Here is a 55203-nt window from a genome sequence, read left to right as displayed (position 1 = left end):
ACAAGGAAACCGCCAAGAAGCTTGCCGAGGAAGCCGCCACGCTTGAGGCCATGCGCGCAGATGCGCTGGCCCGCGCCCAGGCCCCCAAGCCGGTCCAGCCGTCGCGGCTGCCGCCCATGCCCACGCCGTTGCCGCAGGCTCGCCAACCGCTGCCTGCGGTGGACATCGCCGAATGGACGTTTGTCGAACCTGCTGCGGAAACGCGTCGCGAACCCGCCAAGGCGCCCGCCAAGGCGTCGGACCCGTTCGCCGGCGGCCAGGCCAGACCGGTTGAAGAGGCGCCGGCCACGCCGGCGGTCAAGCGCGCCGTTACCCGCGGCCGCAGCGCCACTAAGACGGCCACGGCCACGACCAAGGCCGTGACGGCCTCTGCGCCGCAGGCTGAAACCACCGATGAGGTGGCCGCCAAGCCCGCCCGCAAGACGGCCAGCAAGACGGCCAGCAAGACCGCCAGCCGTACGCGCCAGCCGCGTAAGACGGCGGCCTCGGAATCCTGAGGCGCCGCCGGTTCAGATTGCCGGGCTGCGGTAGCGGCCCGGCGTCACACCCAACTCGCGTTTGAACATGGCGATGAACGCGCTGACGTTGTCGTAGCCCAGGTCCAAGGCGACGGTGGTGACCGGCGCGCCGGCGGCCAGCATTTCCTGCGCCCGCATCAAGCGGGCGTGCTGGCGCCATGCACCGACCGTCATGCCGGTTTCCGCCTGGAAGCGGCGCGCCAGCGTCCGCGGCGCCATGCCGATGGTCTTGGCCCATGTGTCCAGTTGCCGGGTGTCGGACGGCGCGTCCGATAGCGCCAACGCCAGGCGTCGAAGCCGCGGGTCGCGCGGCAGCACCAGCGCCGCGCCCGCTCGCGGCAGCGTGCGGATTTCTTCCCGGATCAAGGCTTCGATGTGGGGGCGCGCCGTATCGGGTGCGCCGTCTTCCCACGCCGCGGCGCGGTCCACGGCGGCCACCAGCAAGGCGGAAGCGCGCAGCAGGCAGGGCGAGGCCGGTAGTCCGTCGCAGGCGGCCGGGCTCAGGTAGGCGCTGTAGCCGGCATAGGGGCCATGCGATCGCAGGCCGTGGGGATGATCGGGCGGAATCCAGACGGCGTGCATGGATGGCACCACCCATTGCTGCTCGCCCGCATAGACGGTCAACAAGCCCTGATAAGCGCCCAGCAATTGCCCCCGCGCATGCCGATGCATGGCGGTGTCGCGCAATGCGCCGTCTGCCCGGCGCACGGCGATCAGCCGGGGGCCTTGCCGCGAGCGGGCGCGTTCGGGCGCCAGCAAGGGCGAGGGGAGAACCAACGTTTCCATATGGCCGAATTACCGTATTGAATGTCAGAAACACCGCAGAATTGCCAGCCGGCAACGCCTATCGTAACGCTTGTGTCCAACCCTCAGGAGCAACAAATGCAAGCACAGGACGTTTTGCCGGACGGCGTAGACCAAGGAAACTTCAACGGCATCGCCGTACGCAAAGGGACGGTGGGCGCCTTCCTGGCGAATGCGCGCATATGTCTGGACCCCTTGGCGGCGCCGCAGGCGGTGGACGCGGCCCGGCGCGATATCCAGGACGCGCTGCCCGCGCTGCGCGCATTGGGCCTGTTCGAAATCCTGCAGGTCAAGGATGCGGGGTTGCGCGCATGGATGCATGCGGTGGAGGGCGGCGCAGACCAGGGCGCGTAGGCAGGCAGAAGTGCACGGCCCTGGTGGACTATGATTCCACGTTTTGGGCCAGCGCCGCGGTTTGCGGGCCGCCCCTTGGCCTCCTGCCTGCCGGATTTTCCATGCAATACGTATTGATCAGTTCCTGCCTGCTGGGCAATCCCGTCCGCTACGACGGGCGCGGCGTGCCCAATGACGACGCCGTGCTGACGCAATGGCTGGCCGAAGGCCGCGTCGTGCCGGTCTGTCCGGAGGTGGCAGGCGGCATGCCCATCCCCCGGCCGCCCGCCGAGATCGAACCCGGCAAGGTGGCCGCTGCGGTGTTGGACGCCGGCGCCCGGGTCGTGGCGGTGACGGGTGAAGACGTCACGCTGCCGTTCGTGCAGGGCGCGCACGCGGCATTGGCGGCGGCGCGGGAGCGCGGCATCCGTGTGGCGGTACTGAAAGAAGGTAGCCCGTCCTGTGGCAGCGGTTATGTGTATGACGGCCATTTCGCGGGCCGCCGCCAACCGGGCGTGGGCGTGACGGCGGAATTGCTGACGCGGGCGGGCGTGCAGGTCTTCAGTGAAAAGCAATGGGGCGAGGCCCAGGCCTGTCTTGCGCAATGGGAGGCGCAGCATGTGGATTAGCGCAGGTGCCGTGGTCCTGGCGCTGCTGGCAGTCCTGGTGCTGACCGGGCGACTTGGGTCGTCCGCCGGGCGCTCCGGCGTGGTGGCCAGCGGCCGGCGGTGGCCGGCGCGTGTCGCCGCCGCGCTGTGCCTGCCGCTATCCGCGTTCTTCTACTACGCCTGGTACGCGTTCTACCTGAAGTGGGATTTCAACGAACTGGGTCGCTACTACGATCCCGACGACCAGGTGGTCTACACGTCGTCGGGATTTGTCTGGGTGGTGCCGGCGACCCTGTTGCTGGCCGCCGGGCTGCTTTGCGCCTGGCGCGGCTGGCGCCGCTGATCCCTACGCACGCCGGGGGCAAATCACTCGCTGCGGATATTCGCGGCCTTTACGATCTTGCCGTTGTCGGCATATTCCCGCTGCACTTGCTGCGCGAATTGCTCGACGCTGCCGGGCGACATGATGTTCAAGGCATCGGTCAGCGGCTTGCTGATGTCGGGCATGGCGGCGACCTGGTTGATGACGGCGTTCATGCGTCGTCGGAAATCGGCGCTGGATGTACCCGGGGCGAAAAAGCCGAAGGTGGACGTCATGTTCGCCATGGGATAGCCCAGTTCGGCAAAGGTCGGCGCGTCCGGCCGGCCGGGCAGGCGGGCCGGTGAGCCCACCGCCAGCAGCTGGAGCTTGCCTTCGTCGATCAGCGTGTTGACGGGGGCGGACGCGTTGACCAGCATCAGCGTGAACTGGCCTCCCAGGGCGTCCGGCACCATCTGCGCCATGCCCTTGTAGGGCACGTGCGTGATGCGCACCTTGGCCTGGCCGTTGATTTGTTCCAGCATCAGGTGCCCCAGCGACCCGACGCCCGCCGTCGCCAGCGACAAGCCGTCGGGGTCCGCCTTGGCCTGGCTCAGCATGTCCTTGAAGTCCTTGCCCGTGAATTTCGGGCCGCCCACCAGGTACACCGGCGAATACATCACGGCAGCCACCGGCGCCAGGTCCTTCAGCGGGTCGTACAGGGTTTTCATGACGTGTGGCGACAACGTGACCGGGCTGACGGCGGTAAAACCCAAGGTGTTTTCATCGTGGGCGCGGGCCACGGTGTTCATGCCGATCATGCCCCCCGCGCCGCCACGGTTTTCAACGACGACGGGCCGGCCGAGCTCTGCGGCCAGCTTCTGCGCAAACGCGCGCGCGGTGTTGTCGACGATGCCCCCGGCGCCGTAAGGCACCACGATGGTCAGGGCCTGGGGCTTGGCGTCGGTCTGGGCGTGGACGGAGAACGAGGCGGCGCAAACTGCGCTGAATGCGCAAAGGCCGGCGAACCGCTTGAAGTTGAGCATGGCTTTCCCTTGTTGCCCGGCGTGACGGCCGCGCGTTTTAGCGGGCCGTCCAATGCGGCGCGCCGGCATGCAGTGTGTGCAGGCCGGCGCGTCAGGACAATGGGGAATATCCGGGGTTGCGGCGTCAGTTGGCGCGGTAGCCGCGGCTGTTCATGCAGGAATCCAGCGCGTGGTTGTAGGAATCCACCATGACTTGCGTGGTCCATTGCGAAATGGTTGCCGGGTCGTAGCCGCTTTGGTTCATGGCCCAGCGCTGGCAATCGCTCGTGGCATTGGCTTGGGCCGAATTGACCTTGGGCGCAGATTCATATTGCACGGGTGCGTATTGCGGCTGCGGTTGCGCGTAGGCAATGGGCGGGGCGCTGTAGACGGGGGGCGCTTCGTAGACGGGTGCGGCATACACCGGCGGGCTCGTATAGGCCACGCCCGGCGACGCATACACCCCAGTCTGCACATAATTAGGGCCGGAGTCAGCCGCCAGCAACAGGCCGACCGCCGCCAACGCGAAGGCGCCGCCCACCCACCAGCCCGCCGAGCTGCTGCCGCCACCGCCGTGGTGGTGATAGTTATTACCGCCGTGATAGCCGCCGTGGTAGCCGCCACCACCCCAACCACCGCCGCGTCCGCCGGCCATCACGGGCGCGCTCGCAACGGCAAGCGCCAACGCCACGACAACCATCCGGCCTGTAAACCGTTTCATGATCTTGCTCCTGAGTCGCCGCGCAACAGCCTCTATATAAGAGACTCGTGGCGATAACGCTACTTTACTGCTGCGGGAGCACCAAAATATGTTGCAAACGCTACGGTCATTTCAAGTGACTTCAGAGCCTGTCGCACGACCGCGATTCGCCGGGAGGCAGTTGTACGATCAGTTTGTCGTCAAATTGCGACGCCGCATTGTTTAGGGTTTCGTAAGTCTCGTAACCTGCCTTCTCAACGCACCAATTCCAGAAATAGATTTCGGAACCGTGCAGCATCAACGATTCAACGCGCCATTCCGTTTGCGCTGAGAAACTTGCCTTGCCTGTCGGCATCGTCCGTACTTCCTGGCGAGATCGTTCTCGGCCGTAGGGATAGGATCTGCTGATAAGGATGACACGCGCGTCACTCAGAGGCTGCGACTGCGTGTCCATCACGGTGACGCGCGCGGCGGGCTGCATCGTCTTGTGAACCGGGTAGGGCACACACCCCGTGGCGGTGGAGGCAAGCGTGGCAGCCAACGTTCGATGCAAGATGCGCCATGCGCGCAACGTTTGTATCACTGGTGACATCAGGTTGTGGGGCAGGTCTGAGAAAAACTGGCGGAAAGCCAGGAAGGGTAGTACTTTCTCGCGATGATTACGGCACGACCCTCTTCTTTATTGCAAGACAAGCGGCTCACGAAGGGTGAACGCACTCGGTTACAGCTTCTGCAGGTCGCCGCGGCGGAGTTCGCCGAGCGCGGATTCCAGCAAACGCGGATCAGCGACATTGTCGCCCGCGCCGGTGTGACCCAGCCTGTCTTTTATCAATACTTCTCAAGCAAGCAAGCGGCCTACGACGAACTGGTCGGCATGTTCGCGCAGCGCTTGCGGCAGGCCATCAGCTTGGCGCGTTTGCCCGCTGACCTGGACGGCACGCAAATGTCGGACCGAATCCGCCGTGGCGTCCGCGGCCTGCTTGCCATCTTGCAGGAAGATCCCAACCTGACCCGCATCGGCTTCTTCCAGGTGGCCGCGGCTGAAGCGCTGAAGGACGAACTGGTGGCGATGATCGCCGACAACGTCCGCGCCGAGCAGCAGGCCGGGCTGTTCCGGGCGGCGATTCCGGCCGACTGGTTCGCGCAGTCGCTGATGGGCATCATCGAACGCTTCACACGCCAACTGCCGGACGCCGCGCAGCAGCAGGCGTTGGCGGAATTCATCACCGACCTGCTGCTGGACGGCATACGGGACCCCGAGCCGGATCGTCAGCGCGACCGGCAACCGCCACGCCAAGCCTCCTAGCCGGAGGCTTTTTTTTGTCGTAGGGCCGCCCCAAGACAAAAAACGCCCCCTCGGGGGGCAGCAAGCACGCGCCGCGTGCGTAGCGTGGGGGCATTTTTTGTCGTAGGGATCGCGCGGCCTACTCGACTCGCGCGCCCGAAGCGGCCACCAGCTTGCCGGCGGCTTCCCAGTCCGCCTTCAGCAGATCCTGGAACTGTTCGGGGGACTTGGCTTCGGCTTCGACGCCTAGCGATGCCAGGCGAGCCTGCACCTTGGGGTCGGCCAGCACCTTGTTGACCGCGGCATTGATCTTGGCGCGTTCGGCCGAGGGCAAGCCGGCGGGCGCCAGCAGGCCCAGCCAGGAATCGAAGGCGTAGCCCGGCAAGCCGCTTTCGGCGACGGTGGGCAGGTCGGGCGCAAAGCGTGAGCGCGTCTTGCCGGTGTAGGCCAGGAACGTCACGCGCGGGTCGTTGCGGTACGCCGTGACGCCGATGGTGGCGGCGGTGACGGCCTGCACGCGTCCGGCCAGCAGTTCCGTGACGGCGTCGCCCGTGGACTTCATCGGGATGTGCTGCATCTGGACGCCGGCGGCGGTCAGGAACGAGGCCATGCCCAGGTGGGAGGCGCTGCCGTTGCCGGCCGACGCGTAATCGTAGGCGCCCGGTTTCGCTTTGACGGCCTGGATGAATTCAGCCGTGTTCTTCACCTGCAAGCCGGCGGACGCCAGGATGATGTAGCCGGTGTTGCCCAGGTAGGCGACCCCCGTGAAGTCCTTGTAGGGGTCGTAGCTGAGGTTCTTGTACAGATAGCCGGCGATGTTGTGGCTGGCCGCGGCCAGCACCAGGGTGTTGCCGTCCGGCGTGGCGCGGGCCACTTGCGACGTGCCCACGGTGCCGCCCGCGCCTGCGCGGTTTTCCACCACGATGGAGGCGTTCAAGGCCTGGCCCAGTTCGTCACTGATGGCTCGGGCGATGGTGTCCTGGACGGCGCCGGTGCCGTAAGGGACGACGATGCGGATGACGCGTTGTTCGGCATGGGCGGTGCCGACGCCGGCAAGGGCCAGCGTCAAAGCAAGCAGGGTGGTGCGGCGTACAGCTTGGAATCGGAAGGGCATGAAAGCGGCTCGTATCGGGGGCGCGCGCTGGCGGATTGCCGGCGCGACGGGACGGCGTTGGACTCTAATGATTCACGCCGCCCGCGCCAACGATTTATTCCCCGCTTGCATATAGCTACAGGGGATATGGCCGTGCCCGCCGCCGTCGGGTCACGCCCAGGTTTCGTGCAGATGCGCCCATTGCGGCAGCTCACCCGCCCCGCGGGTGAACAGGACGGTCGCGCGCCGTTGCGTAGCGCCCGTGCTCCAGACGTGCCGTTCGCGGTAGGTGAGCAGCACCGAAGCCGTGTCAATGTGCCGCACCTTCATGTCGTCGATGCCGATCTTCAGGCCCGGACGCGCGCCGCGCAGGCCGGCGAACAAAGCCGGTAGCGCGTTCCCGTCCAGACGCTGGCCGTCGGTGGCGATCATGGTGAAGCCGGGCGCAAAGCGCGACAGCAGGTCGGCCAGGACGTGGTCCGGCGTGTCGGGCTGGCCGATCCATTGTTCGATCAGGGAGTGGGCGTCCAGCGTCAGGCGCAGGCACGGGGTAGACAGGTCCGTCATGGCGGGCTTCAAAGACAATAAGGAGCGCCATTCTAGGTGGGCCGGTGTTCTGAAAGAAGCTCAAATGACTGGATATACTGTTCGTGTTTTTTTGACAATGGGATGCTCCCATGATCAACCTGAATCGCCTGGGGATGTTCGTCGCGGTCGTTGAAGCCGGCTCGTTCACGGCGGCTGCCGACACGCTGGGCACGACCAAAGCGGTCGTCAGCTTCAATCTCAAGCAGCTGGAACAAGAGCTGGGAGTGGCGCTATTGACCCGCAGCACCCGGCGCTTGGCGCTGACCGGGGCCGGCGAAGGCTTTTATGCGGAATGCGCGCGACTGCTGCGCGAGGCCGACGCGGCCGTGGATCAGGCGCGGTCGGGGCAGGCGACCTTGGCGGGCAGCTTGCGCGTGACCGCCACGGTGGATTACGGCAACCGTATCGTGGCGCCCGCCTTGGCGGCTTTCGCGCGGCGCCATCCTGCGTTGCGGGTCAGCTACCAGGCCAGTTCCGCGCATGCCGACCTGATCGGCGACCGGCTGGATCTGGCGATCCGCGTGGGGACGCTGGCGGATTCCAGCTATCGCGCCACGCCGATCGGCCAATTCAAGCTTCTGCTGGTGGCCAGCCCGGAGTTGCTGGCGGAGCATGGCGCGCCGCGCACGCTGGAGGCCCTGGCTGCGATGCCCTGGCTGGCCAACCGGCCGGGACGCAGCGACCACTGGCGCGTGACCGATGGAAAAGGGCGAGAGCACGCGCTGCGGGTCGCGCCCGTGGCCCATGCCGACACGGCGTCGGCGTTGCTGGCGTTTGCCGAAGCCGGCTGCGGGGTGGCCGCGTTGCCGGACTGGCTACTGGAAGAACCGCTGGCGCGGGGCGTGTTGCAGCGGGTGCTGCCGACGATTTCGCTGCCGCCACAACCGGTGTATGCCGTCTACCCTGACACCCGCCACGTCAGCGCGAAGGTCCGGCGCTTCATCGATTTCCTGCGAGCGCCGGATAAGCCCTAGCGCGCGACCGCGGGCGTACCGCCTGCGCCCAGGTCCCAGTACAGCCCGGTCATCAGCCCTAGCGCCTGGCGCAGCAATTCCGGCGGCAGATGTTCGTTGGGCGCATGTTGCGAGCAACCCGGATACGAGTGCGGCACCCAGATCGTCCGCAGGCCCAAGACGTCGGTGAAGATGTCGTTGGGCAGCGATCCGCCCAGGTTGGGCAAGAGCGCGGTCTTTTCGCCGGAGGTGCGTTCCAGCGAATCCACCGCCCATTGCACCCAGGCGTCGTCGGGATCGATGCGGGTGGCGCAGAACATGGATTCGCGCGTGAGTGCGATCTTGACCATCGGAAAGCCCTGGCGATCCAGGTGCCGGCGCAGCGCGGGGATCAGGTCTTCCGGGTCCACGCCCACCACGAAGCGCAGTTGGCAGCGGGCCCAGGCGCGCGGCGGGATGGCGTTGACGGGTGTTTCGGGGTTGCCCGTCTTGTAGGCCAGGACTTCGAAGGAACACCAGCCGAACACCCGTTCAGCGGGCGACAGGCCGGGCTCGCCCCATTCCGGTTCGATTTCCGGGCCGTCCGCGCCGCCGTCCACCTGGCAATCGGCCAGTGCGCGGCGTACGGCGGCCGGCAGTTCGGCCGGCACCCATTCCGGGATGCGGATCTGTCCGGTGGGCGAGACGATGGTGGCGATGGCGTGCGCCAGTTGGATGCCGGGGTTGGAAATCAGCCCGCCCCAGTTGCCGGAGTGATGGCCGCCTGCGCGCGCCTCGATGCTCAGATCGAAGTTCAGGCTGCCGCGCGCGCCCAGGAAAATGGTGGGCCGCTTGGCCGCCAGGCGCGGGCCGTCTGAGGCGATCAGCAGGTCGGCGGCCAGCAGGTCGCGGTGCTCGGCGCATAGCTCGCGCAGGCCCATCGACCCCGTCTCTTCGCCCATTTCAATCAGGTACTTGGCGTTGAAGCCCAGCTTACCGCGCGTTTCCAGCACCAGCCGCAGCGCCTCCATGTTGATCGTGTGCTGGCCCTTGTTGTCGGCGATGCCGCGGCCGTACCAGCGGCCCTCGGCCTCGGTCAGCGCCCACGGCGACAGGCCGTCCTTCCATTCCTTTTCCAGGCCGCGGATGACGTCGCCGTGTCCGTAGCCCAGCACGGTGGGCAGGGCGGGGTCTTCGATGCGCTCGGCATACAGGAAAGGCGCCAGCGCCTTGGGGTGGGTCAGCGTGCGGCAGGTGAATCCCAAGGCTTCGAATGCCGGGCGGATCTCGGATTCCAGGTAGTCGGCCAGCACGGCGGCGCGCTCCGGATTCTGGCTTTCCGTCGGCAGCGCCAGCCGGCGCGCCAATAGCGCGCGGAAGGCGCCCGAATCAAAACAGTGTTCCGCTTGGGCGATGGCTTGCTCACGGGTCATGATGGTCGGGCTCCGTCGGGATGAGAGGAAGAGGTCGGGTACAGGTGGCAGGCCACCACGGATTCGTCGCGCAGCGCCAGCGCCGGGCGTTCGGTCTTGCATTGCGCCATGGCGTATTGGCAGCGCGGATGGAAGGGGCAGCCCGGCGGCGGATGCAGCGGGTCGGGAAACGACAGCCCCAGCCCCATGTCGGGGATGCCAAGGCCGGGCTCCGGCGTCAGCACCGATGCCAGCAGCGCCTGCGTGTACGGATGGCGCGGGTCGTGGAACAGTTGCGCCGTGGGAGAGGACTCCACGACGCGGCCCAGGTACATCACTGCAACGTGGGTGGCGATGTGCTCCACCACCGCCAGGTTGTGGCTGATGAAGACATAGGTCAGGTTGAATTCGCGCCGCAGCTCCATCAGCAGGTTCATGATCTGCGCCTGCACCGACACGTCCAGCGCCGAGGTGGGCTCATCGCAGATGACGATCTCGGGGTGCATGACCAGCGCCCGGGCGATGGCCACGCGCTGCCGCTGTCCGCCGGACAATTGCCCCGGCGTGTTGTGCGCCAGGCGCGGCGGCAAGCCGACCCGCTCCAGCATCTCGATCGCTTTATGCAGCTTGGGGTTGGCGATGCCGTGCACTTCCAGCGGCAGCGACACGATGGACGCGATCGAGCGGCGCGGGTTCAAGGACGAATACGGGTCCTGGAAAATCGGCTGCACCCGGCGGGCGAGCGCGCGGCGGTCCATCTGCCGGATGTCCTGGCCGTCCAGCTTGATGGCCCCTTCGGTGGGGGGCGTGAGGCCCAGCAGCATGCGGGCCAGGGTGGACTTGCCGCAACCGGATTCGCCCACGATGCCCAGCACCGCGCCGCGTTCCACGGCGAGGTCCACGCCGTTGACGGCATGGAGCGTGCTGCGCGGGCGGAATAGCCCCGCGCGGATCGAGAATTGCCGGCTGACGGCTTCGGCTTGCAAGAGCGCGCTCATGCCGGGACTCCTTCCTCTTGGCGGATGCAGCGCCATTGCTGTTCGGGCGGGTGGCCGTAGACGGGGATCGTGTCGCGGCATTGGGGCTGCGCGTAACGGCAGCGGTCGGCAAAGGCGCAGCCGCGCAGGTCGCCCACCAGCGAGGGCACGACGCCGGGGATGGTGCCCAGCGATTCGCCGGGCGGCGTGCGGCCGGGAACGGGGATACAGCCCAGCAGCCCCTGCGTGTAGGGATGGCGCGGGGTGGCGAAGATGCTCTCGACGGGGCCTTCCTCGACGATCTGGCCCGCATACATCACGGCGACTTGCCGCGCGATGCGCGCGACCACGCCCAGGTCATGCGTGATCAGCACCATGGCGATGCCCAGCTCGGCCTGCAAGTCGGCCAGCAGGCGCAAGATTTGCGCCTGGATGGTGACGTCCAGCGCGGTGCTGGGCTCGTCGGCGATAAGCAGTTCAGGGCCGCACATCAGCGCCATCGCGATCATCACGCGCTGGCGCAGGCCGCCGGACAACTGGTGCGGGTACTGCGTCAGCCGCTGTCCGGCGGACGCGATGCCGACTTTCTCCAGCAGCTCGATGGCGCGGTCGCGCGCCTGCTGCTTCGTGGCATGGCGGTGATGGATGTAGTGCTCGGTGAGCTGCTCGCCGATGGGGTAGGCCGGGTTCAGCGCCGTCATCGGTTCCTGGAAGATCATCGCCATCTTGCTGCCGCGCAGGGCGTTGATGCGGCGGCCGCGCGCGGCCGACAGGTCTTCGCCCAACACCGACAGCCGGCGCGTGCTGCGCTGCGCGGCCTTGGGCAGCAGCCCCATGATGGCCAGCGAGGTCATCGACTTGCCGCAGCCGGATTCGCCCACCAGGCACAGCGTTTCACCCCGCCGGACCTGGAAGGACACGTCGCGTACCGCGTGCAGCGGGCCGCGGGGCGTGGCGATGTCGACGGTCAGCCCTTGTACGTCCAGGACGATTTCTTTGTCGTTCATGGTCAGGCTCTCTCTTCAGGCGTCAGCAGTTGATGCAGCCCGTCGCCAGCCAGGTTGATCGCGAAGATCAGCAGCGCCAGCGCCGAGCCCGGGATGGCGATCAGCCAGAACGAGAAGAACATGTAGGCCTTGGCCTCGGAAATCATCAGGCCCCAGGACGGCAGCGGCGGCTGCACGCCCAGGCCCAGGAACGACAGCGAGGCTTCCAGCAGGATGGCGCTGGCGGCTTCCAGCGTGGCGATGACGATCAGCTGCGGCACGACGTTGGGCAGGACTTCGCCCCACACGATGCGCCAGGTGGACGCGCCCGCGGCTTGCGCCGCAGCCACGTACTCCAGCGACCGCACCTGCTGCGTGGCGCTGCGCATGACGACGGCGTAGCGGTCCCATTTCAACAGGCCCAGCACCAGGATCACCACCCACAGTGACCCGCCCACGATGGCCACCGTGGCCAGCGCCACCAGGATGACGGGCATCGACAAGCGGGTCGTGATCAGGAACGACACCGCCATGTCGACCTTGCCGCCGAAGTAGCCGGCGGCCATGCCCATGGCCGTGCCGATCAGCCCGGAGATCAGCGCCACGCTGATGCCGATCAACAGCGAAATGCGCGCGCCGTAGAACAGGCGGGACATATAGTCGCGGCCCAATTGGTCGGTGCCCAGCGGATGCAGCCAGGTGCCTTTTTCGTACCAGACCGGCGGCGCGGTACGGTAGGCCAGGTCCTGGAAGTAGGGGTCGTGTGGAGAGATCCACGGCGCCAGCAGCGCAATCAGCACGATGGCAAGCAGGATGCCGCCGCCGGCCAAGAGGGCCTTGTTGCGGCGCAGGCGGCGCCAGCGCAGCGTGGAGGCGGACAGTTCCAGCGGAGCCGGTGCGGGGGCGCCGGGCGCGGCAGGGGTGAGGGTAGGCGTATTCATGTCAGGACACCCGGATGCGCGGATCCAGCCACGCGTTGGCGATATCGGCGGCCAGCGTCAGCAGCACGTACAGCACGGACAGCAGCAGCACGATCAGCTGCATGACGGGGTAGTCCTTGTACGTGATGCTCTGGTAGGCCAGGTAGCCCAAGCCGTCCAGCGCATAGATGGTTTCGATGACGACGGAGCCGCCCAGCAGGTAGCCCAGCTGCACGGCGGCCAGGGCCACCACCGGCACGATGGCGTTGCGCAGCGCATGCTTGAAGATGATCTTGCGCGCGGGCAGTCCCTTGGCCCGCGCGGTGCGGATGTAGTCCGCGCCCAGCACTTCAATCATGCCGGCGCGGATCAGCCGCATGAAGGCGGGCGCCACGTAATAGCCCAGGGCGATGGCCGGCATCACGAAATGCTGCCACGTCCCGCTGCCCGACACGGGCAGGATGCGCAGCGAGATCGAGAACAGCATGATCAGGATCAGCGCAAAGAAGAAGTTGGGCAGCGCCTGGCCCAGCACCGCGATCGCCAGGCAGATGCGGTCGATCAGGCTGCCTTTATATAGCGCGGCCAGCACGCCCAGCGGAATGGAGATCAGCAGCGCGAACCCAAGTGCGCCCATGCCCAGCAGCAGCGTGGTCTTGAGCTTGGACAGGATCAGCGGGCCGGCTTCGGTCTTGAAATACACCGACGTGCCGAAATCGCCTTGCAGGATGTGCCAGAGCCAGTCGGCGTACTGCACCGCCAGTGGCCGGTCCAGCCCGTAGGTCTTGCGGATCATGTCGATGTCCGCCTGGCGCGCGCCTTCGCCCGCCAGGGCCAGGGCCGGGTCGCCGGACAGGTGCAGCAGCAGGAACGCCAGGATCGAAACGGTCAGCGCCACCAGCGCCGCCAGGCCCAGGCGCCTGATCGTGAAATAAAGCATAGGACTTCCTCTATCGTTTCGCGGCGCCGGGCGGCGCGATGCTTGCCCGGCGCAACCCTGCGCCTTACTTCCAGCTCATGTCCCAGAAGCGCACCAGCTCATCCGAGTAGGGCTTGAAGTTCACGTCCTTGGTGGCGACGTAGTAGGCGGGCAGCGTCCACAGCGGCACCGCATAGGCCTTTTGCGCGATCAGGTCCAGCGCTTCCTTGTAGGCCGCGTTGCGCGGAGCGGGGTCGATCGTGTGGTCGCCCTTGTTGAGCAGGTCCCGCACCTGGGCGTCGCGCGTGACGTCGTCGTTGCCGAAGGCGAAGTACACCGGCGTGGACGCCGAGACGTCGTTGACCAGGTTCGAACCCCAGGTCTGGTGGGTCAGCGATGCCTTGTTGGCGCGGATCATGTCGCGCATGGCGGCGTACTGCAGGTAGTTCAGCTTGGCGCGGATGCCCACGGCCTGCAGGTAGTTGATGATGGCTTCGGTCTGGTTGCGTTCGCGGTACGCCACGATGTCGATGTCGAAGCCGTTGGCGTAGCCGGCGTCCGCCAGCAGTTTCTTGGCCAGCGCCGGGTCGTACTTGTAGGTGGGCGCGCCATCCTGCGTGCAGCCCACTTGCGACGGGGTGCAGATGGTGTTGATGAGGCCGCCGCCTTCGCCCACGATGTTCTTCAGCATGGCGTTGCGGTCGATCGCGTGGATGATGGCGCGGCGCACGCGTTCGTCTTTCAGCTGGGGCGCCGGGGTGCCGTCCTGGATGTTCATCTGCATGAACACGATGCGCATCGTGTTGCCCGTGACCATCTGCAGGTTGGGCATCTGGCCCAGCTGTTCGGCCTGGTCCTTGGGCACGCTCATGATCAGGTCTTCACCGCCTGAGATCACTTCGGCCATCTGGGTCTGGCGGTCGGGGATGAAGCGGATGACGACGCGGCCGATCTTGGGCTGCGCCTTGGGCGAGTCCTTGAAGTAGTCGGCGTTGCGCTCCAGCGTGATGGACTTGCCGGGCTGGTAGTCGGTGACCTTGTAGGGGCCCGACCCCACGGGTTTGGCGTTCATGCCCTTGGGACCGACTTCCTGGTAGTACTTGGCCGGGTGGATGGCGGCGGTGGTGGACAGGTATTCCTTGGCGCCGGGGAAGGGCTCCTTGGTGGTGAGGCGCACCTTGTACTTGTCGATCTTCTCGACCTTGTCGATCCAGGCCACGTTCTGCTGGGTGACGGCCTTGTTCTTGGGGTCGGCCACGTAGTTCAGCGTGTACACGACCGAGTCCGCGTCGAACTCCTCGCCGTTATGGAATTTCACGCCTTCGCGCAACTCGAATTCCATCGTCTTGTCGTCGACCTGCTTCCAGCTCTTGGCCAGCTGGCCCTTGTACTCGTTGGTGACGGGGTCGCGGTACAGCAGCGTGTCCCAGACGTTGGCGGCGATGATGACGCCGATCCGCACGTTGTTGAAATACGGGTCCACGCTTTCCGGCGCCTGGTCGTAGGCCATGCGCAAGGTGTCGTCCTTCTTGCCGGCCAGCGCAGGCTGGGAGGCAAGCGTGGCGCAGGCCAGCAAGGCGGCGGCAAGCGCGTGCAGGGCAGGGGTGCGGCGGGAGGGCAAGGCGGGTGAGACGGGTGTGAAGCGACAATCAGCCATGGTGAAGGCTCCTCTGGAAGGCACTACATGTACTGCGTATCCATCATCTCGCTCCGGGCCGCGCCACCCTTGTTCTTATCGTTGTCGTCCGTGGGCTGGGAAGGGCTTCAACCCGATCCGGACGACTGCGCGGTCGCGGGGGCCTGCCCTGCGTTCAACGTCTTTAACGCGGCCTCGCACTTGCGCTGCAAGTGCTGCCGCATGATGCCCGCCAGCCGGTCCGCGTCGCGCGCGTCCAGGGCGTCGGCCATTTCGATGTGTTCCCGCATTGCCAGATCCCATTTCTGGCGGTCTTCGTTCGACACGAAGCGCAGGTTCTGGATGCGTGCGTTCTGGGCGTCGTACAGCTGCTTGAGCAGGCTGTTGTGCGAGGCCAGGCTGATGCGTTCGTGGATTTCGCGGTTGGTGCGGAAGTAGGTAGGCAGGTCGTGGCGGGCGTGGCTGGCCATCATTTCGTAGGTCAGCGCACGGATTTCCGCGATCTCGACATCTGTCGCCCGTTCGCACGCCAGCCGGCACGACATGGCTTCCAGTCCGCCGATCACTTCGAAGGCTTCGCGGATGTTCGCCTCAGACAGCGCCACCACCTGCGCGCCGCGGTTCGGTTCGATCTGCACCAGCCCTTCGGCTGCCAGCACGCGGAACGCTTCGCGCATCGGGGTGCGTGAGACGCCCAGCAGGTCGCACAGCGCACGTTCGTTCAGGCGGGAGCCGGGCGGGAATTCGCCCTGGATGATGCGTTCGCGCAATTGGCTGGCGACCGCGCCGGGCAGCGTGCGGCCGTTGCCGGCGGCGCGCGGCGCCGAGGGCGGAACCCCGGCGGTTGGCGTCGCATCGGAATCGGCGCGGCCGGCATGTGCCGACCCTGCCAGATCCGGCATCAGGCTAGGATTGCTGCTCATTGGTATACCAACATTTCCCCGTATTTTTCTAGACTATAAACCTGCGACCTGCGGTTCAATCATGGGTGTATACCCTAGGTTATCGATGTAAAAACAATGGGATAGAGTGGCGCATGCCGCAAGTCCGCATGCGAGACAAACGTCGTTTACACGTCGCGCATCTTTCGTTGGTATACAAAAAATTCCACTCTGGGGCTACGCATGCTTACCCTGAACTCCCATCCGTCCGGCCGGCATTTCCTGCAGATTCCGGGGCCGACGAATGTGCCTGACCGCGTGCTGCGGGCCATCGATCAGCCCACCATCGACCATCGAGGGCCGGAATTCGGCGCGCTGGGGTTGGCCGTGCTGGCGGGAGTCAAGGAGGTCTTCCAGACGCAATCCCCCGTGGTCATTTTTCCGTCGTCGGGCACCGGCGCGTGGGAAGCGGCGCTGGTCAATACGCTGTCGCCGGGCGACCGGGTGCTGATGGTGGAAACCGGCCACTTCGCCAGCCTGTGGAAGAAGCTGGCGGGCCGCCTGGGGCTTGAGGTCGACTACATCGAAGGCGACTGGCGCCACCCCGTGGACGCCGCCGTGATCGGCGCGCGCCTTGCCGAAGACACGCAGCACCGCATCAAGGCCGTGTGCGTGGTGCATAACGAAACTTCGACGGGCGTCACCAGCGATATCGCCGCCGTGCGCGCCGCGATCGACCGCGCCGCGCATCCCGCGCTGCTGATGGTGGACACGATTTCGTCGCTGGGCTCGATCGACTACCGCCATGACGAATGGGGCGTGGACGTGACGGTGGCCGGCTCGCAAAAGGGCCTGATGCTGCCGCCCGGCCTGGCGTTCAATGCCGTCAGCGCGCGGGCGCTTGCCGCCGCCGACACCGCGCGCCTGCCGCGCGCCTACTGGGACTGGCGCGACATGCTGACCGCCAACGCCAAAGGCTATTTCCCGTATACGCCGTCGACCAACCTGCTGTACGGCCTGCACGAGGCCTTGGCCATGCTGCAAGCCGAAGGCCTGCCGCGTGTGTTCGCGCGGCACGAACGGCATGCGCGCGCCACGCGCCTGGCCGTGGCCGGATGGGGGCTGGAATTGCTAAGCCTGGATCCGGCCGCACACAGCCCCGCGCTGACCGCCGTGCTGATGCCCGATGGCCACGGCGCGGACGCGCTGCGCAAGACAATCCTGGACCGCTTCGACATGTCGTTGGGGCAGGGCCTGGGCAAGCTGACCGACCGGGTCTTTCGCATCGGCCATCTTGGCCACTTCAATGACCTGACCCTGTGCGGCACCCTGGCAGGCGTCGAGATGGGTCTGGCCGCCGCCGGCGTGCCGCACCGCGCAGGCGGCATGCAGGCCGCAATGGAATTCCTGGCCCGCACGCCCGAAGGCGCCACGGCCTGACACACCACAATAACGAGGGAAGCAATGAACACGCTTATGCAGCAGGCGATCCAGTTCGCCAATGAACACGAATCCACCTGGGACCGCAGCGTCAAGGGAAATTTCGGCGTGCACCTGAACGATCCGCCGCCCTGGAACCGCCTGCTGGGGCCGATCCATGACCGCGGCCCGGTATCGGGTGTGGTCGTGGTCGACGGCAAGACCGTCGCGTCCTGGGGCGAGCCCGAGCGTGCCGACCTGACCTTCAGCGTGGCCAAGCTGTATCTGGCGATCCTGGCGGGCGTGGCGCACGACCGCGGCCTGCTGCCCGATGTGGACGAGCCCGTCGGCAAGCGGGTGCCCGGCATCGGTTTCGACGAAGGCCAGAACGCCGACATCACGTGGCGTCACCTGTTGCAGCAGACCAGCGAATGGGAAGGCGAGCGCTTCGGCGTGTCGGACCAGGCGGACCGCTATCGCGCCGTCACGTTCGGCGTGCCGCCCGATGGCAAGAAGGGCGACGCGCGCCCCTTGCAGCGCCCCGGTACCTACTGGGAATACAACGACGTGCGCATCAACCAGCTGTCCTACGCGCTGCTGCACTTGTTCCGCAAGCCGCTGCCGGACGTGTTCCGCGAAGCCGTCACGCGCCCCATCGGCGCGAGCGAAGACTGGCAATGGGTGGGCTACGACACCGCCTGGGTCGAGATCGACGGCCAGCGCATGCCATCGGTGCCGGGCGGATCCCATTGGGGCGGCGGCATGTCCATCAGCGCGCGCGACCAGGCGCTGATCGGCCAGATGCTGCTGAACGACGGCCAGGCAAACGGCAAGCAGATCCTGTCGCGGGAATGGATTCAAGCGATGCGCACGCCCTGCGCCATCGCGCCGTATTACGGCTACCTGATCTGGCTGAACCACGAAGGCCGCGTGTTCCCCAGCGTGCCGGCCAGCAGCTTCTTCGGCGTGGGCGCGGGCAGTTCGTTTACCTGGGTGGAGCCCGAGCGCAAGATGGTGGTGATCGTGCGCTGGCTGAATTCCGCCCATGCGGATGCACTGTTCGGCAAGATCCTTGCAGCGGTGGACGCGCCACAGGCGTAACATTCTGACCTCTTACCGACCAAGGAATGAAGCCATGAACTACCGCCGACTGGGAACCAGCAATCTGCGCGTTTCGCCGCTATGCCTGGGCACCATGATGTTCGGAGAACAGACGCCTGATGACGAGGCGGCGCGCATTGTCGCGTCGGCGCGCGACCATGGCTTGAATTTCATCGATACGGCCGACGTCTACAACGAAGGCCGTTCGGAAGAGGTGGTGGGCAAGCTGCTGCAAGGGCAGCGCCACGACTGGGTGCTGGCCAGCAAGATCGGCAATCCGGTGGGCAAGGGCCCGAACCAGGCCCATTATTCGCGCCAGTGGCTGATGCGCGGCGTGGAGCAAAGCCTCTCGCGCCTGGGCACGGATTTCATGGACATCCTGTACCTGCATCGCGACTACCACGAGGAAAACCTGGAAGAAGCGCTGTGGGCGCTGGGCGACCTGATCCGCGCGGGCAAGCTGCGCAGCTTCGGCCTGTCGAACTTCCGCGGGTGGCGCATTGCCGAGGTCATGCGCCTCGCCGAAAAGCTGGGCGTGCCGCAACCGGTGGTGTGCCAGCCGTACTACAACATGCTCAATCGCGGTCCGGAAGTGGAAATCCTGCCCGCCTGCAAGCATTACGGGCTGGGCGTGGTGCCGTACAGCCCCATCGCGCGCGGCGTGCTCACGGGCAAGTACCTGCCCGGCCAGGCGCCGGCGGCCGATACCCGTGCCGGGCGTGGCGACCGCCGCATCCTGGCTACCGAATTCCGTGAAGAGTCCCTGCAGATCGCGCAGCAGCTGGTTCAGCACAGCGCGGCGCGCGGCGTGCAGCCGGGCCACTTCGCCACCGCCTGGGTGCTGGCCAATCCGGTCATCACGAGCGTGATCGCCGGCCCGCGCACGATGGCGCAGATGGACGACTACTATGCGGCGCTGGACGTGAAGATCACGGCGGAAGACGAAGCCGTCGTGGACGGCTGGGTGACGCCTGGCCATGCGTCGACGCACGGCTACAACGACCCGAACTACCCGTTCTACGGGCGGCCGGTAGCCGCTGCATAAAGGTATTCCGGGAACGCGCCTCAGGCCGGGGCGCGCACCGGTTCGGCAGCAATGCCGTGCAGCATCATCTGCTCGACCACGGACGCAATGCCCAGGCGGGCGACGCGTCCGCGGCGTTCGGCGTCCACCATGCTGGTCAGCACGCCGAACAACATCTCCGTCAGCGCCGCCGCCGTCATGTCCACGCGGAAGGCGCCTTCGCGCTGCCCCCGCAGGAAGAACGCGTCCAGCGATTCCTGATACCCCGACCAGCTGTTCATGATGTCGGGCTGCTGCTCGTTGTCGGGCTTCCAGTTGTACATCAGGAAAGCCGTCAATTCCTTGTGCGCCAGATTCTGATGGATCAGGTTGCGCAGCGCCTCTTGCGGCGGCGCCGTATCCAGATGCGAGTCCGCCAGCGCCTTCTTCATGACGTGGGCGCAATGCGTCGTGAGTCGCAGGACCAGCTGGTCCCGCGTCTGACAGAAGCGGTATAGCGTCGCTTTGCTCACGCCCACGGCTTTGGCCAGTTCCTGCAGGGTGCCCCTGGGCTGGTCGACCATTGCCATCGCCAACGCCACCAGAAGTTTTTCGTGCCCCGCCTCGTCAGACATTTTCTGCCCCCGTTCTGTCATGGAACTTGATCATGCGCTATTGAATCATGCGTGATTCACTTTGTACAAACTTTGGCGAAGTTGGCAAGTAAAAACTTGTTAAGCGCCGTGCAATCAACTTCACAGAACCAAATGAATCGTTATTGATTCAAATTAAGCAATCGGGTAGCATCAGCGACTTGTTGAATTCAGGACGCCGCGGGCGGGGGTTGCTATGTTGAAGAATCAGACCAGGTGGCAATGGCCCCTGACGGCGTTGGTGATGTCGATCGTTTTGGCTGGTTGCGGGGCTGGAGAGGACGCGCATTCGCAGGCGTCCGAGCCCCGCGCCGTGCAGGTGCTGGCGGTGCAACCCGAACGCTACGCGCTGACCAGCGCGTTGCCGGGGCGGGTGGAACCCATGCGGGTGGCGGAAGTGCGTGCCCGCGTGGCGGGCATCGTGCTTAGCCGCAATTTCGAGGAAGGCGCCGACGTGAAGGCGGGTGACGTGCTGTTCCGCATTGATCCGGCGCCGTTCAAGGCGGCGTTGTCGCGCGCCCAGGGCGAACTGGCCAAGGCGGATGCCGCCGTGTCGGACGCCCAGGCCATCGTCAAGCGCTATACGCCGCTGGTCAAGATCGAAGCCGTGAGCCAGCAGGACTTCGACACCGCCACCACCACGCTCAAGAGCGCCCAGGCCGCGCGCCGCTCGGCGCAGGCCGACGTGGAAACCGCGCAATTGAACCTGGACTACGCCACGGTCAAGGCGCCGATTTCGGGGCGCATCGGCCGCGCCCAGGTCACCGAAGGCGCGCTGGTGGGTCAGAACGAGGCCACGGTCATGGCGAAGATCCAGCAACTGGACCCGATCTACGTGGACTTCACCCAGCCTGTCGCGGACATGCTGCGCATGCGCGCCGCGCTGCAGGACGGCAGCCTGGGGCAGGGCGAGGGCGCCGCCATTTCCCTCACCATCGACGGCACCGACCAGAAGCGCAACGGGCGCCTGCTGTTTTCGGACATCGCGGTGGACCGGACCACGGGGCAGGTGTCCGTGCGCGGCGAATTCGCCAACCCCGACGTGTTGCTGCTGCCGGGCATGTACGTGCGCGTGCAGACGCGGCAAGGGGTGGACCCCGAAGCTATCCTGGTGCCGCAGCGCGCCGTGCTGCGCAGCACCGACGGCAAGCCGCAGGTGATGGTGGTGGGCAAGGACGAGGTCGTGGAGTCCCGCCTGGTGCAGACCGGCACGATGCGCGGCGGCGACTGGCACATCGTGGAGGGCCTGAACGCGGGCGACCGCGTCATCGTGGGCGGCGTCAACGCCGCCGTGCCCGGCCAGAAAGTCAGCGTGACGCCGGCGGCCGAGCCCAAGGTCGCGGCCGCTGGCAAGGCGTCCGCCTCTGCCGCGAACTGACCGTCCACCCGCGCACCCCATGCCTTCGCAAGGATAGATCATGTCCAAGTTTTTCATTGGCCGCCCCAATTTCGCGTGGGTGGTGGCCATCTTCATTTCGCTGGCGGGCTTGTTGGCGATTCCGTCGCTGCCGGTCTCGCAGTTTCCGGTGGTGGCGCCGCCCCAGGTGACCATCGCCGCCGTGTACCCGGGCGCCTCCGCCTCGGTGCTGGTCGATTCGGTGACGAGCGTCATCGAAGAAGAGCTGAACGGCGCCAAGCACATGCTGTACTACGAGTCGTCCAGCAGCTCCAGCGGCAGCGCGGAAATCACCGTCACGTTCGAGCCGGGCACGGACCCCGACCTGGCCCAGGTCGACGTGCAAAACCGCATCAAGAAGGCGGAAGCCCGCCTGCCGTCCGCCGTGACGCAGCAGGGCCTGCAGGTCGAGCAGGCCAGCTCGAACTTCCTGATGATCTACGCCCTGACCTACAAGGGCGACGACGCACACAAGGACGTGGTGGGCCTGTCGGACTACGCGGCGCGCCATATCAACAACGAAATCCGTCGCGTCGACGGCGTGGGCAAGGTGCAGTTCTTCGGCGCCGAAGCCGCCATGCGGGTGTGGATCGACCCGCAGAAGTTGCTGGGCCTGGGCCTGTCGGTGGCCGACGTCAATGCCGCCATCGCCGCCCAGAACGTGCAGGTGCCGGCAGGCAGCTTCGGCAGCCGTCCCGGTTCGGCCGAGCAGGAACTGACGGCCACCCTGGCCGTGAAAGGCATGCTGGATTCGCCGGAAGAATTCGGCAGGATCGTGCTGCGCGCCAACGACGACGGCTCGTCCGTGCACCTGGCCGACGTGGCGCGCCTGGAAGTGGGCCGCCAGAGCTACGACTTTGAAACGCGCCTGAATGGCAAGAAGTCGGTCGGCGCGGCGGTGCAGCTGGCGCCCGGCGCCAATGCGATCGATACGGTCAAGGCCGTGAAGGCGCGTCTGCAGGAGCTGTCCGCCTCGTTCCCGGAAGACGTGGAATTCTCGGTGCCGTTCGACACGTCGCGTTTTGTCAGCGTGGCAATTGAAAAGGTCGTGCACACGCTGCTTGAGGCGATGGTGCTGGTCTTCCTGGTGATGTTCCTGTTCCTGCAGAACATCCGCTACACGCTGATCCCCACGATCGTGGTGCCCGTGTGCCTGTTGGGCACGTTCGCGGTGATGTCCGTGCTGGGCTTCTCGGTGAACATGATGACGATGTTCGGCATGGTGCTGGCGATCGGCATCCTGGTGGACGACGCCATCGTGGTGGTCGAGAACGTGGAACGCATCATGGCCGAAGAAGGCTTGCCGCCGCGCGAGGCCACGATCAAGGCGATGGAGCAGGTGTCGGGCGCCATCGTCGGCATCACGCTGGTGCTGTCCGCCGTGTTCCTGCCGCTGGCGTTCATGAGCGGTTCGGTCGGCGTGATCTACCAGCAGTTCTCGCTGTCGCTGGCAGTGTCGATCCTGTTCTCCGGCTTCCTGGCGCTGACGTTCACGCCCGCCCTGTGCGCCACGTTCCTAAAGCCCATCCCCAAGGGCCATCACGATGAAAAGAAAGGATTTTTCGGCTGGTTCAACCGCAGCTTCAACCACCTGACCGGGCGCTTCGAGGCGCTGAACACGCGGCTGGTCAAGCGCACCGGCCGCTACATGGTGATCTACGTGGCGATCGTGGCGGTGCTGGGCGTGCTGTATGTGCGCGTGCCGGAATCGTTCGTGCCGCCGGAAGACCAGGGTTATGTGATCGTCGACGTCCAGTTGCCGCCCGGGGCCACCCACACCCGCACCGACAAGGTCGTGGCGGACGTCGAGCAGCACCTGATGTCGCTGGACGCGATGGGCGACGCCTTCACGGTGATGGGCTTCAGCTTTTCGGGCACGGGCCAGAACGCCGGCATCGCGTTCCCGACGCTGAAGGACTGGTCCGAGCGCGGCAAGGGCCAGGCCGCCAGCGACGTGGCCAACAGCGTGAACGCGCGCTTTGCGGCCATCGACGATGGTTCGATCATGGCGGTGAACCCGCCGCCCATCGACGGCCTGGGTAACTCCGGCGGCTTCGCGCTGCGCCTGCAAGACCGCGGCGGCCTGGGCCGCGCGGCCCTGACGGATGCGCGCAACCAGCTGCTGGCCAAGGCCAACAGTTCGCCGGTAATCGCCTACGCCATGATGGAAGGCCTGGCCGACGCGCCGCAGTTGCGCCTGGACATCGACCGCCAGAAGGCGGAAGCGCTGGGCATCGGGTTCGACACGATCAGCACGGCGATCTCGTCGGCCTACGGGTCCGCCACCATCAACGACTTCGCCAACGCCGGGCGCTTGCAGCGCGTGGTGGTGCAGGCGGACGTGCGCGACCGCATGACGCCCGAGAGCATCCTGATGCTGAACGTGCGCAACAAGTCGGGCGGCATGGTCCCGCTGAGCGCGTTCGTCCAGACCAGTTGGGAGAACGGCCCGGTGCAGATCTCGCGCTACAACGGTTATCCGGCGTTCAAGATCGCGGGCGACGCGATGCCCGGGCGCAGCACCGGCGAGGCGATGGCCGAGATCGAGCGCATCGTGTCGGAACTGCCCAGCGGCATCGGCTATGAATGGACGGGCCTGTCCTACCAGGAGAAGTTCGCCGGGGCGCAGGCGCCGATGCTGTTCGCGCTGGCGTTCCTGGTGGTGTTCCTTTTGATGGTCGCCCTGTATGAAAGCTGGGCCATCCCCGCGTCCGTCATGTTGATCGTGCCGATCGGCGCGCTCGGGTCGGTGCTGGCGGTAACGGTGCTGGGCATGTCGAACGACGTGTACTTCAAGGTCGGCCTCATCACCATCATCGGGCTGGCGGCCAAGAACGCGATCCTGATCGTGGAGTTCGCCAAGAGCCTGCGCGAGCAGGGCCATTCGCTGATGGACGCCGCCATCCAGGCCGCCAAGCTGCGCTTCCGCCCCATTGTGATGACGTCGCTGGCGTTCATCCTGGGCGTGGTGCCGCTGGCGTTGGCCAGCGGCGCGGGCGCCGCCAGCCAGCGTGCCCTGGGCGTGGGCGTGATTGGCGGCATGCTGACCGCCACGCTGCTGGGCGTGATCTTCGTGCCCATCTTCTTTGTGTGGGTGCTGTCGCTGGTGTCGAAGCAACGCGGCCGGCCGGCATCCGAACCCTTGCCGGCCCCGCGCACGGCCGAGGAGTAAGACTCATGATGCAAACCTTTTTCCCCTTGCGCCTGGGCGCCCTGGCGCTGAGCGCGGTGCTGGCGGGATGCTCGCTGGCGCCGGTGCACCAGCGGCCCGATGCGCCGATTCCCGCGCAGTATCCGGCGCAGTTCAATCAGCCGGCCGCAACGGCCGCGCCGTCGGCGGCGGCTACGCTGGACTGGCAGTCGTTCGTGACCGATGCGCCGCTGCGGCAGCTGGTGGCGCTGGCGCTTGAGAACAACCGCGACCTGCGCCAGGCAGTGCTGAACATCGAAGCGGCGCGGGCGCAGTACCGGATCGAACGCGCGGACCGCCTGCCGGGCATCAACGCCCAAGGCACGGGCACGCGCCAACGGGTGCCGGGCGACTTGAGCAGTACCGGCAGCGCCGGCGTGCAAAGCACCTACCAGGCGGGAATCGGGCTGACCTCGTTCGAGATCGATCTGTTCGGTCGCGTGCGCAGCCTGTCGGACGCCGCGTTGCAGGAATACCTGGCAACCGAGGAAACCGCGCACAGCACGCGGATCAGCCTGGTGGCCGAAGTGATCCAGGCCTATCTGACGCGCGACAGCGCGCAGCGCCGCCTGCTGGTCACGCGCCAGACGCTGGCCAGCCGCGAATCGTCGCTGGAACTGATCGTCAAGCGGCGCCAGGCCGGCGCGGCCACGGCGCTGGATTACCAGGAGGCGCTGGGCTTGACCGAGCAGGCGCGGGCGGAACTGGAGCGCATGGACCGCGAAGTGCGGCAGGCCGGCAACGCGCTGGCGCTGCTGGTGGGCGTGAACGACCTGGGACCCTACCTGCCGCAGCAACTGGCGGCTTCCCCCGTGCTGCTGCAAGAAATCGCGGCGGGCGCGCCCTCTGAACTGCTGGAGCGCCGGCCCGACATCCTGGCAGCCGAGCATCAGCTGCAGTCGCGCAACGCCAGCATCGGTGCCGCGCGGGCGGCGTTCTTTCCCAGCATTTCGCTGACCGGCCTGTTCGGATCGTCCAGCGCCGACCTATCCAACCTGTTCGACGGCGGCCAGCGCGCCTGGTCGTTCACGCCGCAGATCACGCTGCCGATCTTCGCGGGCGGCCGCAATACCGCCAACCTGGATCTGTCGCACGTGCGTAAGGACATTGCGGTCGCGGCCTACGAAAAGACCATCCAGACGGCGTTCAAGGAAGTGGCCGACGCGTTGGCGGCCACCGACACCCTGCGGCGCGAGGAGGCGTCGCGCCGGGCCTTGGCCGAGTCCAGCCTGGAAGCCATGCGCCTGTCGGAAGCCCGCTACCGTGGCGGCGTGGATAGCCATCTGCGTTACCTGGACGCTCAGCGCAGCGCGTTTACCGACCAGCTGAGCTATATCGAGGTCAGCACCCAGCGCCAGATGGCCCTGGCAAGCCTGTTCAAGGCCTTGGGCGGCGGCTGGCCGGGCGAACGGCCGCCGGTCGCGGCTGCCGGAGCCGGGGAGGGATGATTTAGCCCTATTTTCCAAAATCTCGATAAAAGATATTGACGTCGAGATTTATGCTGCTTATCGTAGAAAAAAAGCGCCGCCAGAGAGCCGGCTGCCATTCCCTGGCTTTTCGCCGGCGGCAGGCGCACGAGGAGACAAGCAGTGATACGTCCAAGCGACAGCCGGCCGTGCCGGCAGTTATCCCGCGCGGCGTCCCCGCGTGCCGGGCGTGCGCAGGCGGCACGCGGCGCCGGGTTCTTGCGTTCGTGGTTACGGCGTGCCTGGGGCGGTCTGGCCGCTTGCGCGGCGCTGGCGGTCGCGGTGCCCGCCAGTGCGGCCGATTGGCCCGCCCGGCCGATGACCATTGTGGTCAACGGCGGGCCGGGCAGCCTGCCTGACCTGTTCGCGCGGCCGCTGGCCGAACGGTTGCATAACGCATTCGGCCAGCCTGTCGTCGTTGAAAACAAGCCCGGCGCGGGCGGTCTGCTGGCCATGCAGCAACTGAAGTCGGCGCCCGCCGACGGATACACGCTGGCGCTCGTCACCAACGCCCATCTGGTGTGGAACCCCTACATCTTTCCCGCGCTGACGTATGACCCGGTGCGCGATGTAGTACCAGTCAGTCCGCTGGCCGTCATCCCCATGGCGCTGACGGTCAACGACAAGGTGCCGGCGCAGTCGCTGGCGCAGTTGTTCGCGCTGGCTCGCCAGCAGCCGGGCCGGCTGAACTATGCGTCTTCGGGCAACGGCAGCCCGCCACATGTGCTGTTCGAAATGCTGCGCGAACAGGCCGGCGTGGACATCATGCACGTGCCGTTCAAGACGGGTACGGGCGCGCTCAATTCGGTGCTTGCCGGCGATACGCAGATGTATTTCGCCGGCACCGCGCTGGTCGAACCGATGGTCAAGGAAGGGCGCCTGCGCGTGCTGGCCATCAGCGACGCGGTGCCCGATGCCGCCTTTGGCCGCGCGCCGACGCTGGCGCAGCAGGACTTCCGCGGCTTCGAAGGCGCGGTGTGGCTTGGGCTGGCCGCGCGTGCGGGCACGCCGGAAGCCATCGTCAAGCGCCTGAACGCCGAGATCGGCCGCGCGCAGCAGGACGGCGCCATGCGCCAGATGTACGCCAGCCACGGCTCGCTGCCGTACCATCTGGAGGCCAGCGCCTTCGCGCAGCGCGTCGCCGACGAGCGCGAGGCCACCGGCCCCGTGCTGCGCAAGCTGGGCATCAAGCCCGATTGATCCTCATCCTTTCCCTCCAACCCTGGAATCAACGGCTCCCTGCGGGGAGCCGGCACCGGTAGCCATGAACCTGATTGAAGAGATTGTTGAAAACGCCCCCGCCATTCGAGACGTCCGGCGCGACATCCACGCCCATCCCGAACTGGCATTCGAGGAGAACCGCACTGCGCAACGGGTGGCCGAGCTGCTGGAGAGCTGGGGCATCGAGCTGCACCGGGGCTTCGGCAAGACGGGCCTGGTAGGCGTGATCCGCAACGGCACCTCGTCGCGCACACTGGGGCTGCGCGCCGACATGGACGCGCTGCCCATGCAGGAAGCGAACCAGTTCGCGCACGCCAGCAAGCACGCGGGCGTGATGCACGCCTGCGGCCATGATGGCCACACCGCCATGCTGCTGGGCGCGGCCCAGTACCTGGCGCGCCACCGCAATTTCGACGGCACCGTCTACCTGATCTTCCAGCCCGCTGAAGAACGCGGCGGCGGCGCGCGCGAGATGATGCGCGACGGCCTGTTCGAGAAATTTCCGATGGAGGCCGTGTTCGGCATGCACAACATGCCGGGCATCCCGGAGGGCTGTTTCGCGTCGTCGCCGGGCCCGGTGCTGGCATCCAACAGCGAGTTCCACGTGACCATACGCGGCAAGGGGGGCCATGCCGCCATGCCGCACCTGGCCATCGATCCGATCCCGGCGGCCGGCCAGATGATCGAGGCCTTCCAGACCATCATCAGCCGCAACAAGAAGCCGCTTGAGACGGCCGTCATTTCCGTGACCACGCTGCGGGCGGGCGAGGCCGTCAACGTCATCCCCGACACCTGCGAACTGGGCGGCACGGTGCGCGCCTACACCGCCGAGACGCTGGACCTGATCGAGCGGCGCATGGGTGAGGTGGCGCAGCACGTGGCCGCGATGTTCGGCGCCGAATGCGATTTCGTCTTCACGCGCCACTATCCGTCCACGATCAACCACGAGGCCGAGACGGCCTTCATGCGCGAAGCGCTGGCCCAGGTGGTCGGCCAGGAGCGCTTGCTGGCGCAGACGCCCATCATGGCGGCGGAAGACTTCTCCTTCATGCTGGAAGCGGTGCCCGGCAGCTATTGCTTCATCGGCAATGGCGATGGCGGACACCGCGAGCTGGGCCACGGCGAGGGGCCGTGCCTGGTCCACAACACCAGCTACGACTTCAACGACGCGCTGCTGCCGATTGGCGCCAGCGCGTTCGTGAAGCTGGCCGAAGCCTGGTTCGCGAGGCTGCCGCGCGCCTGAGTACGGCGCCTCACCCCTCGCTCAGGCCTTGCGCAACCCCGCCCGGGGCAGGGGCGCCGCCGGGTGGCTGGCGGGCTCGTCCGCCGGCCGGCCGCGCCCGATCAGCCATGCGCACAGCGCCGACACCACCCCGGCAAACAGCACATACAGGCAGATCAGCCACGGCTGGCCGCCGCCGGTCTTGAGCAGGGCGGTGGCAATGATGGGCGTGATGCCCGAGGCGAAAATGCCCGAGAACTGGTAGACGAACGATATACCGGTGTATCGCACCTTGGCGTCGAAAAGCTCGCAGAACAGGGCGGCCTCGGGGCCATAGATGGCGGCGTAGAAAATGCCGAACGGGATGATGATCGCCAGCCAGATCAGCATCACGCTGCCTTCGCTGTGCAGCATCAGCCAGAAGCCCGGGAAGGACGCCGCGGCGGTGATCAGCGATCCCCAGAAATAGACGCGGGTGCGGCCGATGCGGTCGGACAATCTGCCGAAGAAGGGGATGAAGAAGCACATCACCAGGGCCGCGGCCATCACGCCCGTCAGCGCTTCGGTTCGCGTGATCTGCACGGTTTGCGTCAGGTACGAGATCGAGAACACGCCGAACACGTTGAAGAACACGCCGTCGATGTAGCGGGCGCCCATGCCCTTGAAGACGTTGCCCGGGTAGCGCTTGAGCATGTCGAAGAAGGGAATGCGGCTTTCGGCGTTGCTTTCCTTGACCGCGGTGAACTCGGGCGTTTCCTTGATGTTCAGGCGGATGTACATGCCCACCAGCACCATGGCGGCCGACGCCAGGAAGGCGATGCGCCAGCCCCAGGCCATGAACTGCTCGTCGGTCAGCAAGGTGGACAGCAGCGCCACGGTGCCGGAGGCCAGGCACAGGCCGATCGCCAGCCCGATCTGCGGCAGCGACGCGTAGAAGCCCTTCTTGCCCGGCGGCGCGTACTCATACGCCATCAGCACCGCGCCGCCCCATTCGCCGCCCAGGCCGATGCCCTGGAACACGCGCAGCAGCAGCAACAGGATGGGCGCCCAGACGCCGATGCTGTCGTAGGTGGGCACCAGGCCGATGAGGAATGTGGACACGCCCATGATCATCAGCGTCATCACCAGCATGCTTTTCCTGCCGATGCGGTCGCCGAAATGGCCGAAGATCAGGCCGCCGAGCGGCCGCGTCACGAAGCCCACGGCGAACGTGGTGTAGGCCAGCATGGTCGAGACCAGCGGGTCGCCGGTGGGAAAGTACAGCTTGTTGAATACGATGCCCGCCACGACACCGTAGAGGAAAAAGTCGTACCACTCGATCGTGGCGCCGATCAGCGACGCGGTGACGACACGGCGTACTGCGGCTTCGTTCTGCTTGGCCATTCCAGTCTCCTTTGATGGGGGGGGCGGGGCACTCTGCGTTGCCGCTCGCCATGCTTTCCTGCGGGGGTTACACGTGCCTTACGCGGCGACCAGTTCGGCCTGCCGCCGCGTTGCCTTCAGATCCTCCAGCATGAATCCGGCTGCGCGTTCGGCCAGCATCACGACAGGCACATTGGTGTTGCCGGAAACCAGCGTGGGCATGATGGAACAATCCACCACGCGCAGGCCGGCCACGCCGTGCACGCGCAGGCGCTCGTCCACCACGGCCATCGGATCGCTGCGCGGTCCCATCTTGGCGGTGCCGGAAGGATGGAAGATGGTGGCGCCGTACTCCCGGCAGAAGTGCAGGATCTCGTCATCCGTGCGCACGTCCGGCCCGGGGCGGAATTCGCGCTTCATCAATCCGGCCAGCGGTTCCGTCGCGGCCAGCGCGCGCGCATACTTGACCGCGGCGATCGTCATGCGCCGGTCCAATTCGGTGGACAGGTAATTGGGTTGCATGGAGGGCGCCTCGAATGGGTCCGCGCTGCGCAGCCGGACCTGGCCGCGCGAAGACGGGCGCAACTGGCAGACCGAATACGTGCAACCCGAAAACGGATGCACCTTGCCGCCGGCCAGGTCGGCCGACAGGGTCGCGAAATGGAACTGGGTGTCGGGCGTGCGGCTGGCGGGGTCCACCCGGCAGAACAGGCCGCCCTGGTTGATCCCGACGGCCAGCGGCCCACCGCGGAACAGCAGCCACTGCAGCCCCATGCGGGCGCGGCCACTCAGCGTGCGCAACTGGTCGTTGGTGGTGATGGGCCGCGTGGTTTCGTAGATCAGCCTGATCTGCAGGTGGTCCTGCAGGTTTTCGCCGACGCCCGGCAGATCCCGTACCACGCCGATGCCGAACTGCCGCAGCAGCGCGGCCGGCCCGACGCCGGACAGTTGCAGCAGTTGCGGCGATTGCAGCGCGCCCGCGCACAGCACCACCTCGCGCCGTGCGCGCAGCGTGCGCACCTGGCCGTCCTGCCGGTAGCGCACGCCGCAGGCGCGGCTGCCTTCGAACAGCACGGCCATCGTGTGGGCGCCGGTTTCCACGCGCAGATTGGGGCGCCCTTCGGCCGGGCGCAGATAGGCCACTGCCGTCGAGCAGCGCCAGCCATTGCGCGTGGTCAGCTGGTAATAGCCCACGCCTTCCTGGTCGCCCGTGTTGAAGTCCTGCACGTGCGGCACGCCCTGCGTGCCGGCCGCCGCGATCATGGCTTCTACCAGCGGATGAGGCGTTTTGATGGAGGTGGCGTTCAAGGGGCCGTCCACGCCTCGGGTGGGCCCCGCGCCCAGGTCGTTGTTTTCCAGCTTGCGGAAGGCCGGCAGGCAATCGTCCCAGCCCCATCCCGGGTTGCCGGCGTCGCGCCAAGCGTCGTAATCCTGCCGCTGGCCGCGAATGTAGATCAGCCCGTTGATGGCGCTGGATCCGCCCAGCGTGCGGCCGCGCGGCCAGTAGATGCGCCGGCCCAGCATGTTGGGATCGGGGTCGGTGTAATAGCCCCAGTTCACCACCTTGTGGAACATCGTCTTGCCATAGCCGATGGGGATATGTATCCACGGGGAGCGGTCCCTAGGGCCGGCTTCCAGCAGGCACACGGACAGTGCGCCGTCGGCGCTCAGCCGGTTGGCCATCACGCATCCGGCCGAGCCGGCGCCAACCACGATGACATCCACGGTGTCGGACATATTGCCTTGTCTCCCTGTTGTCGTCCGCCTGCGCCACGTCGGCGGGACGGCGCGTTTACCCTGCTTGCCGCGGCGGGGCGCACTTATATACTGGGTCGATCCCGGCAGCGCCCAGAGACGCTGCATTCGGCTGGGGATCTGTGGCGATTCTAGGAAGCGGGCGCGTCGCGCAAAGCACAACACGCGTGGGGGCGGCAAAATGGAACGGAACATGCAACTTCGGTTTCAAAATCGCAGTGCAGCATCGGTAGAGGCGCCTGCCGGCGCTTCCGGCGACACGCCCGCCGTGCAGCAGGAGGCCGCGCGTTCGCTGCGCGCCCTGGTGGTGCTGGAGCACTTGGCGCGGGCCCAACATCCGCCCACGCTGGCGCAATTGGCGCAGCGCCTGGACATGCCGAAGACCACGTTGATGCGCCTGTTGGCCGCCATGCAGCGTGCCGGCTTCGTGGCCGCCACGCCGACCGAACACGGCTTCGTGCCGGGGCCGCAGGCCACGTCACTGGCTTTGTCCACTTTGCGCGCCTCGGCGTTCACGCGGGCATGCCGCGCTGTGCTGGCGCAACTGGCCGGCACGCTGGGAGAAACCTGCAATTTGACGGCCCCGGACGGCGACCGCGTGATCTATATGGAACGGGTGGAAACCACCGAACCGCTGCGCCTGTTCTTCGCGGTGGGCAGCCACGTGCCGATGCACTGCACGGCAAGCGGCAAACTATTCCTGGCATCCATGAACCGGCTGGAGAGAGGCCGCGTGCTGGCCCGTTTGCCGCTCACGCGCAACACGCCGCGAACCTTGACCGATCCCACGTTGCTGGAAGAAGAATTGGATCGGTTGGCGGCGCGTGGCATTGGCATCGACAACGAGGAATTCGTGCGCGGCATGAGTGCCGTGGCGGTGCCGGTCAAGGATGCGGAAGACCGGGTAGTGGCGGCCGTGGCCTGCCACGCGCCCACCGCGCGCGTCATGCTGGATGACCTGCTGCGGGCGGTGCCAGTGTTGCAGCGCGCGGCGCAGTCGCTGCACGAGGTGCTGGCTCAGCATCGGCCCGGAGGCTGAGCCAGCGGTAGAAATCTATTCGAAGCGAAAATACTAATCTATAGAAATCAATCGCTTACCGAAAACGGTGCGTCGAATTTGCGCGCTTCAACAATATGTATGGAGCTTGACGCTAAAATTTGACCCGTAATTAAAGCTGCTGAAGCAGCGTTTTGAGGAAATGATGAATTTTTGGGTCCCTGTCGTCTTCGGTACGTTCAAGATCCTCGTGTTGGGCACGGGCATGTTTTTCGCCATCAAGTCTCATTACGATGGAGAAAAAAAGGAGAAGAAGGAAAAAGAGGTGAAAGCACCTCAGGAAGACCTCGCCGCGTAGCGCGTACGAGGCGACGCGCATCTCGGACTTATCGCAAGGGGCCTATCCCGATTGCGGTTTGTTGGATTGAGCAGCAGCGTCAGGCGCTCAGGAAGCGAATGACTTCGGCCCAATCGTTGGTCGACAGGGCGACGTCCTCGTAGTCGCCCTCTTCCTCGTCGTAGCGTGAAACGCAGAAGCGCTGGCTTCTGCCGGATTCGCGGTCGGCATAGTTGGCGTAGTCGATATAGACTTTCAAACCGCGCTCCTTGTTCTCGAATGAAGGAGCGGCATCGATGTAGCTCGACGTGTCGAAATACCCTTCGGGTATGGTCGGCAGGGTTGTGATATCGAAGTCGGGAAATTCGCGGCGCAGTCGTTCAAGGTTCATAAGGAAAGCATGTAGAGGCTGGAGGCCTGACATTTTACGTTGCTCAGTGTCAGTCGCCACAATGTCCCCGAAATAGAGTTTGGGTCAGCATTGCGCGAATTTGCGCAACGCCAGCATCCACACCCCCGCCGCCGCAACCCCCAGCGCAGTCAGCATCCATGCCTGGCCCGCCGCATCCATCAGCACGCCGGCCGCCAGCGGCGCCAGAATACGGGTCAGCGAGAACACACTGGACTGGATGCCGTAATCCAGCGCCTCCAAGCCGGGACGGGTATGCGACATCATCAGGCTGAACGCCAGCGCCGCGGTGGCGCCCATCGCGGCAGCGATGCCCATGGCGCAGGCAATCAGCACCGGCGGCGGGGCCTGCAGCCAGACCGCAATGGCGAGCGCCAGCAGGGCGGCGCAGCCGGCTGCCGCATGCCACGGCACCGTCACGGCGGGGCGCAAGCGCTTGCTGCCTCGCGCGGACAAGGCGCTGGCTACCGCGCCGACGGCGCCGCCTGCCACGCCCACCAGCCAGGCCACGCTTTCGGGTGCCAGCCCCTGATCCAGCAGCAGGGGCTTCAGATAGAACCAGCCTGACCCGATGAAGGGAAACAGCAACGCCAGCATGGGCAGCCAGCATCGGGTGCTATCCAGCCGGAAGTAGGCAGTGATGGACGCGAGGGCAAGGCGGTCATTGCCGGCAGCGGTAGACACCTCCGGCTCGCCGTCCTCTTTCACGAACGCCGTCAGCGCCGCGCCCAGCGCCAGCGCACCGGCCATGATGGCAAAGGGTGCCTGCCAGCCCCAGCGGGCTTGGGCGACCAGCATGAGGCCGCCGCCGGCGATGGCGCCCAGGCACAGGGCCATCGATCGGATGCCGCCTGCCCAGGCGCGGCTGGTCGCGGGCAGGACGCGGATCGCCAGCGCGTTGACCGGCACGTCGGCCCACGTGCCGGCCAGGGCCGCGGCCGCGGCCAAGGCGAACAACACGCGCCCATCGTCCAGCAAGTCGCGCCACCCCAACGCGCACAGCACCGCCGCATAGGCGGACAACAGGCCGACCGCCCAGATGCGATAGTTGCCACGCCGCCGTGCGGGCCGGTCCAGGGGCAGGGCGAAGAGGAACTTGAAGACGGTGGGCAGGCTGGCCAGCTGGAACAAGCCGATGGCCGTGCCGGACCAGCCGTGCTGCCGCAGCACCAGCGGCAAGCCCAGCCACAGGTACACACCCGGCGCCGTCAGCGCCAGGTTCAGCCAGCCGAACAGCGCTTGCCGCAGGCCGTTGCGCACGGCGGGGCTCATGCGGCAGCCTTGCGGGCCGACAACACGTGCAAGGGCGCCATCGGAAAGCGGTCCGAGTCAAAGCCGCGCACGTCCTGGTAGCCGCTGTCTTGCAGCATCCGGCCCAGTTCGCCTGCGCGGGTCACGCGGCGGCCCAGCAGCAGCATCGGCAGGTAGTAGGGCAGCATGCGTGCGGCGGCGCGGGCGTCGGCGGGGATCTCCGCGTGCGCCATGATCAGTTGCCCGCCCGGCGCCAGCGCGTCATGCATCTTGCGCAGCGTGGCGGCGGGGTCCGGCAGGAAATGCAGGACCGACGAGCACCAGATCAGGTCGTATGCCTGCCCGATCGGGTCCGCCGCCAGGTCGCCGCCGATCACCGTCATGCGGCTGCCTAAGCCGGCCTGCGCGATGTTCTCCTTTGCCACCGCGGCGGTCTCGGGCCAGTCGAACACCACGCCCGTGCTGTCGGGGCGGGCTTGAACCAGCGCGATGCCGATCAGCCCCGGGCCGCCTCCCAGGTCCAGGATGCGCCGGGCGTCGGCGGCGCCGGGCACGCAGGCGACGGCCTCGCGCGCCGCCGCCACGGCAATGGCGCGTTGCTCCTGCCCGATCTGCACGCGTGCCGCCTGGGCCCAGCCGGTGGCGTTGGTTTGCACGTAGGGCTCGGGCGGCGGGCTGTCCAGGTCCAGGAGTGCGTCCAGTTGTTCGCTGAAGTGCCAAAGCGAGCGGCGGCGATAGCGCCACGCGTCGGCGCAATAGCCGGGCTGGCCTTGGCAGAAATACTGTCGCGCCTGGGGTTGGCACCGGTAGCGCACCGGGTCGCCGTCAATGCGGTGCAGCAAGTCCAGGGTCCACAGCATGTCCAGCAGATGCGTGGTCTGGTCGGGGCGCAGGGTCAGGGCCTGCGCCACTTCCGCCGCGCTGGCCGGTTCGGTCAGGTGATCCAGCACGCCGCGTTCCAGCGCGGCGTCCAGCGCCGCCGCCTGGACAGACGCAGCGGCCAGGTTCCAATAGCGCTGCATGGGGTGGGTAAGGTCGGTATGCATGAGGGGTGGTCCTTGTTAGATGCGCCAGGTGAAGCGCAAGCCGGCTTCGCGCGGCGGGCTGTAGACGGTGACGATGCCGTTCTGATAGCCAACGGCGTCGTAGCGGCGGTTGGCCAGGTTGTTGACGTAGGCGGTGATCTCGACCTGGCGCACGGTGACGCCGGCGGCCAGGTTGACCAGGCCGTATCCGTTGCGGGAATAGCGGTTGGCGGCGTCCAGATAGACGCGGCCGGTGCCGGTCAGCGACGCCTGCGCATACCAGCCGGCGGGCGCGTCATAGCGCGCGCTGACGTAGCCGTTGATGCGCGGCGCAAAGGGATTCTGGTTGCCGCTGTAGTCCGCGGCGCCGTCCATGAAGCGCGAGAACCGTGTGCGGTTCAGGCCCAGCCCGGCCTGCGCCGACCAGCCGTCGCCCAACAGGTATTCCAATTCGAATTCCGCGCCGACGGAGCGAGCCGATGCGGCGTTGGTCACGTAGACCAGCCCGGGCAAGGGCATCTGCTGCACCTGCATGTTCTTGACCGTCATCACGTAGACGGCGCTGGAATAGCGCAGGCGGTTGCCGGGCAGCCAGCCCTTGGCGCCGATCTCGTAGGCGCGCAGCGTTTCGGGTTGATAGGGGGCGTAATTGGCGGCGGGCGAAAAGACGTTGAAGCCGCCTGCACGGAATCCGTCCGACACGGATACGTAGGCCTGCTGGCGTGGCGCGAACGCGTACTGCAGCGCGACGCGCGGGGTCACGCGGGTCCAGTCGGCACGGCGCTGCGTATCTCCTTCGGGACGGAAGCGGATCTCGTCGCGTTCGAGGCGCGCGCCGGCCTCGATCGTCCAGCGTTCTGCCAGCGGGACGGTCCAGTGCGTGAACGCGGCGGTGGAATTGCCGCGCAACTTGACCACGCTTTCCGTCAAGCCGCGCGGCATCTTCTGCGTATTGCGCAGGTCGTGGTCGTCGCCGTCCGCGTACAGGCCGACGAGCCAATGCGCGCGGTTCCAGTCGCCTTCCAGCCGCAGCTCTTGCGACAGGTTGCTGAACTGGTGGTCACGCTGGATATGCAACAGGTCGGCGGGCTGGAAATCGGTGTCTTGCTGGACCCGGTCGCGGAAATCGTTCCACGCGGTCAAGGAAGACAGGCGCAAGCCGGCATCGAAGTCATGCCGCACGGATAGCGATGCGCTGCGTCCGATGGACCGGTTCCAGCTGGGCGTGCCCGAGGCCACCGTGTCGCGCGGCGCGGTCGGCGCTCCCCACAGGGCCGCGCCGTCGCGGTAGTCCACTTGCGCGTACCGCAGCGTGGCGTCGGTGCGCGCGGACGGCGTCCAGCGCAACGCGATCTTGCCGTTGCGCACTTCACGGTCGTCTTCGCGCTGGCCGGTATAGGTGTTGTCGATGAAGCCGTTCTGGCTGCGCCAGGCGCCGGCGACGCTCGCGTACAGCCGGTCTTCGACTAAGGGTCCGCTCAGGTCGAAGCGCATCACGCGCAGGTCGCGGCTGCCGATTTCGGCCGAGATTTGGCCGCGCAAGGTGTTGTCGGGCTGGCGGGTGTGAATGTTGATCACACCGGCCTCGGCGTTACGTCCGTACAGGGTGGACTGCGGGCCGCGCAGCACTTCCACTCGGTCGATCGCCAGCAATGGGTCGTCATACCCTTGCGCCGTCAGCGTGGGCACGCCGTCCACGACCAGCAAGGTGGACGTGGAGAACGAGAAGAAGTTGGCGGACAGCCCGCGCATGACGGGCGAGTTCACGCCGGCCTGGCCGAAAGGCTGGAAGCTGAGTCCCGGTGTGATCGCTTGCAGGGACTCCACATTCTGGATGCCTTGCGCGTCGAGCATGTCGCCGTCGAAGACGGACAGGCTGGACGGCACGTCTTCCAGCGCGCGTTCCTGCTTGTCGGCGGTGACGGTGATGACGGGCAGTTCGGCGGGGGGCTGGGCGCGTGCGGCAGGCGCGGCGGCCATGCAAAGCAGGGCCCAGGCGATGGGCGTAAGAGGGCGGGGCTGGATCATCGGGCTTCCTGTGCGGACTCAAGCGGCCGCTATCCTTGTGCGGCCGTCCCGAAGATGGTATTTCTTTATGAGAACAACTATCATTCACATTCATATGCGTTCCGGATCCATCCGTATGCAAAACGGCGCCGGCACAGGAAGCCTTCATGGTCATGCGTGTTTCGTCCTTGCTTGCCCAACCGGGCAAGAGTCCCCGCCCAGGCTGGCGGCGCGTTGCCTTGCCCCACGAACTGGGCGATTGCCGCGCGGACCGGCTGGAGCTGGACGACGGCTTGACCCTGGTGCATTCGCAGTACACCCCGCAGCGCGACCTGATCGAAGAGAACGCAGCCGGCTATGGCGCGCGCACGCTGGTGATCACGCTGGCGATGCAGGGCGTGTCAGCCTACCGGGGCGCGGATGGCGCCGGCCTGGATTTCCGCGGCGGCCACACGACCGTCACCGCGTTTCAGCGCAGCCAGGGCGAGCGCCGCTATTCGGGCGGCGCCACCGTGTCGCAATTGCGCTTGCTGGTGGGCGAGCCGGTGCTGCGCCGCTATGCCGGCGAGGATCGCGCGGAAAGCCTGCTGGGCGCCGGGGGCTTGCGCTGCCTGTCGCAGGGCAGGACTACGCCCGAGCTGGCTGCCGCGGCTATGGAACTGGCGTCAGGCGTGGACCCTTTGGACGCGCACATCCGCGCGCTGACGTTGCTGTCCCGTCAATTGCGGGGCCTGGCGCCCGCGCCAGAAGCGGGGCGGCTTAGCCAGGCCGATATCGGCCGCTTGGAAGCCGCGCGGGCGTTGATGCAGGAACAGATGGACCGCGACCTGACCGTGCAGTACCTGTGCCTGGCCACGGGCTTGAACGAATTCAAGTTGAAGGAGGGGTTCCGCAAGCTCTACGGGACCAGTCCGCACCGGCTGCTGACGGAATTGCGGATGCGCCGGGCATGGGAACTGTTGGAAACCGGTTGCCAGGTGGCGCAGGCCGCGTATCGCGTGGGCTACCGGCATCCCGCCAATTTCAGCGCCGCGTTCACGCGCTTTCATGGCCGCGCGCCGAAATCCGTGTTCGGCAAGCGGCGCAGCTGACGGCGGGCCAGGCTTACGGCATGGCGCGCGCCGCGCGGCGCCGCGACACGCTCTCCCAGACGGCCACCAGCACCAGGATCAGCGTGGTCAGGCCGCCCACCATCAGGTTGTCGGTCACATACGACACGGGCGCCAGCGCCGCCAGCAACACCAGCCCGACCATGTGTGATAGCGGAAAGCGCGCGTACACCACCGTTTTGTAGATGCCGTTGCCCAGCAGGTAGAGCGCGGGGCCGCCGATCAGTGCAGCCGCGGCCGGGGTGGCGATGCGGCCGTCGGGATGCAGGATGACGAGTTCATTGGCCACGGCCGACACGATGACGCCTGCGATCAGAATCACGTGCACGTAGTGGAAGTAGGCGCCGATGCGGCCCGGGTCCGAGGAATGCACGATGGCTTCGCTGCCGTCCTTGCTGCTGGTGTCGAAATACACCCACCACATGGCTGCCGTGCCCAGGAAGGCCACCAGCAGCGCGATCAGCGTGGGGGCGTCCCAGTGCGGGTGTTCGCCCAGCGTGGCGCCCGTGATCAGCAGGGTTTCGCCCAGCGCCACGATCACGAACAACTGGCACCGTTCCGCCAGATGCCCGCCTTCGATCGTCCAGTCGCTGGTGTAAGACCGGCCCATGCCGGGCAGGCGGAAGCCGAACATCGGCGAAATGTACTCGCACGCCACGGCCAGGATCCACAGCGCCAGCCGCGCTTCGCCCGAGGCCAGGCCGCCCGCGATCCAGAGCACGGCGGAGATGCCCAGCCATCCCAGCATGCGCCGGAAATTGTCGGCCAGCGGGTGGTTCGGCCCCAGGTGCAGCACGATGAACGCCGTACGTCCGACCTGTAGCAGCGCGTAGCAGACGGCGAAAATCAGGCCGTTGTCGCCAAATGCGCCGGGCAGGACCGCGGCGGCGATCAGGCCCACGAGCATCACCGCGAACAGCATGATCCGCATGGGGATGGCGTCGGGATCGAACCAGTTGGTGACCCAGCACGTGTACTGCCATCCCAGCCAGACCGCGAACCACAACACCAGCGTATGCACGGCGCCCATCAGCGTCAGGTCGCGCAGCAGGCTGTGCGACAGCTGCGTCACGGCAAAGACGTACACCAGGTCGAAGAACAATTCCACATAAGTGACGCGGGCTTCGTGGCCGTCCCGGCGGCGAAGCAGCGTGGCGCTGGCAAGAAAGTTCATGGCGGGCGCGTCCGGTAGGTAGGGGCGCTGCCAGATTACTGCAAGGCGCGGGCGGGGAAATGTCAATGATTCAAAAGCGGCGCCGGACGTCGCGCGGACGCGACGGCGGGGGCGCGAGCCGATCAGGCGATACCGGCCTTAGTGGGTCTGCCGGCCGCCGCTGACCATCCAGCGCGTTCCGAACCGGTCCACCAGCGCGCCATACGCCTCGGCCCAGAACGTCTTCTGCAACGGCATGGTCACCGTGCCGCCGTCGGACAATTGCTCGAACACGCGTTGCGCATCCGACACCGTGGGATACGCCAGCGACAGCGCCATGCCCTTCTTGCCGGGATAAGGGTGCCCGGCGGTCGCGTCGCTGCCCATCAGGGTCTGCTCGTCCAGGGCCAGCCGTGCATACATGATGCGTTCGGCATCGTCGGCGGACAGGGCGGGCATGGCGGCGTCGGGCGGGGCGTCGGCGTAGCGGATCATGGCTTCGATCCGGCCGCCCAGCACGCGCTCGTAGAAGTGCAGGGCGTCGGCGCAGTTGCCGTCGAAGCTCAGGTAGGCGGAGAGTTGGGGCATGGTGTCTTCCTGGTTGGGCGGGCAGGTGCCGGGGCAGCCGTGGCCGATCTATGATGGAAGGCCCGACCCGTGAGACTTGAAGGAGCCCGGCCATGCAACAAGGTAGCTGCCACTGCGGACAGTTCAGATTTGAAGTCGATGGCGACGTGTCGCAGGTTCTGGAGTGCAACTGTTCCCACTGTAGCCGCAAAGGCTATTTGCTGTGGTTTGTGCCGCGTGCGCAGCTGCGCATCACGTCGCCCACGCAAAGTCTGTCCACCTACAAATTCAACAAGCATGTGATTGCGCACCATTTTTGCGCCAATTGCGGTTGCGCGCCGTTTGGTTTCGGGGCCAGCCCCAAGGGCGAAGAGACCGCGGCGGTCAATGCGCGATGCCTGGAAAACGTGGACCTCAATGCCTTGACGCGTATCCCGTACGATGGCCGCAATGTGTGAAATCGGGCGTATGAACCCTCAACAACGTAAAGGAACCCGCGCATGAGCACGGTCAAATTGCTGTCGGACGAGGATGTCCGCAAAAGCCCCGAGGCGTGGGCGGTGTTTGAGGATATCCGTGCCACGCGTAAATCGGATTTCGTCAACAATTTCTGGCGCGCGCTGGCCAATGACCCGCCGCAGTTGCAGCGCGTCTGGGCGCAACTCAAGCAGGTGATGATGGCGGAAGGTGAGCTGTCCCCGCTGGTGCGCGAAATGATCTACATCGCCGTGTCCACGGCCAACGGGTGTTCGTATTGCGTGCATTCGCACACGGCGGCCGCCAAGGCCAAGGGCATGACCGACGGCCAGCACGCCGAACTGTTGTCGGTCATCGGCATGGCGGCGCAGACCAACGCAATGGTGACGGCCATGCAGGTGCCGGTGGACGCCGCGTTCGACGTCAAGTAGGAGGCCACCATGGCGCTGATCCCGCTGTTCCCCTTATCCAATGCGCTGTTTCCCGCCGGCGTGCTGCATCTGCGCATTTTCGAGGTGCGCTACCTGGATATGATCCGCCGCTGTATCGCGGACGGCAGCGAGTTCGGCGTGGTGGGCCTCTTGGCGGGCAGCGAAGTCCGTTCGCCCGAAGGCGTCGAGACCCTGGCCCCCGTGGGCACGATGGCCCGCATCGCGTCCTGGGACGCGCCGATGCCCGCGTTGCTGCAGGTGCGCTGCATCGGCACCAGCCGATTCCGGCTGCTTTCCAGCGAGGTGGCAAAATACGGTCTTTGGATGGGCCAGACCGAGCCCATCGCCGACGATCCGCCCACGCCGGTGCCGGCGTCCATGCAGGCCAGCGCCGATGCCCTGGGCCGGCTGGTGGCGCAATGGCAGCAGGACGGCGTGCCGGCCGACCGGATGCCGCTGGCGCCGCCGTACCGGCTGGACGACTGCGGCTGGGTGGCGGACCGCTGGTGCGAACTGCTGCCGCTGCCGCCGGACGACAAGGCCCGGCTGTTGGGCCTGACGGACCCCGAGGCCCGGTTGGCGGCTATTCAGGACTTGTTGCGCGGCCAAGGGCTGGCGTAGCGGGTCGCCGGTGCAAACGCCGGGCGAGTAACCTTTTTGGACATCATGGATATCAGGATTGACGAGGGCCTGCGCGCCTATATTGACCCCTTGACCGAAGACGAGCACGAAGCGCTGGAGCGCAGCCTGCTGGCCGAGGGCTGCCGCGATGCGCTGGTGCTGTGGGGCGACTTGCTGGTGGACGGGCACAACCGCTACGCCATCTGCCAGAAGCACGGCATCGAATTCCAGACCCGGCAGAACACCACGTTCAAGTCGATGGAAGACGTGCACCTGTGGATGATCGAAAACCACCTGGGCCGGCGCAGCGTGTCGGACTTCCAGCGGGGTGTGCTGGCGCTGCGCAAGAAAGAGATCCTGCTGGCGCGCACGCCTCCAGAAGGCAGCGCGCCGCCCGACGCCGGGTCGGCTGACGCCACATCGTCTGAGGGTTCACCGCCTTGGGACGAGGATGCTCCTGGCACCGACGGCGCGCCACGCCTGCCGCCGAACATCTCCTGGACGCCACCCGTGCCCAGCCGCCAGGCGCTGGCGCGCGCGGCGCGCATCAGCAGCAATACGCTGGGCCAGATCGAAAAGATCCAGAAAGACGCCGCGCCGGAATTGGTGCGTGCGGTGAAAGAGGGCGCGATTTCGATCAATGCCGCCGCAGCAGTGGCGTCTTTGCCCGCCGAACGCCAGGCGGCGGCCGTGGCCGGTGGCAGGAAAGAGCTGCAGCAGGCGGCGCGCGAAGTGCGCCTGGCCAAGGCGCCGCCGCCCCGCGAAGCCCCGCCCGAGGTGCCGATCGAAAGCATCGCAGACCTGCCCGCCGAGGTGGCGCGTCTGCGCGGCGTCCTGGCGCGCCTGACAGACGAACGCGACCAGCTGAAAAAGAAGGTGATGCACCTGACGATCGCGCTGTCGGAAGCGCGCAATGGGGGCAGCGCGGGCGACGATTAAGGCGGAATACCGGATGGGAGTATGAATAAGGGATAACCCTTATTCATGCAACGGCTGCGACAGCGAGCAAGTGATTCGAAAAGCTGATTTCGGTTTCGCATCGCCAAGTTGCCCATAACTTGCACCCCTCGGCCGAGCCCATGTCCAACTCCAGGGCCAGCCAGTTGCGCGCTGCCATGACATGTTTGTCGTGCCCAGGGAAAGGCATCACTTCCGCAACGTACTGCACGTCGATGTTTTGAGGTTGCTTGGCATTGCTGTTCAACCAGGAGAGAAACAGCCGCTCCATCACGCCCATGAGCGAAGGATGAACCACGGCGGACGAGGTGAACTGGTGGATCTGGGACCAAGTCTCTGTTGCAGGCAGGTCCTTGCGGTAGGCCGTGCCCCAGGCTGCAACGTGCACGTCGCCCGACACCAGGGACACGCGGATCTTCTTGTCGCGCGCCAATTGGGAAAACACTTCCAGGAGGCGTTTGCGCTCACCTTCGTGGTCGTCGTGGGACCAGTGATCCTTCAAGTCGTCGGCATTGCTGTCCGTGACGTGGTCTTGTCCGAACTTGTCCATCAGCAGCTCGGCCAGGGGCAGTTTGGGGTGCACGACGGGCACCGAGGACATGAACAGAAGATGCTGGCAAGCACTCTTGGGTTGTGCGCCCGCGTTGCCGGATTTCAGGCTGTCGGTCCAATTCTTGATTTGGCCCCAGGTGTCCGAGCCCATCACCTGTGTCCGCGAGCGTTCGGTGCGCAGATCGGCCGCCAGGATGGTCACCGGCCCGATGGCGTACGCGGAAGTGAATCCCGGCTGGCCGTCCAGCAGGGGCAGCGCCAACGCATCCTTGGCGAGTACCTGACTCCACACGATGGGCTTGAGCAGCGGGTCTTGTCGGGAAAAACCCGCTGGCGTCGTGTCTTCCTGTTGGGGCAGGTCGTCCAGCGCATGCTGCATCTGAAACACCCAGAAGGCGCGTCGGGCGTGGCGGAACAGCGTCTGAAAGAGTGGGCTGTTCTGCATCTGGCAGCTGTACGAACCCCAGCCGTCGAAGATGTCGTGGTCGTCCCACATCATGACGGTCGGCATCGACGCCATCGCCGCGGTCGCATCTAGCGTGGCCGTTGGCGACGACCAGGGCTTGCGCTCGCTGGGCAGCCAGCGTTGCTTGTACAGTCCGAAGTAGTAGGCCTCGATCTCGCGGTCCAGCGCCTTGGTGACCTTGAACTCCAATTGCGCCTGCCGAGGCAAGGCCACCCACCGGCGCAGCGCCTTAACGTCTTCCCAGATCGAGTCGAAGTAGATCTGGTCGCCTCCCATGAGCATGAGATGAAAGCGCTGCAGGCCCTTGTCATGGATGCGCTTCTCATGCCACAACTGCTCTTTGTCCAGCAGCTTGGTTTCGCCTGCACCCTGTTCTTTTCGCAGTTCGCGGTCGTGGCTGTAGAGCAGGTCTTCCCACACCGCGTCCGACGTCCGGATGAGCTTTCGCATCACGGCCGGGTCCGAAAACCCATTGCACGACACATAGGCCATGCGCGGCGAGAAATCCTTGCCGGGTACCGTCATCCGCCACGTCAATCCACCTGAAATACCGTAACTCACGGTGCGCTCGTTCTTCAATATCTTGCAGGACAGGTCGTAGCGCAGATAGAATTCGCCGTTGATGGCCAATAGCTCCTTTGGCGCGGCGCAAGCCATGCCGTCGACCTCCAGTGCAGGCGTGACGGCGCCCGCCTTGAGGCCCACCAGCGCGCTTACTTTCCAGACGTCACCTTTTCCGACACCACGGAACGACAACACAGGCCCCAGTAGCAGATCTTTTTCATTCATGATCAGCCTCCTCAGCTAGTCATTTCTTTCGCTACTACCTTGACGATCCGGGTACGAGCAATTCACGCCGCCTCCCACAACGCCGCTGTCAGGCCCAGCAACAGCAGCATCGCCGACGCGATGAACCATCGCACGGTTTTCCGGTATTCATCCTCGGCTTCATCCTCCAAACGCAAGGCGCGGTAAAGAGCAATTATCTGCAGCAGGCTGGCGAGCAACAAGGACACGCCTGGCAGCACGGACAGCGCGCTCCAATCGCCCGGCGCGTCCAAGCCCCAGTAGCGCAGGAAACCCAGCGAAAAGCCCAGCAATACCGTGATGGCCGTAATCAATCCGGCCCGATAGCCCTGGGGCAGTGCGTGTGGCCTGTGGCTGCGGGTCCGTACCAAGTCGTCGTCTGGTGTTTCCGGTGTCATCATTGAGATACTCCGCACTGAGTACGCTACGGCCTACCCGCTACCGGTTGATCTGGGAGCGAAAGCTGAACTCCTGCTGTCACGCGGGGTCAGGTTGAATTGATTATGGCTGATATCGCAGCGCACTGTGGCTGTTGAACCCCCCGTGTCGCAGCCCTGTGCCTTGTCGCCGTGCTTGCCGGCTGCTCGTCGACCGGTTCAGCGAACGATGTTGGGCCGGGGTGCGAATAAAAGGTGTCGAACGGCGGCGACCAACCGCCGAATCACGAATAAGGGATAACCCTTAAATGCAAAATTCACGAATAAAATTCCTGAATGACTGGGAATTTATATCGTTTTGAGGAACACCCCCTGGGGCCTTGTAATGCGTGTTCGCTTAACGCTGTCCACGCATCTACCCCAGACTCCCTCATGAATCCCATCGGATACCGCATTCTTTCCCGGCCCGCCCCGGCCGTCGCCGCTGACGTGCTGGCCGGCTTCGCCGCCATTGGCTCAGCCCAGATCAGCGACTGCATGAACCGCCTGTACGGCGTGTCGGGCCTGCGCCCGATGCATGCCTGCACGCGTCGCACCGTCGGCCTGGCGCTGACCGTCAAGACCCGCCCGGGCGATAACCTGATGATCCACAAGGCGATTTCGCTGGGTGGCGCGGGCGACGTGATCGTCGTCGACGGCGCCGGCGACACCAGCAACGCGCTGGTCGGCGAACTGATGATGATGGATGCGCAATCGCGCGGCATCGAGGGCTTTGTGATCGACGGCGCCGTACGCGACCTGGACGTCTTCGCCCAGGGCGAATTCGGCTGCTTCGCGCGCGCCGCGTCGCACAAGGGCCCGTACAAGGATGGCCCGGGCGAAATCAATGTGCCGGTGTCCGTGGGCGGCCAGGTGGTCAACCCGGGCGACGTGGTCGTGGGCGACGCCGACGGCGTGGTGGTGATCCCCGCCGAATTCGCCGCGGCCGTGCTGGCCCTGGCGCAGAAGAAGGAAGCGGACGAAGCCGTGGCCAAGGAAAAGCTGCGCGCCGGCACCTACACCAAGCCCTGGCTGGAAAAGACCCTGGCCGAGAAGATGGGAGCCGCCAAATGAGCATCGTCGCTGACCGCATCAAGCGCATCAAGCTGTCGCCCAGCGTCGCCGCGCGCGCCATCATCGCCGAACTGCGCGAGCAGGGCCGCCGCATCATCGACCTGACGATCGGCGAGCCCGACTTTTCGACGCCGGAACACATCCGCCAGGCCGCCACCGCCGCCATGAACCGCGGCGAAACCAAATACCCGCCCGCGCAGGGCACGGTTGCCTTGCGCCGCGCCGCGCGCGGCCATCTGCTGGAAGCGACCGGGGTGGATTACCCCGTGGCGCAAATCATCGTCTCTACCGGCGCCAAGCAGGTGATCTTCAATGGCCTGGCCGCCACGCTGAACGAGGGCGACGAGGTGCTGATTCCCGCGCCGTTCTGGGTGTCGTACCCGGACATGGTGCTGGTCAACGGCGGCACGCCGGTCGCGGTGCAGACCTCGCCCGCCACGGACTACAAGGTCACCCCAGAAGCGCTGGAGCGCGCCATCACGCCGCGCACCAAGTGGCTGATGATGAACGCGCCCAGCAACCCGACGGGCTCGGTCTACACGGCCGACGAACTGCGCGGCCTGACCGACGTGCTCAAGCGCCATCCGCACGTATGGCTGATGACCGACGACATTTACGCCCGCCTGAACTTCACCGGCGAACCGACCGTGCATCCGTTGCAGGTCGCGCCGGAACTGGCCGCCCGCACGCTGGTGGTCAACGGGGTGTCCAAGGCTTACGCCATGACGGGTTGGCGCATCGGCTACGGCGCCGGCCCCGATGAACTCATCAAGGCGATGGCGATCCTGCAGTCCCAGAGCACGTCGGGCGCATCGTCCGTCAGCCAGGCTGCGGCGCTGGAAGCGCTGTCCGGTCCGCAGGATTGCGTGACCGAGTTCGCCCAAGTCTTCCGCGAACGCCGCGACCTGGCGATCGCCGAATTGTCCGGCGCGCCGGGCCTGGCGATCGTCGTGCCGCAAGGCGCGTTCTACGTCTTTCCGGACTGCTCGGGTCTGTTGGGCAAGAAGACGCCTGCCGGCGACGTGATCGCCACCGACACCGACCTGACGCACTATCTGCTGCGCGAAGCCGGCGTGGCTGTCATCGACGGCCACGCCTACGGCGCGCCGGGCACGTTCCGGCTGTCGTTCGCCGCGTCCCTGGACGATATCAAGCAGGGATGCGCCGCCATCCGCGAGGCCTGCGCCAAGCTGGCCTGAGCCGGCGCCACGCATTTCATTCCAGTACGACCACCACACAAACAGACAAGGGGAATCAACCATGAAACGCCACACTCTCTTCGCCGCCTGCCTGGGCCTGGCCACCCTGGCGCTGGGCGCCGCCGCCCAGGCCGATCAGGTCGACGACATCAAGGCGCGCGGCGAACTCGTCTGCGGCACGCTGGGCACCTCGCAGCCGTTCAGCTTCCAGGACGGCGCCACGCGCCAACTGGTGGGCTACGACGTCGACGTGTGCAAGCTCGTCGCCGACAAGCTGGGCGTGAAGGTCAACTACAAGTTGCTGTCGGTGGCGGCGCGCGTGCCGGAACTGAACGAAGGCCGCGTGGACATCCTGGCGGCCAACCTGGGTTATTCGCCTGACCGCGCCGAACAGATCGCCTTCAGCCACGCCTACTACGTCAGCCCGCAGAAGCTGCTGGTGCGCAAGGACTCGGGGCTGGACACCGTGGAAGCCCTGAACGGCCGCCGCGTCGGCGCCACCAAGGGCTCCAGCTCGGAGCGCGAGATCAAGCGCATCCTGAACAAGTCCCAGGTCATCGGCTACGGCGACAGCTCGGCCACCTATCTGGCCTTGCAGCAGAAGAAGGTGGACGCGCAGTTCGCCTCTGAACTGGTGCTTGCGCGCCTGGTGCTGCAAAGCCCGCCGACCGCGCCCGTCAGCGTGATCGCCAAGTCGGTGTTCGACGAACCCTGGGGCCTGGGCGTGCGCAAGTCGGAACCGCGTTTCCTGCAGACGGTGAACCAGGCGCTGGATGAAGCGGAAAGCTCGGGCGCGGCCGCCAAGCTGTTTGACAAGTGGTTCGGCCCCGAAACGCCGTACAAGCTGGAACGCGGCTTCAAGATCGGCCCCATCGCCGGCTGAAAGACCGCTGACCCCAGCGCGGCCCGCATGTCCCCGTCACGGTTTCCGGCGTCCGCCCAGGTGGGCGGCCGGAGCCCGTGACGTTTGGCGTGGGCCGCGCGATTGCAGGAGATTGATTGCTTTATGAGCCTACTTGACGCTTCCCAATACCAGCTGCTGGCCAGCGGCATGCTGGTCACCGTGCAGCTGTTCCTGGTTGCCTGGGTGATGGCCTTCACGATCGCGGTGACGCTGGTCGTGGTGCGCGCCACCAACCTGGCGCCGTGCCGCTGGGTGGTCGATGCCTACGTGGAATACCACCGCAACGTGCCGCTGCTGGTGCAGGTGCTGTTCTGGTACTTCGGCATGCCTGAACTGCTGCCCGAGGGCTTTCGCATGTGGCTGTACGAGCACAACGCCGAGATGTCGCTGGCGGCGATCGCGCTGGCGCTGGGCTCGGCCGCCTACATCGCCGAAGACATTCGCAGCGGGCTGCGCGCCATCCCGGGCACGCAGTTCGAAGCGGCCCGGGCGCTGGGCGCCAGCTATCTGCAGTGCATGCGCTTCGTGATCGTGCCGCAGGCCGTGCGCATTTCCATCCCGCCGCTGGTGGGCCGCGCGCTGCTGCTGTTCAAGAACACCAGCGTGGCCATGGCGATCGGCGTGATGGAACTGACCTACCAGGCCCGCGAGATCGAAAACGAGACCTACCGCACCTTCGCCACCTTCGGCGCGGCGACGATCATGTACCTGCTGGGATCGTTCCTGATCATGGCAATCGGATCGCGCATCTACGCCCGTTATCGTCTGAACCGCGGAGGCCACGGTGCTTGATCTGCTACTGCAATACTGGCCCACGCTGCTGGTCGGCCAATACCCCAACGGCCCGCTGGGCGGACTGGTTCTCACGCTGATCCTGGCGGCACTGGGCCTGGCGATGTCGATGCCGCTGGCGCTGCTGATTGCGCTGGCCCGGGTCAGCCCGTTCGGCTGGCTGCGCGTGGCCAGCAAGGCGCTGGTCAACGTGGTGCGCGGCATGCCGCTACTGATGCTGATCTTCTGGGCCTACTTCGTGGTGCCGAAACTGACCGGTCAGGTCGTCAGCGGCTTCTGGACGCTGATCTTCGCGCTGGTGGTCTATGAAAGCGCGTACCTGTCGGAAGTGATCCGTTCGGGCATCGAGGCGGTGCCGCGCGGGCAGATCGAGGCGTCCCGTTCGCTGGGCGTGGGCTACTGGACGACGATGCGCAAGGTGGTGCTGCCGCAGGCGCTCTTTAACGTGTTGCCCAGCATGACCAGCCAGTTCGTGTCGACCGTCAAGGAGACGTCGCTGGGCTATGTCATCAGCGTCAACGAACTGACCTTCGCGGCCAACCAGGTCAACAACCTGGTGCTGACTCAGCCGCTGCAGGTGTTCGGCATCCTGGCCATCATCTATTTCCTGGTGTGCTTCAGCCTGAGCCGCGGCTTGAGCTGGCTGGACCTGCGTATCCGCCGCTCGCGCGCCATGGCTTAAAGCAAGGACAAAACATGATCAATCTTGAAAAAGTGAACAAGTGGTACGGCGCGCATCACGTGCTGAAGGACGTGGACCTGTCGGTGGCGCGCGGCGAAGTGCTGGTGGTGTGCGGCCCGTCGGGGTCGGGCAAGTCCACCATGATCCGCACGATCAACCGCCTGGAACCCATCGAAAAGGGCCGCATCCTGATCGACGGCGCGGACATCTACGCCAAGGGCGCGAATCTGAATGCGCTGCGCCAGAAGATCGGCTTCGTGTTCCAGCAGTTCAACCTGTTCCCGCACATGAGCGTGCTGGAAAACGTGATCTTCGCGCCCGTGAACATCCGCAAGCAGTCCCGCAAGGACTCCGTGGCGCTGGCGAAAAGCCTGCTGGAACGCGTGGGCCTGGAACACAAGATCGACGCCTATCCGGGGGCCTTGTCGGGCGGACAGCAGCAGCGCGTGGCGATCGCCCGGGCGCTGGCCCTGCAACCGCCGGTGATGCTGTTCGATGAGCCGACCAGCGCGCTGGACCCCGAGATGGTGGGTGAGGTGCTGCAGGTGATGAAGGGCCTGGCCAAGGATGGCATGACGATGGTGTGCGTGACCCACGAAATGGGTTTCGCGCGCGATGTCTGCGACCGGGTCGTCTTCATGGACGGCGGCGAGATCCTGGAAATGGATACGCCCGAGCGCTTCTTCAGCGCGCCGTCCCATCCGCGCGCGCAGCGCTTCCTGGCCGACATCCTGCATCCGCGCGGCTAAGGTCGCGGCAAGCAGCGCGGCGGCGATGTTAAGGTGAGGGTTTCCATGCGTTTCGCATCGACCGCCGCGATGTACACCCTTAAACAGCTAGAGGCTTTTTACTGGAGCTCCGAATTGGGCAGCTTCAGCGCGTCGTCCCGCAAACTGCACACCACGCAGTCGGCAGTGGCCAAGCGGGTGGGCGAGCTTGAAGCCTTTGCCGGGTCGCCCCTGTTCGAGCGCCGGGCCAAGAAGCTGGTGATGACGCCGCAAGGGCGCAAACTCTTCGAACTGGCGCGCGAAATGCTGGATCTGAACAGCCGCATCGTGCAGAACATGGCCGATCCGGCCAGTTTCGAAGGCGTGCTGCGGCTGGGCGTGACCGAACTGGTGGGCATGACGTGGCTGGCGCGGCTGATCAACCAGATCAGCCAGCGCTACCCCCGCGTGCAGCTGATGCCCGAGATCGATGGCGGCATCACGCTGTACGAAAGGCTGGAGCAGGACCAGATCGACCTGGCCATCATGCCCGGGCCGTTCTGGAGCTACCAGTACGACTGCACGCATCTGGGCGCCGTCACCAATGTCTGGATGGCCAGCCCCGCGCTGGACATCGATTTCGCAGCCCGCCTGACGCCGCAGGATTTGGCGCCGTACCCCGTGATTTCGCAGCCTACGAATTCGGCCTTGTCGCACCTGTATGACGCGTGGTTCGCCGAGCAGGGCCTGCCGGTCAAGCGCGTGCTGACCTGCAACAGCCTGGGGATGATGGCGCAGCTGACGATGCTGGGCCTGGGCATCAGCTATCTGCCGGGCGCGTATTTCGCGCCGCTGGTCGAGCGCGGCGCGCTCTGCCAGTTGAACGTGCAGCCGGACCTGCCCACCATCAATTACTACGCCGTGCACAAGAAGAACATCGTCAACCCGATCGTGTCGCGGGTGATCGATATTGCGCGCGAGGAATGCGCGTTCGAAGTGGCGGGGGCATTCCTGCCCCACGTGCCGCCGGCCGCCTTGCGGCGCCAAGCCTAGGCGGCAGGCCGGCGAGCGCCGGCCCCCAAGGCGGTCTTAGCCGCAGCGGATCGCCGTCATGACGTCCTTGTCGTCCACGATCAGATTCAGGCGGGTCGCGTTGTATTCCATGGTGACAAGCTGGCCGGGGCGCAGGATGCGCGCGGTCGTGCTGCCGCTGCGCGAGCGCAGGTCTTCCATGACCGATTGGGTGGCCTTCTGGCCAATCTGCGATTGCAGGGCGCCGGCATCGCACGTCTTGCCGCTGGTGGCGCCGGGGATGTTTGACGACGATCCATAGGAGGATCCGCCATAGCTCGCGCCGCCGGACGAATCCGAGGAGCTTGACGCGCTGGAGGAGCTGGAGGCTGCCGGCGCGCTGCTGGACGACGACGACGTTCCCGTATTGGCGCATGCGCTCAAACTGGCAACCAGAAGGAAAGGGATCAGCTTGCGGATCATGTAAAGCTCCTTACAACTACGCGACAAAAAAGCCATGATAGACCAGCCGGGGCGGACTGTAATCAGGGGCCGCCGGCCGGCTGCATGCCGGGCAGCGCAGGCAGCCGGTCGGCCAGGAACTGGATCAGCAACCGGGCCCGCAACGCCTGGTAGCGGCGCGAGGGGTAGATCAGGAAAGCCTCTTGCGGCGCGCCGCTCCATTCGGGTAGAACGCGCAGCAATTGCCCGTCGGCCACCAGGTCCTCGACCAGCCAGGCGGGGCACAGTCCCAGGCCGGCTCCCATCGCCAGCGTTTCGCGGATGGCCAGGGCGTTGTTGACGCGGTAGCGCCCCTGGGTCTGGACGGTGGCGCGCGAGGCGCCGTGGTGCAGTTCCAGGGTGTCGCCGCCCGGCAGCCACGCGAACCGGACGTAATCGTGGGCGGTCAGGTCCTCAGGCGTGCGGGGCTTGCCGTGCCGGGCCAGATAGGAAGGCGCCGCCACCAGGTGGCGCGGTGACAGGGCCGCCTTGCGGGCGATGGCATTGGGCGGCAGGTCGCCGCCCAGGCGCAGCGCCACGTCCACGCCTTCTTCCACCAGGTCGACAAAGCGGTCGTTCAGGATCAATTCGACCTGGATGTCGGGATAGGCGTCCAGGAATTCCCGGATCAGCGCATTCAGCCGGAACTGCCCGAGTGCGACCGGGGCGTTGATCCGCAGGAAGCCGGCGGGCTGCTCCGTTTGGCCGCGGGCGTCGGCCACGGCTTCGGCATATTCCTCCAGCACGCGGTTTGCGCGTTCGTAGAAGCGTTTGCCTTGTTCGGTGGGCACGACGCGGGTCGTGCTGCGTTCCAGTAACCGCACGTTCAGGTCTTTCTCCAGCGCGGCGACGATCTTGCTCAGCGCTGGTTGGCTCAAGCCCAGTTCCCGGGCGGCGGCCGACAGCGTGCCGAGCTCCACGGCACGGACAAAGGCCCGCATGGCGCGCAGGGTATCCATGGTAAGCATTCCATTGTGGAAGAAGTGGTATGCATTTTACGGGCCTACCGGCATGATTTGGAAGAACCTATCGTGACGGTGTCGCGGTTGAAACCGCTATCCGTTTCCCAGGATTCCCTATGCCCCCCGCCATGAACCGCCGTTCTTTCGTCCGCACCGCCAGCCTGGCCGCTACGGGCCTGGTCTGGCGTCCATCCGCCACGCACGCGGCCGCTACCGCACCCGCTACCGCGCCCGCGCCGCAATCGTCCTGGGTCAGTTCGTGGTTCGCCAGCCCGCAGCCGTTATGGGACACGGCGTTCGTGCTGCCGACGGGCATGCCGGAGCAGGTGGCGGACCAGACGCTGCGCGAGACCGTCAAGATCAGCCTGGGCGGCAAGCGCCTGCGGGTGGTGCTGTCCAATCGATACGGCACACAGCCGCTCGTGATCGGCGCCGCCCGGGTGGCGCGGGCCCGGACGGGGGCGGCTATCGACCCTGCGTCGGATCGCGTCTTGCGCTTTGGCGGTCAGCCGGGCGTTACAATCGCGCCAGGCGCCCAGGCGATCAGCGATCCGGTGGATCTGCCCGTTGCCGCCTTGAGCGAACTGGCCATCAGCACCTATTTCCCGCAGCCGACGCCGGTGGCGACGTTCCACTGGGGCGCCCAGCAAACCGCGGCGCTGGCGCCGGGCGATGCCAGCGGCGCACCGGACCTGCCGGGCGCCGCCGCGTTGCAGGGCCGGGCGTTCCTGGCGGGCGTCTGGGTGGAAAGCGCGGCCGACACCCCGGTCGTCGTGGCGTTCGGGGACTCGTTGACGGACGGCAACGGATCGACACTCGGCGCCAACCGCCGCTGGCCGGATTTTCTGGCCCGCCGGCTGGCGCCGCAGGGCGTGGGCGTGGTTAATGCGGGCATTTCGGGCGCCCGGGTGTGGGGCGACAAGATGGGCGTGAACGCGATGGCGCGCTTCGAGGCCGACGTGCTGTCGCAACCCGGCGTGCGGACGGTGGTCTTGCTGATGGGCATCAACGATATCGGTTGGCCGGACAGCGGGTTTGCGCCCGGCGACGCACCGATGACCGCGGCGCGGCTGACCGAGGGCTACCGGCAGTTGGCCGAGGCTGCGCGCGCCCGCAACGTGCGCATCGTCGGGGCCACCATCGCGCCCTACGAGGGCTCGCTGCACGGCACGCCGCTGGCCGGCCATTACAGCGTGGCTAAGGACGCGGTGCGGCGCGAGGTGAACCGGTGGATCCGCAGCAGCGGCGTGTTCGATGCGGTGGTGGATATGGATGCCGTGCTGCGGGATCCATCGCATCCCGCGCGCCTGTTGCCCGCCTACGATTCGGGCGATCATCTGCATCCCGGGGACGCGGGCTATCAGGCGATGGCGCAGGCGCTGGACGACGGCATCCTGTTCGGCCGGTAGCCGGCCTGTGCGGCGCCGGGGCCGCCCGTCAATGGAAGTTGCGGCTTTGCGTGGCCAGTCCGCCCAGCAGGTCGGACAGGTCCACCAGCCGTTGCGCGATCAGGTGGCGCACGCCGTCCACGCTTTGCCAGGCGCCGTAGACGCCCAGCAGCTTGGCGCCCAGCAGTTCGCGACGCTGGCGTTCGATCAGTTCCGGCCGCACGACCACGTTGACGGGGCCGGTCTCGTCTTCCAGCGTCACGAAAATCACGCCCTTGGAGGTTTGCGGCCGCTGACGCACGGTGACGATGCCGCAGGCGCGCGCCACGCGCTTGTCTGGGTAGCGGTTCAGGACTTCGGCGGGCTGGAAATTGCGAGCCGCCAATTGGTCCCGCAGCAGCGCCACCGGGTGGCTGTGCAGCGTCAGGCCCACGCTGCGGTAGTCGGCGGCCACGGTCTGGCTTTCCGACGGCGCCTGCAACTGCGGCGCCTGGGTTTCTTCGATGGCGGCGTCGCGCAGCAAGTCGCGGCTTTGCACGCTGGCCGCCGCTTCCCAACTGGCTTGGCGCCGGTGGCCCGCCAGGGTGCGCAGCGCATCGCCCGCGGCCAGCGCGTTCAGGTCATGGCGGTTGAGCGCGGCGCGCCGGGCCAGGTCGCCGGTGTCGGTGTAAGGGGATTGCGCGCGCGCGTCCTCGATG

At 66.3% G+C, this 55203-nt stretch carries 55 protein-coding genes (1 of these 55 only partly in view); 28 read left to right on the top strand and 27 right to left on the bottom strand.

Annotated elements, in window-relative coordinates; all coding sequences use genetic code 11:
• On the top strand, positions 1 to 497 hold the 3' portion of the coding sequence (locus AC27VE_RS17975) for an NYN domain-containing protein (RefSeq protein WP_488704603.1). It extends 1219 nt beyond the left edge of the window; only the last 497 of its 1716 coding nucleotides appear in the window; the start codon falls outside the window, past its left edge; its stop codon occupies positions 495 to 497.
• A 12-nt stretch (positions 498 to 509) separates the two neighbouring features.
• On the opposite strand, the gene AC27VE_RS17970 is transcribed toward AC27VE_RS17975, so the two are convergent.
• Complete coding sequence (locus tag AC27VE_RS17970) at positions 510 to 1304, bottom strand: AraC family transcriptional regulator (protein WP_488704602.1); 795 nt, start codon at positions 1302 to 1304, stop codon at positions 510 to 512.
• 96 nt (positions 1305 to 1400) lie between these two features.
• Between AC27VE_RS17970 and AC27VE_RS17965 the strand changes: the two genes are divergently transcribed.
• From AC27VE_RS17965 to AC27VE_RS17955, 3 genes are all read left to right on the top strand, one after another.
• Positions 1401 to 1676, top strand: coding sequence for a hypothetical protein (locus AC27VE_RS17965; RefSeq protein WP_488704601.1), 276 nt, complete (start codon positions 1401 to 1403; stop codon positions 1674 to 1676).
• Between the two features lie 101 nt (positions 1677 to 1777).
• Positions 1778 to 2284, top strand: a complete 507-nt coding sequence (locus AC27VE_RS17960) for a 2-thiouracil desulfurase family protein (protein WP_488704600.1) — start codon at positions 1778 to 1780, stop codon at positions 2282 to 2284.
• Complete coding sequence (locus AC27VE_RS17955; RefSeq protein ID WP_006224378.1) at positions 2274 to 2606, top strand: hypothetical protein; 333 nt, start codon at positions 2274 to 2276, stop codon at positions 2604 to 2606. Before AC27VE_RS17960 ends, AC27VE_RS17955 begins: the two co-directional genes overlap by 11 nt.
• Before the next feature lie 23 nt (positions 2607 to 2629).
• Here the strand turns inward: AC27VE_RS17955 and AC27VE_RS17950 are convergent, their stop codons facing one another.
• The 3 genes from AC27VE_RS17950 to AC27VE_RS17940 form a co-directional block, all read right to left on the bottom strand.
• The gene (locus AC27VE_RS17950; RefSeq protein ID WP_488704599.1) at positions 2630 to 3607 is read right to left on the bottom strand and encodes a Bug family tripartite tricarboxylate transporter substrate binding protein; all 978 of its coding nucleotides are present in this window, start codon (positions 3605 to 3607) and stop codon (positions 2630 to 2632) included.
• 124 nt (positions 3608 to 3731) lie between these two features.
• Positions 3732 to 4307 (bottom strand): hypothetical protein, encoded by a 576-nt coding sequence (locus AC27VE_RS17945; protein ID WP_088587199.1) that lies wholly within the window; start codon positions 4305 to 4307, stop codon positions 3732 to 3734.
• 121 nt (positions 4308 to 4428) lie between these two features.
• Complete coding sequence (locus AC27VE_RS17940; protein WP_488704598.1) at positions 4429 to 4827, bottom strand: carboxypeptidase regulatory-like domain-containing protein; 399 nt, start codon at positions 4825 to 4827, stop codon at positions 4429 to 4431.
• Positions 4828 to 4968: 141 nt separating this feature from the next.
• On the opposite strand from AC27VE_RS17940, the gene AC27VE_RS17935 reads away from it, so the two are divergent.
• Positions 4969 to 5592 (top strand): TetR/AcrR family transcriptional regulator, encoded by a 624-nt coding sequence (locus AC27VE_RS17935; protein WP_488704597.1) that lies wholly within the window; start codon positions 4969 to 4971, stop codon positions 5590 to 5592.
• A gap of 118 nt (positions 5593 to 5710) precedes the next feature.
• On the opposite strand, the gene AC27VE_RS17930 is transcribed toward AC27VE_RS17935, so the two are convergent.
• Positions 5711 to 6685, bottom strand: coding sequence for a tripartite tricarboxylate transporter substrate-binding protein (locus AC27VE_RS17930; RefSeq protein ID WP_424625406.1), 975 nt, complete (start codon positions 6683 to 6685; stop codon positions 5711 to 5713).
• A gap of 150 nt (positions 6686 to 6835) precedes the next feature.
• A complete protein-coding gene (locus AC27VE_RS17925; RefSeq protein ID WP_488704596.1) occupies positions 6836 to 7231 on the bottom strand; it encodes a hypothetical protein in 396 nt (131 codons plus the stop codon).
• A 110-nt stretch (positions 7232 to 7341) separates the two neighbouring features.
• On the opposite strand from AC27VE_RS17925, the gene AC27VE_RS17920 reads away from it, so the two are divergent.
• Positions 7342 to 8226 carry a LysR family transcriptional regulator gene (locus AC27VE_RS17920; RefSeq protein ID WP_488704595.1) on the top strand — a complete coding sequence of 295 codons (885 nt, stop codon included), beginning with the start codon at positions 7342 to 7344 and terminating at the stop codon, positions 8224 to 8226.
• On the opposite strand, the gene AC27VE_RS17915 is transcribed toward AC27VE_RS17920, so the two are convergent.
• The 7 genes from AC27VE_RS17915 to AC27VE_RS17885 form a co-directional block, all read right to left on the bottom strand.
• Positions 8223 to 9617: a M20 family metallopeptidase gene (locus tag AC27VE_RS17915; RefSeq protein WP_427957452.1), complete on the bottom strand. Its 1395-nt coding sequence runs from the start codon at positions 9615 to 9617 to the stop codon at positions 8223 to 8225. The genes AC27VE_RS17920 and AC27VE_RS17915 overlap by 4 nt on opposite strands.
• Positions 9614 to 10594 carry an ABC transporter ATP-binding protein gene (locus tag AC27VE_RS17910; RefSeq protein ID WP_488704594.1) on the bottom strand — a complete coding sequence of 327 codons (981 nt, stop codon included), beginning with the start codon at positions 10592 to 10594 and terminating at the stop codon, positions 9614 to 9616. Before AC27VE_RS17910 ends, AC27VE_RS17915 begins: the two co-directional genes overlap by 4 nt.
• Positions 10591 to 11580: an ABC transporter ATP-binding protein gene (locus AC27VE_RS17905; protein WP_006224388.1), complete on the bottom strand. Its 990-nt coding sequence runs from the start codon at positions 11578 to 11580 to the stop codon at positions 10591 to 10593. The genes AC27VE_RS17910 and AC27VE_RS17905 overlap by 4 nt, the downstream gene beginning before the upstream one ends.
• 2 nt (positions 11581 to 11582) lie before the next feature.
• Positions 11583 to 12500, bottom strand: coding sequence for an ABC transporter permease (locus AC27VE_RS17900; protein WP_006224389.1), 918 nt, complete (start codon positions 12498 to 12500; stop codon positions 11583 to 11585).
• Position 12501: 1 nt separating this feature from the next.
• A complete protein-coding gene (locus AC27VE_RS17895) occupies positions 12502 to 13419 on the bottom strand; it encodes an ABC transporter permease (RefSeq protein WP_006224390.1) in 918 nt (305 codons plus the stop codon).
• A 64-nt stretch (positions 13420 to 13483) separates the two neighbouring features.
• A complete protein-coding gene (locus AC27VE_RS17890) occupies positions 13484 to 15055 on the bottom strand; it encodes an ABC transporter substrate-binding protein (RefSeq protein WP_006224391.1) in 1572 nt (523 codons plus the stop codon).
• 107 nt (positions 15056 to 15162) lie between these two features.
• Positions 15163 to 15957 (bottom strand): GntR family transcriptional regulator, encoded by a 795-nt coding sequence (locus tag AC27VE_RS17885; protein WP_006224392.1) that lies wholly within the window; start codon positions 15955 to 15957, stop codon positions 15163 to 15165.
• A gap of 201 nt (positions 15958 to 16158) precedes the next feature.
• Between AC27VE_RS17885 and AC27VE_RS17880 the strand changes: the two genes are divergently transcribed.
• From AC27VE_RS17880 to AC27VE_RS17870, 3 genes are read left to right on the top strand one after another with little or no spacing between them, the layout of a single operon-like run.
• Complete coding sequence (locus AC27VE_RS17880; protein WP_488704593.1) at positions 16159 to 17355, top strand: pyridoxal-phosphate-dependent aminotransferase family protein; 1197 nt, start codon at positions 16159 to 16161, stop codon at positions 17353 to 17355.
• 24 nt (positions 17356 to 17379) lie between these two features.
• Positions 17380 to 18435: a serine hydrolase domain-containing protein gene (locus AC27VE_RS17875; RefSeq protein WP_234704787.1), complete on the top strand. Its 1056-nt coding sequence runs from the start codon at positions 17380 to 17382 to the stop codon at positions 18433 to 18435.
• Between the two features lie 34 nt (positions 18436 to 18469).
• Positions 18470 to 19480, top strand: a complete 1011-nt coding sequence (locus AC27VE_RS17870) for an aldo/keto reductase (RefSeq protein ID WP_488704592.1) — start codon at positions 18470 to 18472, stop codon at positions 19478 to 19480.
• Positions 19481 to 19500: 20 nt separating this feature from the next.
• On the opposite strand, the gene AC27VE_RS17865 is transcribed toward AC27VE_RS17870, so the two are convergent.
• Positions 19501 to 20073, bottom strand: coding sequence for a TetR/AcrR family transcriptional regulator (locus AC27VE_RS17865; RefSeq protein WP_167389990.1), 573 nt, complete (start codon positions 20071 to 20073; stop codon positions 19501 to 19503).
• A gap of 214 nt (positions 20074 to 20287) precedes the next feature.
• On the opposite strand from AC27VE_RS17865, the gene AC27VE_RS17860 reads away from it, so the two are divergent.
• The 5 genes from AC27VE_RS17860 (at position 20288) to AC27VE_RS17840 (ending at position 28607) form a co-directional block, all read left to right on the top strand.
• Entirely contained in the window at positions 20288 to 21469 is a 1182-nt protein-coding gene (locus AC27VE_RS17860; protein ID WP_427961886.1) for an efflux RND transporter periplasmic adaptor subunit, read from the top strand.
• 40 nt (positions 21470 to 21509) lie between these two features.
• Complete coding sequence (locus AC27VE_RS17855) at positions 21510 to 24659, top strand: multidrug efflux RND transporter permease subunit (RefSeq protein WP_488704591.1); 3150 nt, start codon at positions 21510 to 21512, stop codon at positions 24657 to 24659.
• Between the two features lie 5 nt (positions 24660 to 24664).
• Positions 24665 to 26125 (top strand): efflux transporter outer membrane subunit, encoded by a 1461-nt coding sequence (locus AC27VE_RS17850; protein ID WP_488704590.1) that lies wholly within the window; start codon positions 24665 to 24667, stop codon positions 26123 to 26125.
• A gap of 237 nt (positions 26126 to 26362) precedes the next feature.
• The gene (locus AC27VE_RS17845) at positions 26363 to 27343 is read left to right on the top strand and encodes a Bug family tripartite tricarboxylate transporter substrate binding protein (RefSeq protein WP_488704589.1); all 981 of its coding nucleotides are present in this window, start codon (positions 26363 to 26365) and stop codon (positions 27341 to 27343) included.
• A gap of 64 nt (positions 27344 to 27407) precedes the next feature.
• A complete protein-coding gene (locus AC27VE_RS17840) occupies positions 27408 to 28607 on the top strand; it encodes a M20 aminoacylase family protein (protein ID WP_488704588.1) in 1200 nt (399 codons plus the stop codon).
• Between the two features lie 21 nt (positions 28608 to 28628).
• Here AC27VE_RS17840 and AC27VE_RS17835 read toward each other — a convergent pair whose 3' ends face one another.
• A complete protein-coding gene (locus AC27VE_RS17835; protein ID WP_427961896.1) occupies positions 28629 to 29969 on the bottom strand; it encodes an MFS transporter in 1341 nt (446 codons plus the stop codon).
• A gap of 78 nt (positions 29970 to 30047) precedes the next feature.
• Complete coding sequence (locus tag AC27VE_RS17830; protein WP_427961898.1) at positions 30048 to 31685, bottom strand: GMC family oxidoreductase; 1638 nt, start codon at positions 31683 to 31685, stop codon at positions 30048 to 30050.
• Positions 31686 to 31884: 199 nt separating this feature from the next.
• On the opposite strand from AC27VE_RS17830, the gene AC27VE_RS17825 reads away from it, so the two are divergent.
• The gene (locus tag AC27VE_RS17825; RefSeq protein ID WP_488704587.1) at positions 31885 to 32742 is read left to right on the top strand and encodes an IclR family transcriptional regulator; all 858 of its coding nucleotides are present in this window, start codon (positions 31885 to 31887) and stop codon (positions 32740 to 32742) included.
• Positions 32743 to 33137: 395 nt separating this feature from the next.
• Here AC27VE_RS17825 and AC27VE_RS17820 read toward each other — a convergent pair whose 3' ends face one another.
• The 4 genes from AC27VE_RS17820 to AC27VE_RS17805 form a co-directional block, all read right to left on the bottom strand.
• On the bottom strand, positions 33138 to 33428 hold the full coding sequence (locus AC27VE_RS17820; protein ID WP_427957794.1) for a hypothetical protein: 291 nt from the start codon (positions 33426 to 33428) through the stop codon (positions 33138 to 33140).
• Between the two features lie 84 nt (positions 33429 to 33512).
• Positions 33513 to 34718, bottom strand: a complete 1206-nt coding sequence (locus AC27VE_RS17815) for an MFS transporter (RefSeq protein WP_488704586.1) — start codon at positions 34716 to 34718, stop codon at positions 33513 to 33515.
• On the bottom strand, positions 34715 to 35743 hold the full coding sequence (locus AC27VE_RS17810; protein ID WP_488704585.1) for a methyltransferase: 1029 nt from the start codon (positions 35741 to 35743) through the stop codon (positions 34715 to 34717). The genes AC27VE_RS17815 and AC27VE_RS17810 overlap by 4 nt, the downstream gene beginning before the upstream one ends.
• Positions 35744 to 35758: 15 nt before the next feature.
• Positions 35759 to 37750: a TonB-dependent receptor gene (locus AC27VE_RS17805; RefSeq protein WP_488704584.1), complete on the bottom strand. Its 1992-nt coding sequence runs from the start codon at positions 37748 to 37750 to the stop codon at positions 35759 to 35761.
• A 146-nt stretch (positions 37751 to 37896) separates the two neighbouring features.
• On the opposite strand from AC27VE_RS17805, the gene AC27VE_RS17800 reads away from it, so the two are divergent.
• On the top strand, positions 37897 to 38820 hold the full coding sequence (locus AC27VE_RS17800) for a helix-turn-helix domain-containing protein (protein ID WP_488704583.1): 924 nt from the start codon (positions 37897 to 37899) through the stop codon (positions 38818 to 38820).
• Positions 38821 to 38833: 13 nt separating this feature from the next.
• Here the strand turns inward: AC27VE_RS17800 and AC27VE_RS17795 are convergent, their stop codons facing one another.
• A complete protein-coding gene (locus AC27VE_RS17795) occupies positions 38834 to 40012 on the bottom strand; it encodes a low temperature requirement protein A (RefSeq protein WP_488704582.1) in 1179 nt (392 codons plus the stop codon).
• Between the two features lie 138 nt (positions 40013 to 40150).
• Positions 40151 to 40579: a VOC family protein gene (locus tag AC27VE_RS17790; RefSeq protein ID WP_006224412.1), complete on the bottom strand. Its 429-nt coding sequence runs from the start codon at positions 40577 to 40579 to the stop codon at positions 40151 to 40153.
• 92 nt (positions 40580 to 40671) lie between these two features.
• Here AC27VE_RS17790 and AC27VE_RS17785 point away from each other — a divergent pair, with 92 nt between their 5' ends.
• From AC27VE_RS17785 to AC27VE_RS17770, 4 genes are read left to right on the top strand one after another with little or no spacing between them, the layout of a single operon-like run.
• The gene (locus AC27VE_RS17785; protein WP_488704581.1) at positions 40672 to 41016 is read left to right on the top strand and encodes a GFA family protein; all 345 of its coding nucleotides are present in this window, start codon (positions 40672 to 40674) and stop codon (positions 41014 to 41016) included.
• Positions 41017 to 41058: 42 nt separating this feature from the next.
• Positions 41059 to 41466: a carboxymuconolactone decarboxylase family protein gene (locus AC27VE_RS17780; protein WP_088587219.1), complete on the top strand. Its 408-nt coding sequence runs from the start codon at positions 41059 to 41061 to the stop codon at positions 41464 to 41466.
• Between the two features lie 9 nt (positions 41467 to 41475).
• Positions 41476 to 42087: an LON peptidase substrate-binding domain-containing protein gene (locus AC27VE_RS17775; RefSeq protein WP_280026067.1), complete on the top strand. Its 612-nt coding sequence runs from the start codon at positions 41476 to 41478 to the stop codon at positions 42085 to 42087.
• Positions 42088 to 42132: 45 nt separating this feature from the next.
• Complete coding sequence (locus tag AC27VE_RS17770) at positions 42133 to 43026, top strand: ParB N-terminal domain-containing protein (protein ID WP_488704580.1); 894 nt, start codon at positions 42133 to 42135, stop codon at positions 43024 to 43026.
• A gap of 43 nt (positions 43027 to 43069) precedes the next feature.
• Here the strand turns inward: AC27VE_RS17770 and AC27VE_RS17765 are convergent, their stop codons facing one another.
• Positions 43070 to 44851 carry an alkaline phosphatase D family protein gene (locus tag AC27VE_RS17765; RefSeq protein WP_488704579.1) on the bottom strand — a complete coding sequence of 594 codons (1782 nt, stop codon included), beginning with the start codon at positions 44849 to 44851 and terminating at the stop codon, positions 43070 to 43072.
• A gap of 62 nt (positions 44852 to 44913) precedes the next feature.
• The gene (locus AC27VE_RS17760) at positions 44914 to 45270 is read right to left on the bottom strand and encodes a hypothetical protein (protein ID WP_088587222.1); all 357 of its coding nucleotides are present in this window, start codon (positions 45268 to 45270) and stop codon (positions 44914 to 44916) included.
• 408 nt (positions 45271 to 45678) lie between these two features.
• Here AC27VE_RS17760 and AC27VE_RS17755 point away from each other — a divergent pair, with 408 nt between their 5' ends.
• The 7 genes from AC27VE_RS17755 (at position 45679) to AC27VE_RS17725 (ending at position 51696) form a co-directional block, all read left to right on the top strand.
• A complete protein-coding gene (locus AC27VE_RS17755; RefSeq protein ID WP_424625770.1) occupies positions 45679 to 46359 on the top strand; it encodes an RraA family protein in 681 nt (226 codons plus the stop codon).
• Positions 46356 to 47558, top strand: a complete 1203-nt coding sequence (locus tag AC27VE_RS17750) for an aminotransferase class I/II-fold pyridoxal phosphate-dependent enzyme (RefSeq protein WP_488704578.1) — start codon at positions 46356 to 46358, stop codon at positions 47556 to 47558. The genes AC27VE_RS17755 and AC27VE_RS17750 overlap by 4 nt, the downstream gene beginning before the upstream one ends.
• Before the next feature lie 61 nt (positions 47559 to 47619).
• Positions 47620 to 48441 carry an ABC transporter substrate-binding protein gene (locus AC27VE_RS17745; protein WP_315131683.1) on the top strand — a complete coding sequence of 274 codons (822 nt, stop codon included), beginning with the start codon at positions 47620 to 47622 and terminating at the stop codon, positions 48439 to 48441.
• A gap of 123 nt (positions 48442 to 48564) precedes the next feature.
• Complete coding sequence (locus tag AC27VE_RS17740) at positions 48565 to 49254, top strand: amino acid ABC transporter permease (RefSeq protein ID WP_315131686.1); 690 nt, start codon at positions 48565 to 48567, stop codon at positions 49252 to 49254.
• A complete protein-coding gene (locus tag AC27VE_RS17735) occupies positions 49247 to 49936 on the top strand; it encodes an amino acid ABC transporter permease (protein ID WP_088587225.1) in 690 nt (229 codons plus the stop codon). The genes AC27VE_RS17740 and AC27VE_RS17735 overlap by 8 nt, the downstream gene beginning before the upstream one ends.
• Before the next feature lie 14 nt (positions 49937 to 49950).
• Positions 49951 to 50685 carry an amino acid ABC transporter ATP-binding protein gene (locus AC27VE_RS17730; protein WP_088587226.1) on the top strand — a complete coding sequence of 245 codons (735 nt, stop codon included), beginning with the start codon at positions 49951 to 49953 and terminating at the stop codon, positions 50683 to 50685.
• 45 nt (positions 50686 to 50730) lie between these two features.
• Complete coding sequence (locus AC27VE_RS17725; protein ID WP_280026077.1) at positions 50731 to 51696, top strand: LysR family transcriptional regulator; 966 nt, start codon at positions 50731 to 50733, stop codon at positions 51694 to 51696.
• 36 nt (positions 51697 to 51732) lie between these two features.
• Here AC27VE_RS17725 and AC27VE_RS17720 read toward each other — a convergent pair whose 3' ends face one another.
• Complete coding sequence (locus tag AC27VE_RS17720; RefSeq protein WP_427957360.1) at positions 51733 to 52137, bottom strand: I78 family peptidase inhibitor; 405 nt, start codon at positions 52135 to 52137, stop codon at positions 51733 to 51735.
• 62 nt (positions 52138 to 52199) lie between these two features.
• Positions 52200 to 53114: a LysR family transcriptional regulator gene (locus tag AC27VE_RS17715; protein ID WP_488704577.1), complete on the bottom strand. Its 915-nt coding sequence runs from the start codon at positions 53112 to 53114 to the stop codon at positions 52200 to 52202.
• A gap of 131 nt (positions 53115 to 53245) precedes the next feature.
• On the opposite strand from AC27VE_RS17715, the gene AC27VE_RS17710 reads away from it, so the two are divergent.
• Positions 53246 to 54526 (top strand): SGNH/GDSL hydrolase family protein, encoded by a 1281-nt coding sequence (locus tag AC27VE_RS17710; RefSeq protein WP_488704576.1) that lies wholly within the window; start codon positions 53246 to 53248, stop codon positions 54524 to 54526.
• Positions 54527 to 54554: 28 nt separating this feature from the next.
• Here AC27VE_RS17710 and AC27VE_RS17705 read toward each other — a convergent pair.
• The coding region (locus AC27VE_RS17705) for an OB-fold nucleic acid binding domain-containing protein (RefSeq protein WP_488704575.1) at positions 54555 to 55203 on the bottom strand (649 nt) is incomplete at its 5' end.

It is taken from the genome of Achromobacter sp. 18P8.1.1, from assembly GCF_057799415.1.
Note: the sequence above shows the minus strand (reverse complement) of the source record. Positions and strands in the feature narration are given on the sequence as shown.

Bases quoted from the DNA above. Each gene is read 5' to 3' on its own strand.
- AC27VE_RS17970 (WP_488704602.1), bottom strand. From the start codon at position 1,304: ATGGAAACGTTGGTTCTCCCCTCGCCCTTGCTGGCGCCCGAACGCGCC.
- AC27VE_RS17965 (WP_488704601.1), top strand. From the start codon at position 1,401: ATGCAAGCACAGGACGTTTTGCCGGACGGCGTAGACCAAGGAAACTTC.
- AC27VE_RS17960 (WP_488704600.1), top strand. From the start codon at position 1,778: ATGCAATACGTATTGATCAGTTCCTGCCTGCTGGGCAATCCCGTCCGC.
- AC27VE_RS17955 (WP_006224378.1), top strand. From the start codon at position 2,274: ATGTGGATTAGCGCAGGTGCCGTGGTCCTGGCGCTGCTGGCAGTCCTG.
- AC27VE_RS17950 (WP_488704599.1), bottom strand. From the start codon at position 3,607: ATGCTCAACTTCAAGCGGTTCGCCGGCCTTTGCGCATTCAGCGCAGTT.
- AC27VE_RS17945 (WP_088587199.1), bottom strand. From the start codon at position 4,307: ATGAAACGGTTTACAGGCCGGATGGTTGTCGTGGCGTTGGCGCTTGCC.
- AC27VE_RS17930 (WP_424625406.1), bottom strand. From the start codon at position 6,685: ATGCCCTTCCGATTCCAAGCTGTACGCCGCACCACCCTGCTTGCTTTG.
- AC27VE_RS17925 (WP_488704596.1), bottom strand. From the start codon at position 7,231: ATGACGGACCTGTCTACCCCGTGCCTGCGCCTGACGCTGGACGCCCAC.
- AC27VE_RS17920 (WP_488704595.1), top strand. From the start codon at position 7,342: ATGATCAACCTGAATCGCCTGGGGATGTTCGTCGCGGTCGTTGAAGCC.
- AC27VE_RS17915 (WP_427957452.1), bottom strand. From the start codon at position 9,617: ATGACCCGTGAGCAAGCCATCGCCCAAGCGGAACACTGTTTTGATTCG.
- AC27VE_RS17910 (WP_488704594.1), bottom strand. From the start codon at position 10,594: ATGAGCGCGCTCTTGCAAGCCGAAGCCGTCAGCCGGCAATTCTCGATC.
- AC27VE_RS17905 (WP_006224388.1), bottom strand. From the start codon at position 11,580: ATGAACGACAAAGAAATCGTCCTGGACGTACAAGGGCTGACCGTCGAC.
- AC27VE_RS17900 (WP_006224389.1), bottom strand. From the start codon at position 12,500: ATGAATACGCCTACCCTCACCCCTGCCGCGCCCGGCGCCCCCGCACCG.
- AC27VE_RS17895 (WP_006224390.1), bottom strand. From the start codon at position 13,419: ATGCTTTATTTCACGATCAGGCGCCTGGGCCTGGCGGCGCTGGTGGCG.
- AC27VE_RS17890 (WP_006224391.1), bottom strand. From the start codon at position 15,055: ATGGCTGATTGTCGCTTCACACCCGTCTCACCCGCCTTGCCCTCCCGC.
- AC27VE_RS17885 (WP_006224392.1), bottom strand. From the start codon at position 15,957: ATGAGCAGCAATCCTAGCCTGATGCCGGATCTGGCAGGGTCGGCACAT.
- AC27VE_RS17880 (WP_488704593.1), top strand. From the start codon at position 16,159: ATGCTTACCCTGAACTCCCATCCGTCCGGCCGGCATTTCCTGCAGATT.
- AC27VE_RS17875 (WP_234704787.1), top strand. From the start codon at position 17,380: ATGAACACGCTTATGCAGCAGGCGATCCAGTTCGCCAATGAACACGAA.
- AC27VE_RS17870 (WP_488704592.1), top strand. From the start codon at position 18,470: ATGAACTACCGCCGACTGGGAACCAGCAATCTGCGCGTTTCGCCGCTA.
- AC27VE_RS17865 (WP_167389990.1), bottom strand. From the start codon at position 20,073: ATGTCTGACGAGGCGGGGCACGAAAAACTTCTGGTGGCGTTGGCGATG.
- AC27VE_RS17860 (WP_427961886.1), top strand. From the start codon at position 20,288: ATGTTGAAGAATCAGACCAGGTGGCAATGGCCCCTGACGGCGTTGGTG.
- AC27VE_RS17855 (WP_488704591.1), top strand. From the start codon at position 21,510: ATGTCCAAGTTTTTCATTGGCCGCCCCAATTTCGCGTGGGTGGTGGCC.
- AC27VE_RS17850 (WP_488704590.1), top strand. From the start codon at position 24,665: ATGATGCAAACCTTTTTCCCCTTGCGCCTGGGCGCCCTGGCGCTGAGC.
- AC27VE_RS17840 (WP_488704588.1), top strand. From the start codon at position 27,408: ATGAACCTGATTGAAGAGATTGTTGAAAACGCCCCCGCCATTCGAGAC.
- AC27VE_RS17835 (WP_427961896.1), bottom strand. From the start codon at position 29,969: ATGGCCAAGCAGAACGAAGCCGCAGTACGCCGTGTCGTCACCGCGTCG.
- AC27VE_RS17830 (WP_427961898.1), bottom strand. From the start codon at position 31,685: ATGTCCGACACCGTGGATGTCATCGTGGTTGGCGCCGGCTCGGCCGGA.
- AC27VE_RS17825 (WP_488704587.1), top strand. From the start codon at position 31,885: ATGGAACGGAACATGCAACTTCGGTTTCAAAATCGCAGTGCAGCATCG.
- AC27VE_RS17820 (WP_427957794.1), bottom strand. From the start codon at position 33,428: ATGAACCTTGAACGACTGCGCCGCGAATTTCCCGACTTCGATATCACA.
- AC27VE_RS17815 (WP_488704586.1), bottom strand. From the start codon at position 34,718: ATGAGCCCCGCCGTGCGCAACGGCCTGCGGCAAGCGCTGTTCGGCTGG.
- AC27VE_RS17810 (WP_488704585.1), bottom strand. From the start codon at position 35,743: ATGCATACCGACCTTACCCACCCCATGCAGCGCTATTGGAACCTGGCC.
- AC27VE_RS17805 (WP_488704584.1), bottom strand. From the start codon at position 37,750: ATGATCCAGCCCCGCCCTCTTACGCCCATCGCCTGGGCCCTGCTTTGC.
- AC27VE_RS17800 (WP_488704583.1), top strand. From the start codon at position 37,897: ATGGTCATGCGTGTTTCGTCCTTGCTTGCCCAACCGGGCAAGAGTCCC.
- AC27VE_RS17795 (WP_488704582.1), bottom strand. From the start codon at position 40,012: ATGAACTTTCTTGCCAGCGCCACGCTGCTTCGCCGCCGGGACGGCCAC.
- AC27VE_RS17790 (WP_006224412.1), bottom strand. From the start codon at position 40,579: ATGCCCCAACTCTCCGCCTACCTGAGCTTCGACGGCAACTGCGCCGAC.
- AC27VE_RS17785 (WP_488704581.1), top strand. From the start codon at position 40,672: ATGCAACAAGGTAGCTGCCACTGCGGACAGTTCAGATTTGAAGTCGAT.
- AC27VE_RS17780 (WP_088587219.1), top strand. From the start codon at position 41,059: ATGAGCACGGTCAAATTGCTGTCGGACGAGGATGTCCGCAAAAGCCCC.
- AC27VE_RS17775 (WP_280026067.1), top strand. From the start codon at position 41,476: ATGGCGCTGATCCCGCTGTTCCCCTTATCCAATGCGCTGTTTCCCGCC.
- AC27VE_RS17770 (WP_488704580.1), top strand. From the start codon at position 42,133: ATGGATATCAGGATTGACGAGGGCCTGCGCGCCTATATTGACCCCTTG.
- AC27VE_RS17765 (WP_488704579.1), bottom strand. From the start codon at position 44,851: ATGAATGAAAAAGATCTGCTACTGGGGCCTGTGTTGTCGTTCCGTGGT.
- AC27VE_RS17760 (WP_088587222.1), bottom strand. From the start codon at position 45,270: ATGATGACACCGGAAACACCAGACGACGACTTGGTACGGACCCGCAGC.
- AC27VE_RS17755 (WP_424625770.1), top strand. From the start codon at position 45,679: ATGAATCCCATCGGATACCGCATTCTTTCCCGGCCCGCCCCGGCCGTC.
- AC27VE_RS17750 (WP_488704578.1), top strand. From the start codon at position 46,356: ATGAGCATCGTCGCTGACCGCATCAAGCGCATCAAGCTGTCGCCCAGC.
- AC27VE_RS17745 (WP_315131683.1), top strand. From the start codon at position 47,620: ATGAAACGCCACACTCTCTTCGCCGCCTGCCTGGGCCTGGCCACCCTG.
- AC27VE_RS17740 (WP_315131686.1), top strand. From the start codon at position 48,565: ATGAGCCTACTTGACGCTTCCCAATACCAGCTGCTGGCCAGCGGCATG.
- AC27VE_RS17730 (WP_088587226.1), top strand. From the start codon at position 49,951: ATGATCAATCTTGAAAAAGTGAACAAGTGGTACGGCGCGCATCACGTG.
- AC27VE_RS17725 (WP_280026077.1), top strand. From the start codon at position 50,731: ATGCGTTTCGCATCGACCGCCGCGATGTACACCCTTAAACAGCTAGAG.
- AC27VE_RS17720 (WP_427957360.1), bottom strand. From the start codon at position 52,137: ATGATCCGCAAGCTGATCCCTTTCCTTCTGGTTGCCAGTTTGAGCGCA.
- AC27VE_RS17715 (WP_488704577.1), bottom strand. From the start codon at position 53,114: ATGGATACCCTGCGCGCCATGCGGGCCTTTGTCCGTGCCGTGGAGCTC.
- AC27VE_RS17710 (WP_488704576.1), top strand. From the start codon at position 53,246: ATGAACCGCCGTTCTTTCGTCCGCACCGCCAGCCTGGCCGCTACGGGC.